Annotated in this window: 53 protein-coding genes and 3 pseudogenes (1 of these 56 only partly in view); 18 read left to right on the plus strand and 38 right to left on the minus strand. The window is 64.5% G+C overall.

The features are described 5' to 3' along the window. Positions 1–572 precede the first annotated feature (572 nt). Both AC1DYD_RS09250 and AC1DYD_RS09255 read left to right on the plus strand, forming a co-directional pair. Complete coding sequence (locus tag AC1DYD_RS09250) at positions 573–1,091, plus strand: hypothetical protein (RefSeq protein WP_478172450.1); 519 nt, start codon at positions 573–575, stop codon at positions 1,089–1,091. Positions 1,092–1,150: 59 nt separating this feature from the next. Then, positions 1,151–1,894: a hypothetical protein gene (locus tag AC1DYD_RS09255; RefSeq protein ID WP_478172451.1), complete on the plus strand. Its 744-nt coding sequence runs from the start codon at positions 1,151–1,153 to the stop codon at positions 1,892–1,894. A gap of 905 nt (positions 1,895–2,799) precedes the next feature. On the opposite strand, the gene AC1DYD_RS09260 is transcribed toward AC1DYD_RS09255, so the two are convergent. Beyond that, positions 2,800–3,726 (minus strand): LysR family transcriptional regulator, encoded by a 927-nt coding sequence (locus AC1DYD_RS09260; RefSeq protein WP_478172452.1) that lies wholly within the window; start codon positions 3,724–3,726, stop codon positions 2,800–2,802. 102 nt (positions 3,727–3,828) lie between these two features. Between AC1DYD_RS09260 and AC1DYD_RS09265 the strand changes: the two genes are divergently transcribed. Continuing rightward, complete coding sequence (locus tag AC1DYD_RS09265) at positions 3,829–5,253, plus strand: aldehyde dehydrogenase family protein (RefSeq protein ID WP_478172453.1); 1,425 nt, start codon at positions 3,829–3,831, stop codon at positions 5,251–5,253. 274 nt (positions 5,254–5,527) lie between these two features. Here AC1DYD_RS09265 and AC1DYD_RS09270 read toward each other — a convergent pair. Continuing rightward, a pseudogene (locus AC1DYD_RS09270) lies at positions 5,528–5,853 on the minus strand (IS110 family transposase); the annotation flags it as partial. Positions 5,854–6,088: 235 nt separating this feature from the next. Between AC1DYD_RS09270 and AC1DYD_RS09275 the strand changes: the two are divergent. Further along, positions 6,089–6,301, plus strand: coding sequence for a hypothetical protein (locus tag AC1DYD_RS09275; protein ID WP_478120274.1), 213 nt, complete (start codon positions 6,089–6,091; stop codon positions 6,299–6,301). A 157-nt stretch (positions 6,302–6,458) separates the two neighbouring features. Here the strand turns inward: AC1DYD_RS09275 and AC1DYD_RS09280 are convergent. From AC1DYD_RS09280 to AC1DYD_RS09325, 10 genes and pseudogenes are all read right to left on the minus strand, one after another. Then, positions 6,459–6,614 (minus strand): annotated as a pseudogene (locus tag AC1DYD_RS09280) (IS256 family transposase); the annotation flags it as partial. After that, a pseudogene (locus AC1DYD_RS09285) lies at positions 6,615–7,058 on the minus strand (3-methyl-2-oxobutanoate hydroxymethyltransferase); the annotation flags it as partial. Positions 7,059–7,085: 27 nt separating this feature from the next. After that, positions 7,086–7,487, minus strand: a complete 402-nt coding sequence (gene panD, locus AC1DYD_RS09290) for an aspartate 1-decarboxylase (protein ID WP_478172454.1) — start codon at positions 7,485–7,487, stop codon at positions 7,086–7,088. Between the two features lie 275 nt (positions 7,488–7,762). Next, the gene (gene folE / locus AC1DYD_RS09295; protein ID WP_478172455.1) at positions 7,763–8,500 is read right to left on the minus strand and encodes a GTP cyclohydrolase I; all 738 of its coding nucleotides are present in this window, start codon (positions 8,498–8,500) and stop codon (positions 7,763–7,765) included. Between the two features lie 370 nt (positions 8,501–8,870). After that, on the minus strand, positions 8,871–9,665 hold the full coding sequence (locus tag AC1DYD_RS09300) for an SDR family NAD(P)-dependent oxidoreductase (RefSeq protein WP_478172456.1): 795 nt from the start codon (positions 9,663–9,665) through the stop codon (positions 8,871–8,873). Between the two features lie 7 nt (positions 9,666–9,672). Then, positions 9,673–10,422 (minus strand): SDR family oxidoreductase, encoded by a 750-nt coding sequence (locus tag AC1DYD_RS09305; protein WP_478121498.1) that lies wholly within the window; start codon positions 10,420–10,422, stop codon positions 9,673–9,675. A gap of 46 nt (positions 10,423–10,468) precedes the next feature. After that, on the minus strand, positions 10,469–11,218 hold the full coding sequence (locus AC1DYD_RS09310; RefSeq protein ID WP_478172457.1) for an SDR family oxidoreductase: 750 nt from the start codon (positions 11,216–11,218) through the stop codon (positions 10,469–10,471). A 10-nt stretch (positions 11,219–11,228) separates the two neighbouring features. Beyond that, on the minus strand, positions 11,229–11,942 hold the full coding sequence (locus AC1DYD_RS09315) for an SDR family NAD(P)-dependent oxidoreductase (RefSeq protein ID WP_478172458.1): 714 nt from the start codon (positions 11,940–11,942) through the stop codon (positions 11,229–11,231). Then, complete coding sequence (locus AC1DYD_RS09320; protein ID WP_478112838.1) at positions 11,929–12,063, minus strand: hypothetical protein; 135 nt, start codon at positions 12,061–12,063, stop codon at positions 11,929–11,931. Before AC1DYD_RS09320 ends, AC1DYD_RS09315 begins: the two co-directional genes overlap by 14 nt. A 292-nt stretch (positions 12,064–12,355) precedes the next feature. Further along, entirely contained in the window at positions 12,356–13,558 is a 1,203-nt protein-coding gene (locus AC1DYD_RS09325; RefSeq protein ID WP_478172459.1) for a thiolase family protein, read from the minus strand. Positions 13,559–13,700: 142 nt separating this feature from the next. On the opposite strand from AC1DYD_RS09325, the gene AC1DYD_RS09330 reads away from it, so the two are divergent. The 4 genes from AC1DYD_RS09330 to AC1DYD_RS09345 all read left to right on the plus strand — a co-directional run bounded on the left by AC1DYD_RS09330 (position 13,701) and on the right by AC1DYD_RS09345 (position 17,824). Next, a complete protein-coding gene (locus AC1DYD_RS09330; RefSeq protein WP_478172460.1) occupies positions 13,701–14,912 on the plus strand; it encodes a cytochrome P450 in 1,212 nt (403 codons plus the stop codon). An 86-nt stretch (positions 14,913–14,998) separates the two neighbouring features. Further along, positions 14,999–15,772 carry an alpha/beta fold hydrolase gene (locus tag AC1DYD_RS09335; protein WP_478172461.1) on the plus strand — a complete coding sequence of 258 codons (774 nt, stop codon included), beginning with the start codon at positions 14,999–15,001 and terminating at the stop codon, positions 15,770–15,772. Positions 15,773–15,789: 17 nt separating this feature from the next. Further along, positions 15,790–16,644 carry an HTD2 family dehydratase gene (locus AC1DYD_RS09340; RefSeq protein WP_478112845.1) on the plus strand — a complete coding sequence of 285 codons (855 nt, stop codon included), beginning with the start codon at positions 15,790–15,792 and terminating at the stop codon, positions 16,642–16,644. A 16-nt stretch (positions 16,645–16,660) separates the two neighbouring features. Continuing rightward, positions 16,661–17,824 (plus strand): acyl-CoA dehydrogenase family protein, encoded by a 1,164-nt coding sequence (locus tag AC1DYD_RS09345; protein ID WP_478172462.1) that lies wholly within the window; start codon positions 16,661–16,663, stop codon positions 17,822–17,824. Positions 17,825–18,092: 268 nt separating this feature from the next. Here AC1DYD_RS09345 and AC1DYD_RS09350 read toward each other — a convergent pair whose 3' ends face one another. From AC1DYD_RS09350 to AC1DYD_RS09380, 7 genes are all read right to left on the minus strand, one after another. Then, entirely contained in the window at positions 18,093–19,358 is a 1,266-nt protein-coding gene (locus AC1DYD_RS09350) for an MFS transporter (protein WP_478172463.1), read from the minus strand. Between the two features lie 18 nt (positions 19,359–19,376). Then, entirely contained in the window at positions 19,377–20,207 is an 831-nt protein-coding gene (locus AC1DYD_RS09355) for a crotonase/enoyl-CoA hydratase family protein (protein WP_478172464.1), read from the minus strand. A 655-nt stretch (positions 20,208–20,862) separates the two neighbouring features. Continuing rightward, positions 20,863–22,140, minus strand: a complete 1,278-nt coding sequence (locus AC1DYD_RS09360) for a hotdog family protein (RefSeq protein WP_478112852.1) — start codon at positions 22,138–22,140, stop codon at positions 20,863–20,865. Between the two features lie 35 nt (positions 22,141–22,175). Continuing rightward, positions 22,176–23,006 (minus strand): enoyl-CoA hydratase-related protein, encoded by an 831-nt coding sequence (locus AC1DYD_RS09365; RefSeq protein ID WP_478172465.1) that lies wholly within the window; start codon positions 23,004–23,006, stop codon positions 22,176–22,178. Between the two features lie 37 nt (positions 23,007–23,043). Continuing rightward, on the minus strand, positions 23,044–24,522 hold the full coding sequence (locus AC1DYD_RS09370) for an MFS transporter (protein WP_478172466.1): 1,479 nt from the start codon (positions 24,520–24,522) through the stop codon (positions 23,044–23,046). Between the two features lie 31 nt (positions 24,523–24,553). Then, on the minus strand, positions 24,554–25,312 hold the full coding sequence (locus AC1DYD_RS09375; protein ID WP_478172467.1) for an enoyl-CoA hydratase/isomerase family protein: 759 nt from the start codon (positions 25,310–25,312) through the stop codon (positions 24,554–24,556). A gap of 36 nt (positions 25,313–25,348) precedes the next feature. Beyond that, on the minus strand, positions 25,349–26,863 hold the full coding sequence (locus tag AC1DYD_RS09380) for a class I adenylate-forming enzyme family protein (protein WP_478172468.1): 1,515 nt from the start codon (positions 26,861–26,863) through the stop codon (positions 25,349–25,351). Positions 26,864–27,135: 272 nt separating this feature from the next. Between AC1DYD_RS09380 and AC1DYD_RS09385 the strand changes: the two genes are divergently transcribed. The 9 genes from AC1DYD_RS09385 to AC1DYD_RS09425 are packed head-to-tail and all read left to right on the plus strand — an operon-like array spanning position 27,136 to position 35,112. Then, a complete protein-coding gene (locus AC1DYD_RS09385; protein WP_478172469.1) occupies positions 27,136–28,293 on the plus strand; it encodes an acyl-CoA dehydrogenase family protein in 1,158 nt (385 codons plus the stop codon). 34 nt (positions 28,294–28,327) lie between these two features. Then, positions 28,328–29,359 carry an acyl-CoA dehydrogenase family protein gene (locus tag AC1DYD_RS09390; protein ID WP_478172470.1) on the plus strand — a complete coding sequence of 344 codons (1,032 nt, stop codon included), beginning with the start codon at positions 28,328–28,330 and terminating at the stop codon, positions 29,357–29,359. A gap of 15 nt (positions 29,360–29,374) precedes the next feature. Continuing rightward, entirely contained in the window at positions 29,375–30,160 is a 786-nt protein-coding gene (gene paaG, locus AC1DYD_RS09395) for a 2-(1,2-epoxy-1,2-dihydrophenyl)acetyl-CoA isomerase PaaG (protein WP_478172617.1), read from the plus strand. Positions 30,161–30,175: 15 nt separating this feature from the next. Then, a complete protein-coding gene (locus tag AC1DYD_RS09400) occupies positions 30,176–31,174 on the plus strand; it encodes an NAD(P)H-dependent flavin oxidoreductase (RefSeq protein ID WP_478172618.1) in 999 nt (332 codons plus the stop codon). Then, positions 31,171–31,599 carry a Zn-ribbon domain-containing OB-fold protein gene (locus AC1DYD_RS09405; protein ID WP_478172471.1) on the plus strand — a complete coding sequence of 143 codons (429 nt, stop codon included), beginning with the start codon at positions 31,171–31,173 and terminating at the stop codon, positions 31,597–31,599. Before AC1DYD_RS09400 ends, AC1DYD_RS09405 begins: the two co-directional genes overlap by 4 nt. After that, positions 31,596–33,257, plus strand: a complete 1,662-nt coding sequence (locus AC1DYD_RS09410; protein ID WP_478172472.1) for an ATP-dependent acyl-CoA ligase — start codon at positions 31,596–31,598, stop codon at positions 33,255–33,257. The genes AC1DYD_RS09405 and AC1DYD_RS09410 overlap by 4 nt, the downstream gene beginning before the upstream one ends. A gap of 8 nt (positions 33,258–33,265) precedes the next feature. Further along, positions 33,266–34,537, plus strand: a complete 1,272-nt coding sequence (locus AC1DYD_RS09415) for an NAD(P)/FAD-dependent oxidoreductase (protein ID WP_478172473.1) — start codon at positions 33,266–33,268, stop codon at positions 34,535–34,537. Between the two features lie 24 nt (positions 34,538–34,561). Then, positions 34,562–34,882 carry a 2Fe-2S iron-sulfur cluster-binding protein gene (locus AC1DYD_RS09420; RefSeq protein WP_478172474.1) on the plus strand — a complete coding sequence of 107 codons (321 nt, stop codon included), beginning with the start codon at positions 34,562–34,564 and terminating at the stop codon, positions 34,880–34,882. Positions 34,883–34,896: 14 nt separating this feature from the next. After that, positions 34,897–35,112 (plus strand): ferredoxin, encoded by a 216-nt coding sequence (locus AC1DYD_RS09425; RefSeq protein WP_478116072.1) that lies wholly within the window; start codon positions 34,897–34,899, stop codon positions 35,110–35,112. Between the two features lie 205 nt (positions 35,113–35,317). Here AC1DYD_RS09425 and AC1DYD_RS09430 read toward each other — a convergent pair whose 3' ends face one another. From AC1DYD_RS09430 to AC1DYD_RS09490, 13 genes are all read right to left on the minus strand, one after another. Further along, complete coding sequence (locus AC1DYD_RS09430; protein ID WP_478172475.1) at positions 35,318–35,638, minus strand: hypothetical protein; 321 nt, start codon at positions 35,636–35,638, stop codon at positions 35,318–35,320. 720 nt (positions 35,639–36,358) lie between these two features. Beyond that, positions 36,359–37,261: an SDR family NAD(P)-dependent oxidoreductase gene (locus AC1DYD_RS09435; protein ID WP_478172476.1), complete on the minus strand. Its 903-nt coding sequence runs from the start codon at positions 37,259–37,261 to the stop codon at positions 36,359–36,361. 32 nt (positions 37,262–37,293) lie between these two features. Continuing rightward, positions 37,294–38,163 carry a MaoC/PaaZ C-terminal domain-containing protein gene (locus AC1DYD_RS09440; RefSeq protein WP_478172477.1) on the minus strand — a complete coding sequence of 290 codons (870 nt, stop codon included), beginning with the start codon at positions 38,161–38,163 and terminating at the stop codon, positions 37,294–37,296. Positions 38,164–38,189: 26 nt separating this feature from the next. After that, the gene (locus AC1DYD_RS09445) at positions 38,190–38,969 is read right to left on the minus strand and encodes an enoyl-CoA hydratase-related protein (RefSeq protein WP_478172478.1); all 780 of its coding nucleotides are present in this window, start codon (positions 38,967–38,969) and stop codon (positions 38,190–38,192) included. Between the two features lie 15 nt (positions 38,970–38,984). Then, positions 38,985–40,124 carry a thiolase family protein gene (locus AC1DYD_RS09450; protein WP_478172479.1) on the minus strand — a complete coding sequence of 380 codons (1,140 nt, stop codon included), beginning with the start codon at positions 40,122–40,124 and terminating at the stop codon, positions 38,985–38,987. Positions 40,125–40,136: 12 nt separating this feature from the next. Beyond that, complete coding sequence (locus AC1DYD_RS09455) at positions 40,137–40,562, minus strand: Zn-ribbon domain-containing OB-fold protein (protein ID WP_478172480.1); 426 nt, start codon at positions 40,560–40,562, stop codon at positions 40,137–40,139. 43 nt (positions 40,563–40,605) lie between these two features. Continuing rightward, positions 40,606–41,469, minus strand: a complete 864-nt coding sequence (locus AC1DYD_RS09460; RefSeq protein WP_478172481.1) for a MaoC/PaaZ C-terminal domain-containing protein — start codon at positions 41,467–41,469, stop codon at positions 40,606–40,608. A 4-nt stretch (positions 41,470–41,473) separates the two neighbouring features. Further along, positions 41,474–42,358, minus strand: a complete 885-nt coding sequence (locus tag AC1DYD_RS09465) for an SDR family NAD(P)-dependent oxidoreductase (RefSeq protein ID WP_478172482.1) — start codon at positions 42,356–42,358, stop codon at positions 41,474–41,476. Between the two features lie 18 nt (positions 42,359–42,376). Then, the gene (locus AC1DYD_RS09470; protein WP_478172483.1) at positions 42,377–43,597 is read right to left on the minus strand and encodes an acyl-CoA dehydrogenase family protein; all 1,221 of its coding nucleotides are present in this window, start codon (positions 43,595–43,597) and stop codon (positions 42,377–42,379) included. Positions 43,598–43,602: 5 nt separating this feature from the next. After that, the gene (locus AC1DYD_RS09475; protein ID WP_478172484.1) at positions 43,603–44,733 is read right to left on the minus strand and encodes an acyl-CoA dehydrogenase family protein; all 1,131 of its coding nucleotides are present in this window, start codon (positions 44,731–44,733) and stop codon (positions 43,603–43,605) included. Further along, positions 44,730–46,256, minus strand: a complete 1,527-nt coding sequence (locus AC1DYD_RS09480; protein ID WP_478172485.1) for an aldehyde dehydrogenase family protein — start codon at positions 46,254–46,256, stop codon at positions 44,730–44,732. Before AC1DYD_RS09480 ends, AC1DYD_RS09475 begins: the two co-directional genes overlap by 4 nt. Then, a complete protein-coding gene (locus tag AC1DYD_RS09485; RefSeq protein WP_478172486.1) occupies positions 46,253–47,545 on the minus strand; it encodes an amidohydrolase family protein in 1,293 nt (430 codons plus the stop codon). Before AC1DYD_RS09485 ends, AC1DYD_RS09480 begins: the two co-directional genes overlap by 4 nt. 111 nt (positions 47,546–47,656) lie before the next feature. Next, a complete protein-coding gene (locus AC1DYD_RS09490) occupies positions 47,657–48,853 on the minus strand; it encodes an acetyl-CoA C-acetyltransferase (RefSeq protein WP_478172487.1) in 1,197 nt (398 codons plus the stop codon). 131 nt (positions 48,854–48,984) lie between these two features. Between AC1DYD_RS09490 and AC1DYD_RS09495 the strand changes: the two genes are divergently transcribed. Further along, positions 48,985–50,256 (plus strand): acetyl-CoA hydrolase/transferase family protein, encoded by a 1,272-nt coding sequence (locus tag AC1DYD_RS09495; RefSeq protein WP_478172488.1) that lies wholly within the window; start codon positions 48,985–48,987, stop codon positions 50,254–50,256. Positions 50,257–50,497: 241 nt separating this feature from the next. On the opposite strand, the gene AC1DYD_RS09500 is transcribed toward AC1DYD_RS09495, so the two are convergent. From AC1DYD_RS09500 to AC1DYD_RS09525, 6 genes are all read right to left on the minus strand, one after another. Further along, the gene (locus AC1DYD_RS09500) at positions 50,498–51,703 is read right to left on the minus strand and encodes a cytochrome P450 (protein ID WP_478172489.1); all 1,206 of its coding nucleotides are present in this window, start codon (positions 51,701–51,703) and stop codon (positions 50,498–50,500) included. A gap of 10 nt (positions 51,704–51,713) precedes the next feature. Beyond that, on the minus strand, positions 51,714–52,562 hold the full coding sequence (gene pldA / locus AC1DYD_RS09505; RefSeq protein WP_478172490.1) for a 4-pyridoxolactonase: 849 nt from the start codon (positions 52,560–52,562) through the stop codon (positions 51,714–51,716). Between the two features lie 98 nt (positions 52,563–52,660). Beyond that, positions 52,661–53,722: a cytochrome P450 gene (locus AC1DYD_RS09510; protein ID WP_478172491.1), complete on the minus strand. Its 1,062-nt coding sequence runs from the start codon at positions 53,720–53,722 to the stop codon at positions 52,661–52,663. A gap of 212 nt (positions 53,723–53,934) precedes the next feature. Beyond that, positions 53,935–55,305: an MmgE/PrpD family protein gene (locus tag AC1DYD_RS09515; RefSeq protein WP_478172492.1), complete on the minus strand. Its 1,371-nt coding sequence runs from the start codon at positions 55,303–55,305 to the stop codon at positions 53,935–53,937. A 114-nt stretch (positions 55,306–55,419) separates the two neighbouring features. Continuing rightward, positions 55,420–56,190, minus strand: a complete 771-nt coding sequence (locus AC1DYD_RS09520) for an SDR family NAD(P)-dependent oxidoreductase (protein ID WP_478172493.1) — start codon at positions 56,188–56,190, stop codon at positions 55,420–55,422. 20 nt (positions 56,191–56,210) lie between these two features. Continuing rightward, positions 56,211–56,844: the 3' portion of an SDR family NAD(P)-dependent oxidoreductase gene (locus AC1DYD_RS09525; RefSeq protein WP_478172494.1), read on the minus strand. It continues 272 nt past the right edge of the window; only the last 634 of its 906 coding nucleotides appear in the window; its start codon lies off the right edge, out of view; its stop codon occupies positions 56,211–56,213.

The raw sequence follows: 56,844 nt of genomic DNA on the forward strand, positions 1-56,844 counted from the left end.
GATTGCGATTCCAGAAGGAGCTGCAGCTCGGCCATGGAATGATCGCAACAGACGAGGTCGACGAGATCCTGCTCGTGTGCCGAAGGGACGCTCGGGCCGACTCCCTGGCCGGCCCAACGTAGCCGCGGGCAGTTGTCGATAGGAATCACCGTGAAGACTTCGTGCTGGCGTTGCGAAGGGCGCGCGGATTGCCCAGCGATCACCGAAGGGCAGCTTCCCGGAGCGGCTTCGGAATCACGCTCCCGGCCAAGAGCCGAAGTTCGCTAACGGCTGCATTCGGGCGATTTCCGCAACGGGAGTCGGCAAACACATCGATCCCTCGCAGAACACCTGCTTCACGACTGCCGGAGGGGCACTGGTGCCCGACACGCCGATCGGCAGGCGTCACTCCATCGACCCAACGCTTCGAGCTTTGCACGCCTGCAAACTTTCGTTACATGTGAACTTTTCCCTTATTCGTTGATGAGAATCCATTCGCCGACGGCCAATGAGGTGGCAAGTAAAACTAAAGTCACACCGCGCTTGGGCCGGCGCAACCACAACAGCAAGACGGACCCATTGGAGAAGAACAGATGAAGTTACTCAAGACGAGCGCGGCCTTGGCATTGATGGCAGCCGCAGGCGTCGCCAGTGCAACGGTGACCTTCAACCCGGAAACGGGCACCGGGTTTGCCGGCAAAGGAGACGTGCAACTTGCCTTCGGCTGGAACAACGCTCAGTTGCAAGCCAGGGCAGCGGGCGTCACGTTCACGTATGTGGCGTCGGAGATCTATACCGCGGTCTGCACCTGGACCACGGGGGAAGGAACTCGCGGGGAGCAGACTCACAACGTCGGGCACACCACGACGGTCGGTGTAGCGGGCACTGTGGCGTTTGACGCCCGGGTTCGGAACCAGATCACAGGGTTCAACCTGACAGGCTTCTCGGGCACGCCGACGTCGACGGGCAGCGTGCCCGTTGTCGGCGGCGCCTGTCCGGGCAACCCTGGGACGGACGGCGTATGGACTTCGGTGTCCCTGACCTCTTCCGCCGTAGCGCTCAATGCCGTCTACAGCGGCCTCGCCGTCAAGATCTGGCCGCCGGCAATCTAGTCGTAATGGGCCGGTCGTTTCATGCGCCGGCTCACCTTCCACCGCCCCATGGAGCAGTCATGTCGAAGTGCCTCACGTGGATTCCGAGGCTGAGCGCCCTCGCAGTCCTGCCCGTCTTTCTCGGCTGTGGCGGTGGAAGCAGCGAACCACCAAGCGCTGTTCTGGCGCCGGTGGAATTGGCGGCTCCGCCTGAAAGCCCGTCAATCAAGCAGGTCGTTGTGCCGATCGCTGCCGCACAACCTTCAATAGCAGCAAAGCCGGTCGCAACGCCCAGCATTTTCCAATCAGCCTCTGAGGAACCGAAAAGCGAAGAGACTGCCGTGCATCTCCAGTTGCTGAGCCCGGATGGGGTACAGACCTCGTCCCTGGAATTGCCTCCTGTGCGCGGGGTCGGTTATGCGACCGTGAAGGCCAAGATCTCGAGCGTACGGGCCAGCGGCGACACGCCCGTGGATAACGTCCGACCTTATTGCCCCAGCAGCGTGCAGTGCGAGTACCGAGTTGCCGGCCGCGATCGGCTCGATCTCGTGTACGTGGTGAAGTTGCCTGATGAGAATGTGGCCCGCCTTTCAGCCGCGGGAAACGACATCCTCGTCACGGCGAAGCAAACAAACTTGCCAGTGCGCGCTCCGGTCACGATCACCCTGGAGATCGGGAAGCACACGAGCACTGCGCGCGTTGCCTACCTAGGCGCCGACGCGACGCAAGAAACCATGGCCCAAGAGACTCAAACTGCCACAGTGCCCATGCCTCGGCCCATCAAGCCGGCAGGAAGCCGCTATCCCTTCTCTGGCGCGAGCTGAGCGACCGTTGCTTTGAGGCGCGCATTGTGCAGCGGCGCGTCTTTGGGGTGCCGACAGCCGAAGGCAAGTCACCGTCTAACGCCCATCTCAAACGTTGAGCGACTGCTTCGCGGCATCGAATCTGCGAACTTAAATTTCCGGTTCGGGCCCTGAACGGCTGTACGCCTCGCTCCGAAGCGGCTGTTCGTTTCCGCTCAAGCGGGCTGGTCGAGGTGCTCCGTTTACAACCCTCGACGGGATCCGAGGCCTTCCTGCCGCCCTCCTTCTTCCATGCCATGAAGCCTGCTGAAAGTGCTTCCTGCCCCCGAGCGGCTGTTTGGGGATTTATTGGCGCTGTTAGGGGATTTAATGACCTGTTTGGGAATTTAATTACCCAGAACAGCGGCGGCGGCTGTTTCGCGAGAACAAAGTCGTAGAGGGCCCTAACGACCCCATGCAATCAGCGCCGGGGCCGGTGAGCAGACCTGCGAGCAGAAACTCGTAGTCACCAGGAGCTTTACTTACTGCTGCCCCAGTTAGAACAAAAATTAAAGTCGTAGTTGTAGTCCGCGCCTTCTGATTTCATCGCGAAGATGGGTGAGGTCCTCGTAACAAGTACACAGTATTAACGCCATACGAACACCCCTTGAGCACATGACGGGCACGAAATCTTTGGAGGGACTTCTCACCCACGCATGGTGTTCTTCAATCCAGCCAGCGGGGAATGTCTTCGCCGCTAAGCCTAGCAACTGTCGCCAGCTGTTTTCGCCGGACGGTTGCAGCCATGAAGCCCGAGGCGCAGCCGCGCCATCGCCAGGAATCACAACAACACAAGGACGCCTTGGGCCGAACCGCTCCGAAAGGAGGCAGGGCCGACGGGGCGCAGCCCGCAAAGCCCGGCGGCGCTGCGCGCCGACACGCTCGAATTAGCCTGCTTGAACTCCTCGCAGCGGCGCCCCAGCCAAGCGCAGCTCATGAACCAAGCTGATGAGCGCACGCAGCCGCGCAGGCACGAAACGGTGGCCTGAGTAGTACAGCCTCAGCCCGCCGAACGACGGGCACCACGGCACCAGCACCGGCACCAGCGTGCCGGCCTTCAGTTCCTCTTCGATGAACCACTCGGAGATCAAGCCGATACCCAGCCCGAGCAGCACCGCCTGCTTGATGGCCGGCAGCTCGTTGAGCGCTAGGCGCACGGGTAGATCCATTTGCAGCTTCTGGCTGCCTCTCTCCAGTTCCCAGTGATAGATGCCGCCGTGCGACATGCGCATGCCGATGCTCTGGTGCTGGAGCAGGCCGCGCGGGTGCCTGGGGGTGCCGTGGCGTGCCAGGTACTCTGGCGTTGCCACCACGAGCATGCGGATGTCGCGCGAGAGCGGCACGGCGATCATGTCCTGCGGCACGGATTCGGCGAGGCGAATGCCCGCATCGAAGCCTTCGGCCACGATGTCGATCATGCGCGACTCGCTCACGATGTCGATGCGTACCTCGGGGTAGCGCTGCGCGTATTGCAGGAAGAGCGGCTCCAACAGCAGGGATGCCGCGCCCTGCGGCGCGTTGATGCGCAGCTTACCGCTGGGCACGTCGGGGCCGGTGCCGGCTTCTTCGCCCGCGCTGTGGATTTCGGCCAGCGCCGGCGCAATCCGCTCCACGTAGCGTCGCCCGGCATCGGTGAGCGCCACGCTGCGCGTCGAGCGGTTGAATAGCCGCACCTTCAGGCGCGCCTCCAGCCCGGCCACGGCGCTGCTCACGGCGGTGGTGGACATGCCCAGTTCCTGCGCCGCGCCGCGAAAGCTGTTGCGGCGAGCGACGGCCAGCACCACTTCCAGCTCGGTCATTCCTGTTCTGTGCATGAATTGTCCTGAATTTACGGATACCTCATCAGCCACAAGACGGCTTATCAGAACAATAAACCATTCCTAGACTTCGTTGCATCAACCCTCCAAGGAGCCACCATGCAACGCATTGAACAAATCTACATCAACGGCGAATTCGTCACGCCGCACGGCCAGGAATGGTTCGACCTTCACAACCCGAGCACCGAGGAAATCATTGGCCAGGTGCGGCTGGGTGACGAGCAGGACGCGCAGCGCGCCATCGCGGCGGCCCAGGCCGCGTTCCCCGCCTGGTCACGCACCACACGCGAGGAGCGCATCGCGGCCCTGCAGCGCATGCACCGTGCCTTGGCGGCGCGCGAGGAGGCGCTGATGGATGCCATCCTGACGGAATACGGCGCGCCGCCGGTGCGCGGCCGCTGGATGGCGACGTATCCGGCCGATGTCATCGCTCAGGCGATCGACGCACTGGAGTCCTTCGCGTTCGAAGAACAGGCCGGCGCGGCCACGGTGATCCAGACACCCGTGGGCGTCGCGGGCCTGATCACGCCGTGGAACAGCAATGCGGGCTTCATCTGCAACAAGCTGGCCACCGCGCTGGCAGCCGGTTGCACCGCCGTCATCAAGCCCAGCGAGATGAGCGCGCTGCAGACGCAGATCGTGGCCGAGGCGTTGCACGAAGCCGATCTGCCCCCAGGCGTATTCAACATCGTCAATGGCCGCGGCGATGTCGTCGGTGAAGAGATCGCGCGCAACCCTGGCATCGCCAAGATCTCGTTCACGGGCTCGTCCGCCGTGGGCCAGCACCTGGTGACCACGGGCGCCGCCACGATGAAGCGCGTGACACTGGAGCTGGGCGGCAAGTCGCCCACCGTGGTACTCGATGACGCAAACTTCGCCGCCGTCATGCCACTCGTGCTCCAGGCAGGGTTCATGAACAGCGGCCAAGCCTGCATCGCGGGCACGCGCATCCTGGTGCCACGCAGCCGCCTGGCCGAGTTCGAGCAGGTGGCGAAGGAGGCGGTCTCGCACATCAAATCCGGCGACCCGCGCCAAGCCGACACCGACATCGGCCCGATGGTGAGCAAGAAGCAATGGGAGCGGGTGCAGAACTACATCCACCTCGGGCAGGAAGAAGGTGCGACCTTGCTGGCAGGCGGTGAAGGCCGCCCCGATGGCCTGCACGCCGGATGGTTCGTGAAGCCCACACTCTTTACCCGTGCCAACAACCAGATGCTCATTGCGCGCGAGGAAATCTTCGGCCCCGTGCTGACCATCATCCCCTACGAGGACGAAGCCGATGCGATCGACATTGCCAACGACACGCGCTATGGCCTGAGCGCCCTGGTGCTGGGCACAAACCCGGAAAGCTGCGAACGTGTGGCGCGCCAGATCGATGCGGGCCGCGTGCTCGTCAACACCCTGGCCAACGAGCCGCGCGCGCCCTTCGGCGGCTTCAAGCATTCGGGGCTGGGGCGCGAAATGGGCCGCTGGGGCATGAGCGCGTACTTGGAACCCAAGACCTTGCTGGTGAGCGCAGGCTGAACCTTCCAGGAATCCTTGTCTGACGCACTCGCAGGGCGCTCGCGTATCTCCCGACAATCGTGCGGCACCCGAGCTGTTCGTCTCGATAAGCCACCACACGGCATGCGGCAAGGCGCAGCCCGTGATGGAGTGAATGTCGGTGAGGCCGGCGCGGGCCGTCCAGCCCGAGGGCGGACGGTAGCCGCGCACGTCGCCTGCGCCGTGCCAGCAACGGGCGCGTACCGTGCCGGGGGCATAGGTCGCCTTGGCTCCCAGCGTGCGCTACTAGGAAGCTCTACGTGGCATGAGCCAGTTCAGGAACAGCGCAGCCGAGGTCTTGAAGCCGCTTGAGCAGGCGGCGGATGGTCTTGGAGCGGTCCTGGCGGTCAAAGTGTTCGCTGCCGAGGTCGTTGTACTCGGTGCCGTCGCGCAGCATGTGGAATGCGGCGGTGAGCATCGAAGCGGCCACGGCGAGGATGGCCTTCTTGGCGCCACGGCGTGCCTTGATTCGCAGGAACTGCGCTCGCAGGTAGCTGGTCTTGACGCGCACCGCGGCCCAGGCGGCGGTCACCAGGATGGTCTTGATCCCCAGGTGCCGCTCTTGCGCACGCGGGTGGATCGGCCGCAAGACCGACGAGCTTTGTGCCGCCACAGGCGATCCAGCAACTGCGCGACCTCACCCGCTCGAAGGAAGGGGCGATGGCGCGGTTTCCTGTTCTCAACGCCATCCAAACAGTATTGACGTTTAGTCATTTATCCGACCGATTGTCATTTTACACGACCAAACTATAGTTGACATTTAGTCAGTTATTTGCTATGCTACTCGATGAGATGGTCAGTATTTCCGGAGGTCAAGATGAACTCTTCAGCCACCCTTCCCCAGTTCAAGCATGAGATCCTGTTTCGGGCGCTGACCAGCGGCCGACGGTCGATGGCCTTTCCGTGCGACCCCCAAGGCAGCGTGTCGATCGACTCGCTGAGCAAAAGAGAAAAGAACGACTATTTGTTTGCGCGGGCGATGATGGGGCGAGACTTCGCTTGGCCATCCGTTCATCCCCGAGCGGCGTGAGCCTGGTGCGATGTCATCCGGCTTGCCTTGAGAGCCGCAGTCGAATCGGGCGGATCCGGACAAAGCATGGCATCGCAGCAGCGAGTTCAGTTTGTTGCGTCGCGTCCCATTCCGTGGTGTAGGTCCACAGCCCGGAGAAGGCTGAGCTGCACGGTACTCAGCGTGCCACTGCGGACAGCGGAGTGGGCGCAGTATCGCTCAGGGTCTGCAAGCCCTCCAACTGCATGTAGCGCCGGTTGAGTGACCACTCGTCGTTCTGCTCGAGCATCATCGCGCCTACGAGGCGCGTGATCGAGGCGTCGTTGGGGAAGATGGTCCAGCCGCCGCCTTCGGGCTTGACCATGTGCGCGCCGACCTGCATCAGTTCGACCGCGCTGTTCATGGCCTGTTCGCGCGACGCTTGGTCGCAGCCGAAGGGTAGATCGGCGATGAGCCAGGCCGTGCCCTGAACGCGGCGCAGTCCGCGCGCCACGCCTTCAGTGTGATAGCGCATGATGTGGAGCGTCACGCCCACAGTGCTCGACACGCCCTGGCGGATTATGCCCAGCGAGTCGCCGACCAGCAGGCATTCGTCGCCTGCTGCATCTGCCACGGCCGCGAAGGCGGCGTCGTGGGTGGTCAGCTTGGCGATCTTCTCGCCGCGCGCATGCATGTCGGCCAGGCGCGGCAGGCTCAGCGGCTTGCGTGCCGACGGCGGCGAGGCCGGAGGCACGGTGCTGTAGGGGGGGTGGCCGCATCTGCGGTGGCGGAAAGCGATGACATTCGAGGCTCGTTTCGCTCGGCATCAGGCCGCGACGGCTTCGCCCGAGGCGGTCTGCACGGGTATGTGGCCTCGTTCCTCCTTGATGCGGTTGGCGTCGTCGACGAAGACCAACTTCGGCCGATGCGTCGCCACCCGCTCTTCGGGCACCAGCCCGAAGGCAGCGATGATAATCAGGTCGCCGACTGCGGCCCGTCGCGCGGCCGAGCCGTTGACCGAGATGATGCCACTTCCGCGCTCGCCGCGGATCGCATAGGTCACGAAGCGCTCGCCGTTGTTGATGTTCCAGAGGTGGATCTGTTCGTTCTCGGCCAGGCCGGCGGCGTCGAGCAGGTCTTCGTCGATGGCGCACGAGCCTTCGTAGTGCAATTCGCAATCGGTGACTGCGACACGGTGGATCTTGGACTTGAGCAACGTTCGAAACATCTCTAAAAGCTCTCTCTTCAACAGGTTGGAAAAAGGGCGCGTCAGCTTGAAGCCAGCACCAGGATGGTCGGCGCCGCCGGTGCGGCGAGCGCCGGACAGTCGCGGCTGAAATGAAGTCCACGGCTTTCGCGGCGACAGCGACGCCACGAACGATTGCCGCCCCGCAAAGACTCGGTGCCGGTCTCCAACGTCGTAGGTTGCGCGCCGACGGGATAAGCCGGGCAGGCAGCGTCTCGCGGTTAGAGCGCCGCGCTGCATATACGAATCCTCGAAGGTCAGTCACCCTTCTCGCGCAGCAGGGCCAGGAATTCGCGACGCAGCGTGGCGTCTTTCAGGAAGGCGCCGCGCATCACGCTGCTGGTCATCCTGGTGCCATTGTCCTTGACGCCGCGCCAGTGCATGCAAGAGTGATCCGCCGCCATCACGAGCGCCAGGCCATCGGGCTTCACCAGCCTCTGCAATTCGTCTGCAAGTATCGTCACCGCCTCTTCCTGAATCTGCGGGCGGCCCATGATCCAGTCGCTGATGCGGGCGTACTTCGAAAGACCGATCAAGTTGGAATGCTCGTTGGGCAGAATGCCGATCCACAACTCTCCCATGATCGGGCACAGGTGGTGCGAGCAGGCGCTGCGCACCTTGAGCGGGCCGATGATCATCATCTGGTTGAGGCGCGAGGCGTTCGGGAACTCCGTGATCGCCGGCATCGGCACATAACGCCCGCGAAAGACTTCGGTCAGGAACATGCGGGCTACGCGCCGGGCAGTCTCGTTCGTGTTGTGATCGCTTTCAGTGTCGATGACGAGTGCATGCAGCACCTCCTGCATCCGGCTCTCGACTTCAGCCTTCAGCTCCTCGAGTTCGCCCGGCAGGATGAAGGCCGAAATGTTGTCATTGGCGTGGTAGCGCGCATCGGCACCGATGAGACGGTAGCGTATGCGATCGGATGCGCTCATCGGCGCGGCGGTTGTTTCGGTCCTGAGGATCGGGGCCAAGGAATCTGTCGTTCGGAACATCGGTTTGCTTGCCGTGGTGAATGATGAAAAGCGCTGTCGGCGACCTGAGCTATTGCGACCCCGTCCTGGACAGGCGCGGTCGACGGGGATACACCCGCCGTATGCGCCAAGGCCCGCAACGCACCTGCCGCACCCACGGCGAGCGCAATATCAGCCAAGACGGTGCTGTCGGTCGCCTCGAGAATCCGGACCTCGATCTCATGCCTTTCTTCGCGCGACAAACATTCAATCTCGCAAAGACGCTCAGGGCTGGCATCGAGCAGCCACGCGCACCTTCCTTCCCCCAAGCGATCGGCGCAGGCCGGGCTCATGCCTCCAACGCCGGCAATCACCACCTGTTGCCGGTTCATGGCGGGCCTCTAGTCATGTTTCAGAAATCGGTCCCGCCATCGACATTGAGCATGGCACCGGTCACATAGGACGAGCGCTGCGACAGCAAGAAGGCGATGACATCGGCGAACTCATCGTGCTGACCGGCGCGCTCAAGCGCCACCGACATCTGAAACTCGCGCCGCACGTATTCATAGCGCGCCCGCGACTCGAACACGCCATACTTGGCAGCGAGTTCCCGACGCGACGCCGCGTCCTTCTCCACCACGCCAGGCGCCACGCTGTTGGCGCGGATGCCTTCAGGGCCGTAGGTCTTGGCTATGTTTTTGGTCAGACTAGCCACAGCGTTCTTGGCCGCCGTGTATGCGATCAGGCCCGGCTTCTGCGAACGGATCGAGTAGGCAGAAGTGGTCACGATCGCGCCCGAACGCTGCGCCCGCATGGGCGCCAGTGCCGCACGGCAGGCGCGTACAGCCAGCATCAAGCCTTGGTCGAAATAGTGCTGCCAACCCGAAAGTTCCATCTCATGCAAAGTGCCGCGAGGGCCCATCGGACCGGCGACAACAGCGAGCGAATCGAGCTTGCCGAAACGCTCCAGCGTGGCAGCGACGGCATGCTCCATGGCGCCCTCCGCTCCAGCATCGAGCGGCAACAACACCGGTGGCGGTCCTGCCGAAGGCGGCAAACTTTCAGCCACCTGAGACAAGGCCTCGGCTCGTCGCCCCACCAGGGCCAGGCTTACACCTTCAGCAGCCAACACGCGAGCGGTCGCGGCACCAATGCCGCTGCTGGCGCCGACGATGAGGGCGACCCGCCCGCCCAGTCCAAGATCCATGGCAAGGTCAGATCTTGAGGATCTGCCCGCCGTCCACACACCAGGTCTGGCCGGTGACCCAACTGGCTTGCTCGGAGAGAAGGAACAGGCAGGTGTTCACAATGTCCTGCGTTTGGCCGATGCGCTTGAGCGGCAGGGACGACAGGATGGACTGCAGGCGCTCGGGCGGCACGCTGGTCTGCGTGGCCATCGTGTCGGTCGGGCCCGGCGCAATGCCGTTGATGCGGATGTTCAAGGGCCCCAACTCCTTGGCCAGGCCGATGGTCAGGGCGTTGAGGCCGGTCTTGGCAATGCTGTAGTAGTTGCCCGCCAGATAGGCCGCTGTGGACGACTGGTTGACGATCGAACCGCCACCTCGCTTGGCCATGTGCTCGTGCACCGCCCGGGTCACGATCAGTGCGCCGTTCATGTTCACTTCCATGAAGCGCTGGTAGTAAGCGTACTCGACCTTCAACAGGCCCTCGCGGCGCATGCCTGCGAAGATCGCGGCATTGTTGACCAGATAGTCGATACCGCCGAATTGCTCTACCGCCTGGGTCGCCATTGCTGACGCCGATTCGGGCGAGGACACATCGGTCGCTACGAAGACCGCCTGGCCGCCACCTTGCCGGATTTCGCCGGCGACCCGCTCGCCGTTGGTGGCATCAATTTCGGCGACGACAACCGCCGCGCCTTCCACCGCCAGCGCCTTGGCATAGGCCTCGCCGATACCCTGCCCAGCGCCAGTGACGATGGCAACTTTGTTCTCAAAACGCACGGCAGCACTCCTTCAATTCAAAAACATCTCAATGCGTCCGGGCTCTTCAGGCCGGTCGCAATTCAATCATCGTGATGCGCGCATTGCGCGGCACGCAGATCATGTCCACGACGGCAAGCGCCGTAACCAGCGGCGAAATGGGCTCGCCCGACGACGCATAGTTCCCGCTGGTCCGCGCCTCTTCTCGGTATCGCTCGCGTGTTACGGGGTCCCAGGTGCGATGGAAGCCGCTTTCACCCATGCGACCGGAACGCAGTACGCCAACGCGGATGCCTTCGGGCCGCAATTCTTCTCGCAAGGCGTCCGACAGAGTTTCGAGCGCGGCTTTGGTAGAGGCATACACCGAAAGGAACGGGTAAGGCGTGCGTACCGATTCGGAACTGATATTTATCACGTCACCGCCACCACGCTGTCGCATCAACTGCACGGCTTCCCTTATGCAGTAGATCGGCCCCAGCACATTGGCCGCCACTTCCAGCTGCAGCAGGTTGTCCTGCGCTTCGGCGATCTTTTGCGGATGGCCCAAAGCGGCGTTGTTGACCAGAATGTCAATCCCACCGAAGCGCGCGTTCAAGGCGGCAAACGCCTGGCGCACTTCGTCCGGCCTGGTGAGATCGGCGGCCAGCGGCAGGGCGTGATCGCCCAGTGCTGCAGAAGCCGCTTGTAACTCGTCGCTGGGGCGGGCCAGCAAGCCCACTCGGGCGCCTTCTTCAATCAGCACCTCGCAGATGCGCCGGCCGAGGCCTCGCGAGGCGCCCGTGACCAAGGCTACCTTGCCTTGTAGTCTTTGGTTCATGGTAGTTCTTTCAGCGGCGCAAAGGCGCGCCACGCAAGGCCAGGCCGCTACCGCTCAGCAAGGCAGCAGCATCCTCGCTCAACAACACCATCAGATCGGCAATAGCCGAGGGTGGCGTCCATCGGCTGGCGTCAGCCTGGGACATGTCGGTGCGGTTCCTCGGCGTGTCAATGATCTCCGGCATGAGGCATAGCGCGCGCACGCCAGTGCCCCACAGCTCTTCGGCCATGCTCTCAGTCAGGCGGGACACCGCACTCTTGCCCGCCGCGTACGCACTCATGTGACCGTGGCCTTGCTGATGTGCAGCCGAAGCGATGTTGAATACACAGCCGCTGCCGCGCGCCAGCATGCGCGGCACAACGCTCTTCACGGCGTTGACCACCGTGGTGGCGTTGATGTGGAACTGCTGCAACCAGACCTCCGCGCGCATCTCGTGCACGGACTCGCCAAAGTAGAAGCCGCCCGCAATATTGCAGAGAATGTCGATGCGTCCGAAGTGCTGCTCGGCCGACTCCACTGCTGCCGCCAGCGCGGATTCGTCCAGCAGATCCGCCTGCACCAGATGACGCCGCGGCGAGGGTTCCGGATAGGCCGACTTCAGTACCGTCAAATCGACGTCGAGCAGGATCAGCGAGGCGCCCGCTGCTTCGAAAGCAGCTGCGGTGGCACGACCTAGTGCGCCCGCCGCACCTGTCACCAGGACAACCTTGTCAAGCGCTGGCATGGGCGGCCTCCATGTTCTCTTCAAGATCAGGGCTGCGTCGATGCAACGTCTCGGTGGGCAGTAGATTGCCCACGTTCGGCTGGAACTTGATAGGGGCCCGCACGCCAAGTTTGTAGGTCACGGTCTTTTCGAGACGAAACGTCCAATCCGGACTCTCATTAGTCTCCCCCCACACCACCTGTTGACCGATGCCAGCCGTTGCCAAAAAAACGGCCTTTCTAGTTAAGCGCCTCAAACGGGTACGGACTCGGCTTCCTGTCGCATTCATCGCTTCGCCTCCTGGTGGGTATCAAATCTATCACAGGACCCCAACATAAATGACATTACATCAGTTTTTCTATCTGGTGTTTGTACCGACGAAGCTCCCGAATTCGAAAGTCCACCCACTTCCCGGAAATATTCCAACGAAACATTCAACGCCTTGTCATCAAGATGCAGCCCGCCAGAGGGCCACCGCCGGCCGCGCTCAGCGCCACTTCTGGACGACCGGCAACCTGCCTCTCACCGCCCTCACCCCAAAGCTGCAGACAGGACTCGATCAACAGGCCGAAGCCATGCAGTCGGCCGGCCGAGAGCTGTCCGCCACCGGTGTTCAGCGGCAGTTCGCCTTGCAGGCCTATGCGGTGTCCGCCCTCCACGAAAGCACCCGCCTCCCCGCGCCCACAGAAGCCCAGGGACTCCAGCCAGATCAGGGTGAGGATGCTGAATCCATCGTAAAGATTTGCCACGTCCACGTCGCCTGGCCGCAAGTCGGTCCGCTCCCACAGGCGGCGGCCGGCATCTCTCGCCGCCATGGCCGTGAGGTCTTCGAACTGGTCCCAGCTGTAGCGACCGTGCAATGCCCCGCTCATGGCCTCAATGCGCAGCGGCGCCTTGCGCAATTCACGCGCGGCTTCGCCGCTGGAGACGATGATCACCGAGGCCCCATCGATCGGGGCATCACAGTCGTACAGGCACAGGGGATCGCTCACCATGCGTGCGCGCAGGTAGTCATCGAGGCTCAAAGGGTCGCGATAGAGCGCGCGCGGATTGAGCATGGCATTGCGGCGGCCGTTCACCGCGATCGCGCCAAGCTGCTCGCGGGTCAGGCCGAATTCATGCATGTAGCGGGCCGCCATCAGGGCAATCGGGTGCGCTGCCGACAGCCCATTGAAGGGGCGTAGCCAACTCATCAAGCCCGCCACGCGCGCGGCGGGCCGCGGGCCGCCGGACGAAGATGTGGCAGCCGGCTTGCCGCGCGCCCTCACCTGCTCCGTGTACTGGCTGAGCGTGCGGTAGCACAGCACATGGCGCGCCTGGCCCGTGGCGACGGCCATCACGGCATTCATCACAGCGCTAAGTTGTCCGGGCGCTTCTGGCGAGGCGCACAGCCAATTCAGCTTGAGATTCAGCGCCTCCTTCATTTCGCGCAAGCTGACTGGCGCCATGCCGGGCGTGGTCGACATGCCCGGCCAGGAGCTCAGTCCATCAATATCCTGAACCTTCAGGCCCGCATCCCTCAAGGCATCGAAGGCAGCATCCAGCGTCAAATCGAGCGGGCTGCGGTCGGCGCTGCGAGTTGGCCCGGCCATGCCGACCCCGACGATCGAGGCCGCAGTTTCAGCAGAGGCTTTCATCCAAACAATCCAACATAGTTGATGATGTCTCAGTTTTGCTCTATTATGACCTGCAAACAGTGGCTGGCAAGAAGTTGTTCACTAGACCTCAACGCGAAGCCCGGCACCTTCGATCCAGCAATCAACACAGGAGACACGCAACGTGCAAGCTCAATCGACCCCCGTCGCCAGCGATCCGGGCGCAATCCCCAGCCATGTCCCCCCGGAACTCATCGTCAACTTCGACTTCCGCACGGGTCTGGGTGATCGACCGCACGACGCGGTCGCTGCCCTGCACCAGGGCCCACGCATCATTTATTCGCCGGTCAACCATCACCACAAGGCCGGCGTCGGCACCTGGATTCCCACCTGGGCCGAGGACATCCGCACAGTGTTACAAGACACTGTGAGCTTTTCCAGCAAGGTCGTACGTTCGGGCTCGGACCTAACGCTAATTCCGCTGGAGTTGGATCCACCCGATCACGGCGCCTTCCGCGCGCTGATGAATCCGCTGTTCACCCCCGCACGCATGAAGGCGCTGGAGGCCAAGATACGCGAGCGCGCCGCTTCGCTGGCCCAGGCCTGTGTGGCCAAGGGCTACGGCGAGTTCGTCGACGACTTCGCCCGTCCGCTGCCAGTGGGCATCTTCATCGACCTGATGGGCCTGCCCCAAGCCGACATGCCCCGCTTCATGGAGTGGGAACAACTGATCATTCGCGACATGGCATCACGTGCTCGCGCCATGAAGGAGGTAGTGATCTACCTGAACGAGCTGATCGCCGCGCGCCGCGCCGAGCCAACCGATGACCTGATCTCCTTCGCGGTGAAGGGCCAGGTGGCAGGCCGGCCGCTCACAGACCCGGAGATCGAGGGCATCTGCATGTTGCTCTTCATGGCCGGGCTGGACACCGTGACAAGTTCGTTCAGCTTCCAGTTCCGTTATCTGGCCGAGAATCCGGAGCAGCAGGCCCGTCTGCGCGCCGATCCCTCGCTGATCCCGGCCGCGGTGGAAGAAATGTTCCGGGCCTTCGCCGTTGTCAACACGACGCGCTACGCGACGAAGGACATTGAACTGGCCGGCGTGACGATCAAGCAGGGCGACAACGTGACCTTGTCGACGATCCTGGCCTGCCGCGACCCACGCGAGTTCGAACGTCCAAACGTGGTCGACTTCGACCGCACGGCCAACGCCCACAACGCTTTCTCCTATGGGCCGCACCGTTGCATCGGTTCACACCTGGCCCGCCGCGAACTCGTCGTCGGCATGGAGGAATGGTTGAAGATCGTGCCGCCGTTCCATATCCAGGACAAGGCGAAGCTCGTGTTCAACGGCGGCGGCGTCTTCGCACTCGAAACACTTCCTCTGGTTTGGTGAGTTCGCCTGTGCTTCAAACTTGCGTGCTTGCCGGGCACGGATTGTCACTGGCCGGCGATTCAGGTGGCGGCCCTGACGCCCCCTGCGTGATCCTGCTTCCAGGCGCGGGGCAGACTCGGCGCTCCTGGGGTGCGGCAGCGGAGCGGCTGACGCAGGCTGGCTACCGCGCGCTGGCGCTCGACCTGCGCGGCCATGGCGGCAGCGACTGGGCGCCCGATGGCGACTACTCGATCACGGCCTTCACGGCCGATGTTCACGCCGTGTTGCGCACCGTGAATACGCCCGTCGTGCTGGTCGGCGCCTCGATTGGCGGAATTGCCGCGCTGATGGCTGCGGCCGAGCCCGGCGGCGCGCAGATCGCCGGCCTGGTGCTGGTGGACGTGGTGCCTCGGATGGAGTCCGAAGGGCTCCAGCGCATCAGGGGCTTCATGTCTGCGCATGCCCAAGGCTTTGCCAATGTGGAAGAGGCCTCGAACGCGGTGGCGGCCTTCCTGCCCCATCGGCCCCGGCCGGCAAGCAACGAGGGATTGCTCAACAGCCTGCGCAGTGGCACAGACGGCCGCCTCTACTGGCATTGGGATCCCGTCTTCCATGCCGGCTCCGCCGGCCGTCACGGCATGTTCGAAAGCATGGAAAAGGCGGCGGCCCGGGTTGCCGTCCCGACCTTGTTGATCAGCGGCAGGCGCAGTGAGGTGGTCAGCCGCGAAGGCGCACGCAAGCTGCTGAGCGTGATGCCGCAAGCGCAATGGGTGGACATCGAGGATGCTTCCCACATGATTGCCGGCGACAGCAATGAACGTTTCAACGCAGCGCTGGAGATGTTCATCCAAACGGTGTTTCCGCGCCAGACTCGACCATGAACCCAGGCTCCCTTAACATGGACACCCTACTGGCCTGGCGTGGCCGGCATGAGCAGCGCACTGACTGCATGACCCTGGCGCAGGCCGACACGCTGGCGGCCACATTGGATCGCAGCGACAGGCCCGCACAAGAAGGTGACACGCTGCCGCCGGGCTATCAATGGTTGTACTTTCTACCGGTGGTGGCGATGTCCCAGGTCGGCGAGGATGGCCATCCCCAAAGAGGCAGCTTCCTGCCGCCGGTGCCGCTGCCCCGTCGCATGTGGGCGGCAGGAAGACTGCGATTCCACGCCCCCTTGCTGCTGGGCGAGGCCGCCACACGAGAGTCCGAGATCACGGACGTCCGCCTCAAGAATGGCCGCAGCGGCCCGCTGGTGTTCGTGACCGTGCGCCACCGTTATCTGCGAGCAGACGGGCAGTTGGCGATCGTTGAAGAACAGGACATCGTCTATCGCAACCCAGCCGCCAGGGAACCGCCATCCTCAGCTGCAAAGGCGGCCACGGCGTCCCGGGACCCCGCCTCTTGGCGCCGCTCGCTCACGGCGGATCCCGTGCTCCTGTTCCGCTACTCGGCGCTGACCTTCAACGGTCACCGCATCCACTATGACCGGCCCTATAGCACCGAGGTTGAGGGCTATCCTGGCCTGGTGGTGCACGGCCCCTTGATTGCTACCCTGCTGCTGGATTTGCTGCGCCGCGAGCGGCCCGAGGCCCGCGTCACGCAGTTTGAATTTCGCGCCATGAAGCCGCTCTACGACGGCAGCGAGTTCCAGATTTGCGGCGAACCGGCCGCCGACGGCCGCAGCGTCCGATTGTGGTCCGAGGACGCCTCGGGAGCCCTTTGCATGGCGGCCACGGCCGCACTCGCCTGAACCTTCAAGTCCCACCGTGCTGAATCACACCTCCGACCCATACCAAGAGATCCGCGACGCGGTGCGTGCGCTGTGCGCCGAGTTCCCTGACGAATACTTCCGCAAGATCGACGAGCAACGCGGCTACCCGGAGGCCTTTGTCGATGCCTTGACCAAGGCTGGCTGGATGGCAGCGTTGATCCCGCAGGAGTACGGCGGCTCGGGCCTGAGCATGGCCGAAGCCTCGGTGATCATGGAAGAGATCAATCGCTCAGGCGGCAACTCCGGCGCCTGCCACGGCCAGATGTACGTGATGAACGCCATCGTGCGTAGCGGCTCGCAGAAGCAGAAGGACACCTACCTGCCCAAGATCGCATCAGGCCACTTGCGCATCCAGACCATGGCGGTGACCGAGCCCACGACAGGCAGCGACACCACCAAGCTCAAGACCATGGCGGTCAAAAAGGACGGCCGCTGGGTCATCAACGGCCAGAAGGTCTGGATCTCGCGTGTGCAGCACAGCGACATGATGATCCTGTTGGCACGCACCACGCCGCTGGCCTCCGTGCAGAGGAAATCCGAAGGCCTGTCCTGCTTCCTGGTTGACCTAAGACAGGCCATCGGCAATGGCCTGACCGTGCGGCCGATCCAGAATATGGTCAACCACGAGACCAATGAGCTGTTCTTCGACAATCTCGAAATCCCGGAGGAGAACCTGCTGGGCGCGGAAGGCAAGGGCTTCAAGACCCTGCTCGACGGCCTCAATGCCGAGCGTACCCTGATCGCCGCCGAATGCATCGGCGACGGCTACTGGTTCATCGAACGGGCGACCCGCTACGCCAGCGAGCGCGTGGTATTCAACCGCAAGATCGGTCAGAACCAAGGCATCCAGTTCCCGATTGCCGAGGCCTACATCGAGCTGGAGGCGGCCAACCTCATGCGCTTCCAGGCCTGCGCCAAGATCGATACGCACCAGAACGCGGGCCCAGAGGCCAATATGGCCAAGCACTTGGCGGCCAAGGCCAGCTGGGAAGCGGCCAATGTGTGCCTGCAGACCCACGGCGGCTTCGGCTTTGCCTGCGAGTACGACGTGGAGCGCAAGTTCCGCGAAACGCGCCTCTATCAGGTGGCCCCGATCTCCACCAACATGGTCTTCAGCTATGTGGCGGAGCATGTGCTCGGATTACCCAAGTCCTACTGACCATGCGCTCCCTCTCGTCGTTCCGGCCAACCTCCCGGCGCTTCGACAAGGCCTGGAAAGGCGGCGCCGATGCGGTCACTGTCGATCGGGAGGAAGACGTCGTCGCCACCTCCGCTAAGGCCCAGCGCGTGTCTCTCCGTCGACCTCCAGCTCGACCTGGAGATCCGCGGTGAATGCGAACTGGATCAGTTCAACGAGCAGATCATCGAGGCCTTGCACCCGATGAAATAAAAAAGGCGGCCCGCTTATTTCCCCTCGACGCGATCGATCAGGCAATCTGGCGCAGATCCCGCTCGGCTTGCCGTCCTGAAGCCCAGAACAACAACGCCGCCACGAGGCCGATAAGAAGGGTCAGCGCCATGGCCCAGCGCAGCGAACCTGGACCGCCGATCAAGTCGCTCAAGGCGCCGGTCAGCAGCGGCCCCAGGCCCACGCCGATGAGATTTGTCATTAACTGCGAGCCGGCCATCACGCGGCCTCGCATCGGTGCGGGGGTCAAGGTCATCAGCAGGCCATAGCCGGGGCCCAACCAGCCTCCGAGCATGAAGCCCATGAGCAGGGCGCAGGCAAGCGTCCAATGGAGCTCCGGCACCAGCACCATGCCCAACCCGGCAGCCACCGCGCAGATCAACATCACCGTCGGCACGATGGCCAGGCGGCTTGGCATGCCATGAGCCAGGCGGTCGGCCACCGGGCCGGCGACCGCCGAACCAATGGCTTGCGCAACGCCTGCAACCAAGGCAACGATCAGGCCAGCCCGCTGGAGGTCTAGGCCGTGGAGGCGGATCAGGAAGGAGGCGGTCCAGGTCCACAAGGAAGACATCAGCATGGCGGCCATCATGATCGCCAAGGTCAGCAGCGTCACTGAACGATGGGCCTGCACATGGCGCCACACAGCGGCGAAGCTGACCCCCTGCGAAGGGGCAGGCGCCGATTCAAACCCTCCCCGCTTCGGCTCCGAAAGGACCATGAGGAGGAGCGCGGCCAACATCAGGCCAGGCAAGCCTGCAGCAAAGAACATGGTGCGCCAGCCGAAGTTGTGCGCGACCGCCGCCCCCACCAGGAACACCAGCCCCGTGCCAAAAGCCGTGCTGAGGTAGAACATGCCGATGGCCGAGGCACGGCGGCTGGGCGGAAACAAATCCGAGATCAAGGACATGCAGGCCGGCGAAGAACCAGCTTCGGCCGCGCCGACGCCGCTGCGCGCCAACAACAAGCCCCAGTAACTGCCCGCCAGACCGGAGAGTGCCGTCATGCCGCTCCACACCGCCAGGAGCCCGGCCAGCAGGCGGATACGGTTCATGCGGTCGACCCCCCAGCCCATCGGCAGCACTGCCACTGCGAACGCCACGGCGTGCGCCAGGCCGCTGAGCGCTCCCATGGCCCGATCGGTCAGCGTGAACTCCCGCTTGATGGGCTCCACCACCGCCGAGACAATGTTGCGGTCCACAGTGTGGAGCATGTACACCAGCGACAGAACGCCGAGTGCGAACCACTGCGAGGAAGAAACCGGGGTGTAAGAATTCCTTTTCATGCAATGGCGGCTCTTGGATCAGCGGCCCTTGAAAGCAGGCTTGCGTTTTTCGAGCACCGCGTCAATGCCTTCTCGGTGGTCTTCGGTGAGATGGCACAGACCCTGGGCTGCGGCCGAGAACTCCATCACCGCCGCATAGGAGCTGTCGCGCCCTTGACGCAGCAGACCCTTGGCCATGCGCAGGGCATGTGGCGGTTGCGCGGCGATGCGCTCGGCCATCGCGATCGCCTCCTCAAGCAGGCGCTCATGCGGGACCACACGGCTCACCAGACCCCACTCGGCAGCGGTCTGCGCATCGATCACATCACCGGTGTAGAGCATCTCCGAAGCCCGGCTGAAGCCCACGACACGCTGCAGCAGCCAGGCGCCGCCATCTCCGGGAATCAAGCCCACCTTGAGGAATGTGACGCCGAAGCGTGCCTGCTCGGAAGCGATGCGCACGTCGGCCAGGCAGGCAATGTCGCAGCCCAGGCCGATGGCCGGCCCGTTGACGGCCGCAACCAGGGGAATCTCCATCTCGTAGAAGGCCCGGCTGAGCATGTGGATTTCACGCCGGTACTTCTCGCGAATGGCCGTGCCGCCGCCGCCGAAGGCACCCTCGCCAGCGCGCATGGCCTTGAGATCGCCGCCCGCGGAAAAGGAGCGGCCCGCACCCGTGAGCACCGCGCAGCGGATCGCCGGGTCACTCCCAACCTGCTCGCAAACCTTGCGGATGGTCTCGCCATCGCCGATCGAGCCCAAGGCATTCATCATTTCCGGGCGGTTCAGGGTAAGCACCGCAACGGCGCCTTTGATTTCAAGTTGAAGCAGTGGCATAGTCATATAAAAATGATGAAGTGTCAATTTCATGCCATTCTGAAGCGCGATGAAAAACAAAGCAACTATGGTCGTCCCTGAATCTCTTGCCTCTGCTGCATCCGCTGCACCTGGGCGGCCACATCCGCAGTTGGAAATACTCATCACGCCTGAGGTCAGGCACATCGACAAGTTTGAAGACCCTGAGCAGTGTGCGAGGGCACCGGCGTGGGCGAGCGGGCCCATCTGCGATCGCTCGCCCCAACCAGTCAACGCATATTCGAGGACATCTGATCTGCGCCGTGCTGCGCAATGAAGACCCACACGACTTCGTCCGGTGCCTGCAGCCATGGTCATCACTAGCGTGGTCGCGCGGGAGACGGTGCGCCGTAAGGCGCCTCGAAACAGCCTGCGCAACCTCGCCGCGCACTTCACACCACTTCCCATGTATTGCCGTGAGGACCAGTGCAGCAAGATGTGTACAGCCTCCATCCCCTACCACGCACGCCGCGCTGGTGATCGTGCCACCAGCGGCCAGAACCTCGGCAACAACTCGGTTCACCGCGTCCGCGCTGGAGACATCGACCACCAAGACTATGCGCAGCGTGGTGGGCGCAGCATCAAAGAATTCAGTGCCACAGCAAAGCGACGGCGCCAAGAACCCCACCGTGAGATGGCCGTGGTCTTGGCGCCCTCTGCTGTGAACGCTTCACCGCGGCGCTCTAACACGGTCCGCCGCCGATTGCAGCATGCGCGCGCCGCGACGAAGGTCAGCCATCGGTGGTGTGGGCAGTAAGGCCGCGCCGCTGGTGTGGCTGGGCAGAATCACCGTGGCAGTGCCGGGCACGGTGACTTCGCCACGCTGGTTGGTGCCGGCAAGCTGCAGTTCCACCACGTGGTGTTCGCCCTCCACCCGCTTGTCGATCACGGTGCCCGAACAGATGGTCGCATCGCCCATGAAATTGAAGGCGCGGGATTGGCAATTCAGCTTCCACAGCCAGGCGTCGTCGCCCATCCAGTTGGCCACCAGATGGATCAACCAGCTAGTGCGCATCTGGCCATAGTCGTAGGAGGTGGGCAGGCCCAGTTCCTGTGCGCGGTCGTGATCCCAGTGCACGCGCTGCACGACGTCGGGTACGCCAAAACGATCGGGCACGAAGAAGGCAGGCATGCGCTGGCGCTGCGCCCAGTTGTAGCGCAAAGGGCCGATGCCGCTGCTGCTCAGGCCCAGGCCCATGTGCATGGAGATCACGTCCACCATGGTGAGCGGCCCTTTGGCCACGGGGGTGAGGGTGTCACCGACCGACACGTCTTCCCACCAGCGCTTCTCGACACCGCGCCGCTGTTCGCCGGCATAGACCTCGTCGATGCGTGCGATGTCGTCCTGCGTGTAGGTCTGACGCTCGATTTTGGCATAGCGGCCGGCCTTCTTGCTGCCCTCGCGCTCTGCGCTGAGGTAGCTTTCCTCGCGGCGGCCCACGGGCAGGCCAGCGCGGTCGATCCACAGATCGCTATAGACCTCGGTCACCGACACACCTCCGCTGAAGGAGGACTTCTCGTTGACCTTTACATCCGAGGTGAAGCGCTCGACGTAGAACTGCTCGTCCGGGTAGATCGGGCGCCACCATGTCCATTCAACGCCGGTGTAGTACTTGCCGACGCCACGGAACAGGCCCTTGAACAGGGCCTTCTGCTCGGGCGATGCCTTGGGCGTGAGGTTGGTGCCAGTGGAGTGCAGGAACAGCGGATACCCGATCTGGTCGCGCCAGCGGGTCTTGCCGCCTTGCTCGCGGTCGTGCCACAGGGGGTTGTCGTCGCCGCAGGCCCAAGCAAAATGGCTCAGCACGTCGGAGGAAGTCCGGCTGTTGTAAGGCTTGTTGAAGGCGAACTTTGGCACGCCGATCTGTTGCTTAGCACGCTCGATGTCTTCGGATGTGATGCGGCCGGCGCTGTCGCTGGGGCTGGCAGAGGTGTCGTTGCTGTCCATGGTTGGGTGTCCTGATGAGTAAAGAGTGTGGCGGCTCAGATGCCGCTGAATCGGGGAGCGCGCTTTTCGCGGAAGGCGAGCGCAGCTTCCTTGATGTCCTGCGTGCGGCCGCAACGCGCCATGCCGTAGGCCTCGGCGTCGAGCACTTCCTCCAGCGACGCATGGGTAGCGAGGGCGATGTGGCGCTTCATGTAGCGCAGCGCAACGCCGGGCCCTTCGGCCAGGCGGGTGGCCAGCGCCAGCGTGGTCTCGGCCAGGCTTTCGGGTGACTCGATGCGGTTGAGCAAACCGAGGGTCAATGCTTGCTGTGCATCGATCTTGTCGGCCAGGTACATCAGCTCCAGGGCCTTGGCTGGGCCGACCAGCTGCGTGAGGAACCAGCTGATGCCCAGATCGCCGGACAGGGCCACATTGGCGTAGGCCGTACGCAGGACGGCATCATTGGCCGCGATGCGCAAGTCGCAAGCCAGCGCCAGAGCGAGCCCGGCACCGGCCGCCGCACCGTTGATCATGGCGATTGTCGGCTTGGGCATCTGATGCAGCAGACGCGCGGTCTCGGCGTGATGACGCAACTCATCGGCGCGCTCTTCCAGGCCGAGGCGCTCGGCGCCGCGCCGGCCGCCACTGTTCATGTCGCCCCCTGAGCAGAAAGCCCGCCCGGCACCGGTAAGCACCAGCGCCGTGACACTGCGATCATGCGCGGCTGCCTCGACGGCCGCGCGCAGTTGCGCGTGCAGTTCGGGCGTGAGGGCGTTGAGCCGCTCGGGCCGGTTCAGCGTCAAGAACAGCACCTTGCCTTCGCGGCGTGAGAACAGTACGTGCGCCTCGTTGGTACTGGCGTCGGCTTCAGTGGTAGCTTCGGTCATGCGGGTTCTCTTCGATATGGTGTTGGGGCGGGCCGGGTCAGACCGAGCCGCGCATGTGCTGACCCTCGTTCGGGGTCAGGCGCGCGTAGATAGGCACGGTAAGCAAGGCAAACACGCCCAACACTAGGAAAGGCGCGGCAAAGCTTGACAGGGTCATGCCATCGGATGAGGACCATGCCARGGTAATGCCCGCCAGGCTGACACCCATGCTCAGGCCCAGTTGTTGGATCACGGTGGACAGCGTCGAGGCCCTGCTCACCTCCCCTGGCGACACCTCGGCATAGGTCAGCGGCGAGGCTGCCACGAAATGACTGGCTCGAGCAAAGCCGAGCACCAGCAGGGTTGCGCCGATCATCCACACCGGCGTGGCTGGTTTGAATAAGGCGGGCACTGCAGTGAAAACTGCCGCAGCAAGGCCGGTGACAATCAAGGTCGCGCGAAAGCCCACGTGGCGCACCGCTAGTGCGCCACCGAAACGAGCCACCGCCGAACCCACCATCATGCAGACCATCACCGAACCGGCCTGCAAGGGCGTCCATCCCAGGCCCACCTGCAGCAGCATCGGCACCAGATACGGCGTGGCACCGAAGCCCAGGCGCAGCACCGTGGCGCCGAGCATGCTGGTGCCAAAGGTGCGCCGGCCCAGGAGGCTCAGGTCCAGCACGGGCCGATCCATCCGGCGTGCATGGAACACGAAGGCCACCGCGCAGGCCACCGCCACCAAGGCCAATCCGAGTGCCCAAGGCCAGGGCACGATGGCGGTACCCGACACCTCGGCCAGGCAGACGAAAGCGATGATCGCGCCGCCGGCCAGCAGGAAGCCGCGCAGGTCGAAACGCCCGGGATGGGGGTGGCGCAGCCGCGGTACCAAGCGCAATACGGCCCACACGCCGATTAGGCCCACAGGCAGGTTGATGAAGAAAATCCAGCGCCAGCTGGCGACATTCAGCAGCAGACCGGCCAGCGGCGGACCCAGCAGCGGCCCGATGATCGCCGGAATGGTAAAGGCATTGAGTGCCTTGACCAGACCTTCTCGCGGCGTCGAGGCCACGACGATGAGCCGTGCGACAGGCGTCATCATCGCGCCGCCGAAACCCTGGATCACGCGCCCCGCCACCAACTCCGGCACGGAGCTTGAAAGCCCGCAGCATATGGAGCCGAGCAGATAGATCTTTAGTGCATTGACGAAGACACGGCGCGCGCCGAAACGGTCGGCGAGCCAGCCGCTGGCCGAGACGAACACCGCCATCGTCAGCAGGTAGGCGGTCAGCGCCAGCTTGAGGTCCAGGATGTCGGCATGGAACTCCCTCGCGAGCGTCGGAAGGGCCGTGCCCAGCGCCGCCGAGTCCAGCAGGTCCATGAACAGGGCGCTGGCTAGCGCCACAGGAAGCCAGCGGGACACCAAGGGCGCGGCGTCCTCCAGATGCACGGTGCTTCCGGCCTTTTCCAGCCCGGCTTCTCCAGCCGGATGAACAAGGTCCTCGGCGCCGTCGTCAGGCATCTGGCCGGGCTTCATGCCAAGCTCCGCTGCAGGCCCTGGCGCCTGATCAGCGCAACACCCATTCGCCTCCCTTGACAGTGTCGGGCTTGATCTCGGTCGCGATGGGCTTGCCGATCTGGATGTACTTCAAGGCATTGCTCACGGCCTGAGCGCGGGGCAGGCTCTGCGCTTCCCAGATGGCTCGGATGGAGCCCTGCACCGCGACGGGGTGACGTGACGCGATCTGCGCGGCCAACTCCGCGGCGCGGGCCCAAAGCTTCTCGGGTGAGGTCACTTCAGTGACCAGGCTGATACGCAAGGCCGTCTGCGCGCTGATACGCTCGGCATCCGCCAGCAGCACCATCCGGGTGATCTCCTGCAGCGGAATCCGTCCCATCGAGCCGATCGGCTCCACCGCCGATATCTTGCCGAACTTCAAGTGCGGGTCGAAGAAGGTGGCGTCATCGGAGCAGATGGCGATGTCGGCCTCGTTGAGCCAATAGAAGGCGCCACCGGCGGCCATGCCGTGCACGGCCACGATCAGCGGCTTCCAAACCTTGTTGCTCTTGGGGCCAAGCCATTCGCCCGGGTCATCTTGGTCAAAGGGAGCATCCTCTTCGCCCGGCGCACGCCAACCTTCCTTCACGTCGACACCGGAACAGAAGGCCCGCCCGGGCGCAGCACGCAGCACGCAGACCCGCACCGCCGGGTCGGTCCGCAGCTCGCCCCATAGCCGGCGGAACTCCAGGACCATAGTCCGGTTGAAGCAGTTGAGCTTGTCGGGTCGGTTCAGGGTGATGGTGGCCACGCCGTCGACGATGTCCACCAAGAGGGTCGAATAGCTAGTCATCTTGTCTCCGTTCTAGAAACCCAGGAGTTTCTTCAACTCGGGTCGGCTCACCTTCATCGAGGCGGTGCGGGGCAACTCGGCGATGAAGTGAAAGGTCTTGGGAATCATGTAAGCCGTCAGGTGCTCGCGCGCGAAGTTCTCGAGCGCCTTGACATCGGGCGGCACTTCGCCGGGCTTCATCTCGATGGCGGCCACCGGCACCTGGCCGAGGCGGGCATCTGGCGCGCCTACCACGGCCACATCGCGCACGCCGGGATAACGGCGCAGGACATCGGCCACTTCGTCGGGCAAGATCTTGAAGCCGCCGCGGTTGATGGCGTCGTCTGCCCGGCCATGCAGGAATAGGAAGCCGTCCTCGTCAATCAGCGCCAGGTCATTGGTCTTGAACCAGTCGGGACCGAAGCGATCGCACTTGATGTGCAGAATGCCGATCTGCCCGGCGGGCAAGACCTTGCCTGATTCGGGCGACACCACCCGCAGGAACACATCCGAACGCGGGCGGCCCACGCTGCGGCGCTTGTCTTTCGAGAAAGCCTTGTGGTCGGCCAGCGTCCAGCCCGCCACGCCGCCGATGAACTCGGCCGCACCGTAGTCAACGAGGATAGGCACGCCATAGCGGGCCTCGAAGGCCTCCTGCACCTGCGGGTCCAGTGGTGCCGTGCCGGAACGGATACCGCGCAGCGACTTCAGCCATTCCGGCGGGATCTGTTCCTCCATGATCATCTGGATCATGGCGGGCACAAGGCTGGCAGACTTCGGCTGGTAGCGGTGCACCGCCTGTGCCCAGTCCTGCGCGACGAACTTCTCGAACAGCACCACCGGACGGGCCTGGTACAGAGCCAGCAGCAGGCCGAACAGTCCGCCGGCATGGCTGAAGGGCTTGAACAGGAGGGCGGGCGAGGTCTTCAGGCGCAAGGGCCCATCCGCACCACTGCTCTTTTGCTCTCCAGAACGCAGCGAAGGCAGAAGCACGTCTTCCATCACGGGAATGCGCTTGGGCGCGCCGGTCGTGCCGCTGGTCAAGCGCTCCAGCACGTAACCGGGCATGGGCGCGCGGTGGGGCGGCGGGCCGACCTGGGTCAAGCCTGGCACTACGGCCACCTGCAGAGCCTTGTCGCCGGTCACCGCAAAGCCGGCGCTGCCGGCGGCTGCGGCCGCTTCGACCACGCCGGGCATGGCCCAGTCGTCCGCATCGCCGACGACCGCTTGAAGGCGCTGCGCACCCAGCTCCTCGCAGAACGCGGCCGGCGCTTGGTTCGGACGAAGCGGCACCACCATGCGGCCGTACCTCACCAGCGAAGCGAAAGCCGCCACCGACGCCGCCCGGTTGCGCGCCACCCAGCCCACGGGCGCCGAGCGGTCGACGCCCGCACGCACCAGCAGTGCTTCGAGTTCGTCACCCGCCGCCGCCAAGACGCCCCAGGTAAAGGAGCCCGCGGCGGTCTCAACCGCTACTGCCTTGGGATTCAGAAAAAGAACCTCAGCGAGATGCGCCCGCAAGCCTGCGGTCGTGGACATGTCTGACATGGAGTGATCCGGTGAAACCCTCTCGGGCAGCCAGGACAGGCGCCCCGTCGAGCACGCCCATCCACTTGATTCCCCATCATGGTAATTTACATTGTGTCAGTTTTCAATAGCCTTCAGCGACTTTTCTAGCTCGTAAATTTGCTACATACAAACCCGAATTATTGACAAATCGCAGCTTTTTTCTGGTATCTTTGGAACTGATAGATCATCAACTTTCAAAACGCTAGGCCTTCCTGGCGAGCATTCCTAGAGACCGAACACTCGGAGCCAGCATGGATCTCCACTTCACCCAAGAAGACAAGGTATTCCGCGAAGACGCCCGCGCCTGGTTGCGGCACAACCTCCCAAAGGAACGCCGCCCCCACGCAGGAGAGCCGCTGCGCGCCTATGACACCGGCTGGCAGCGCAAGCAATTCGAAGGCGGCTGGGCCGGTGTGTCCTGGCCCAAGGAATACGGAGGCCTGGGCCTTTCCCTGGTGCGCCAGCTGATCTGGTACGAGGAGTACGCACGCGCCGGCGCGCCGGACAACCACCTCTGCTTCGTGGCCCTCAACCATGGCGGCCCGACGCTCATCGCGCGCGGTACCGAGGAACAGAAGCGCTTCCATCTGCCCAAGATCCTGCAAGGAGAGGTGGTGTGGTGCCAGGGCTTTTCCGAGCCCAACGCCGGCTCCGACCTGGCCAGTCTGCGCACTCGCGCCCACATCGAGGGCGACCACCTGGTGGTCAACGGCTCCAAGATCTGGACCAGCCACGGTCATCTGTCCGACTGGCAGGAGCTGCTTGTGCGCACCGACCCCAACGCGCCCAAGCACAAAGGCATCAGCTGGGTGATCTGCGACATGAAGACCCCGGGCATCACGCTGCGGCCGATCGAGATCATGACCTCGCCGAACCAGGTGCATTTCGTCCAGTGCTTCTATGACGAGGTGCGCATTCCGCTGAGCAATGTGGTGGGCGAAATCAACGACGGCTGGAACGTCGCGATGTCCACCCTCGGTTTCGAGCGCGGCACTGCCCAGATCAAGGACCAGATCCGCTACGCCTTCCTGGTGGAGCAGATGATCGAGGAGGCCCGCAAGCGCCTGGGCTCAGACAGCCCGCTCTCGCGCGACGAACTCGGCGCGCGCCTGGCCCAATTGCGCGCCGACATGGCGGCAGCCCGCGCCATGACTTATATGGTGGTGTCGCGCGCCGAAGCCGGCCTGCAGGGATCGGAGAGTTCCATGATGCGTGCCATGGTCGGCGAAGTACAGCAACGCGCCCGCCGCCTCGCGCTCGACGTATTGGGCCCCGACGTGCTCGAGAACCGTGAAGACCACGACTGGGTGTACTACTACCTGCGGTCCTTCTCCATCACGATCGCCGCCGGCACCGCGCAGATCCAGCGAAACATCATCGGCGAGCGCGTGCTCGGCCTGCCGCGCTGAAGCGCCGCCCACCCAGAAAGTCAAGGAGCGAAGCTTGAACCTGCTGCCTTCCGCCGACCAGACCGAAATCATCGACACGCTGCGCGCGTTCCTGTCGGAACAAGCCGCCGTCGCTCGATTCCGTCCACCGGCACCCCAGATCGGCAATCTCGATCACCAATACTGGCCCAGGCTCGGCGAGCTGGGTTTTCTCGGCGTGGCCATCGGCGAGGACCAGGGCGGCATCGGCCTGAGCGCCGCCGAGGACATGCTGGCCCACAGGGAGTTCGGGCGTCACCTGCTGTCTCCCGCTGTCATGGGTCTGACCCTGGGCGCCCAGCTCGCGGCCGCCTGCGGCGAGTCCGAGCTCCTGGGCCAGCTGATCGCCGGCGAGATCCGGGTCGGTCTGGCCACGCCACGCGGCCCGGTGAAAATCGGCTGGGAGTGCCAGGGCGGATTCCACCTCCTCGACGGGCACGACGCCGCCTGGCTGCTCTGCTGCTGCGAGCAAGGCACGGCCTTGCTGCGGCGCGAAGACTTCAGCGGCATCGAAGACGTGCTGGGCACCGACAACGTACTGCGCCTGGAGCGCGCCTCGCTCAAGGGCGCCAAACCCGCGCTGTGGCTCGATGCCCACGAGAACACGATCTACCAGCGCGCGCTACTGATGGCCGCGGCCTACGCGGTGGGCATGGCCGAGGCCACGCGCGACATGGCTGTTGAATACGCCAAAGTGCGCGAGCAGTTCGGCAAGCCGATCGGCTCCTTCCAGGCCGTCAAGCACATCTGTGCGGACATGGCCATCCGCGCGGAGTCGGCCTTGTGCCAGCTCACGATGGCGGCCCTGGTGATGGCCGAGCAACATCCGGGGTTGGATTTTCAGATCTGCTCCGCCAAGCTTGTGGCCACGAAGGCCGCCCTGGAGAACGCCGCGCAGAACATCCAGGTCCACGGCGCCTTCGGCTTCACCTCCGAAGCCGACGCGCACCTGTACCTCAAGCGCAGCCATGTGATCGACCAGTTCGCCGGCGACCTGCGCCGCCAGCGCGAACGACTGATCGATCTGCCCTTCCCTGATGCGGACTGAACGATGACAACGATGATGGACCTGCAAGCTACGCAGTTCAGCGTGGAAGCCGGCATCGCGCGCCTCACACTGGCGCGTCCCGAGCAGTTGAACGCCTTCACCGTGCGCATGCATGCAGAGTTCGCCCAAGCCCTCGATCGAGTGGAAAGCGATCGCAGCGTCCGCGTGCTGCTGATCACCGGCGCAGGCCGGGCTTTCTGCGCCGGGCAGGATCTGGGCGAGCGCAATGTCGAAGCCGGCCCCCTTGACCTGGGCGCCAATATCGAGAAGTACTACAACCCGCTGGTCCGTAGGCTCGCCGCCCTGCCGGTGCCCGTGGTATGCGCCGTCAACGGCGTGGCCGCAGGCGCCGGGGTGAACCTGGCACTGGCCTGCGACATCGCAATAGCCCGGCAGGGCGCGAAATTCGTCCAGGCCTTCTCCGCCATCGGCTTGGTGCCTGACGCTGGCGGTACCTGGCATCTGCCCCGCGCCATCGGCCAGACCCGAGCCCTGGGTTTTGCCCTCACCGGCGAGCCAATTAGCGCCGAGCGCGCTGAGGCCTGGGGCATGATCTGGAAGGCTGTGCCGGACGATCACTTTGAAGCCGAGGTCGAAGCCCTGGTCCACCGCTTGGCCGCCGGCCCCACGCGCGGGCTCGCCAATGCCAAACGGGCCATCCGTCTTGCCGCTACGTCCACCCTCGACGAGCAACTCGACCGCGAACGCGACCTGCAACGTGACAGCGGCCTGACCGACGACTATCGCGAAGGCGTCAGCGCCTTCAAGCAAAAGCGCGCCCCGCACTTCACAGGGACCTGAGCGATGCTCCATCCGATCAGAACCCGCGTCACCGAATTGCTGGGCATCGAGGTGCCGATCATCCAGGGTGGCATGCAATGGGTGGGCCGTGCCGAGCTGGCCGCCGCCGTGTCCAACGCCGGGGGGCTGGGCATGCTGACCGCGCTCACCCAGCCCGCGCCTGACGACCTGCGCCGCGAGATCGCCCGTTGCCGCACGATGACGGACAAGCCTTTCGGCGTGAACCTGACGATCCTGCCGGCCGTCACGCCGCCGCCGTATGAGGCCTACATCGACGCGATCATCGAGTCGGGCGTGCGCATTATCGAGACCGCGGGCAACAACCCGAAGACCTTCATCGAGCGCTTCAAGCAGGCGGGCGTCGTCACCATCCACAAGTGCACCAGCGTCCGCCATGCTCTCTCGGCGGAACGCCACGGCGTGGACATCGTGTCGATCGACGGGTTTGAATGCGCCGGCCATCCGGGCGAGGACGACATCCCCGGCCTGGTGCTGATCCCCATCGCCGCCAAGGCACTGCGCATTCCCATCATTGCCTCGGGAGGTATCGGAGACGGACGCGGCATGGCCGCTGCGCTAGCGCTGGGCGCGGAAGGGGTGAACATGGGCACGCGCTTCGTGTGCACTCAGGAAGCGCCGGTGCACCCCGTCAACAAGCAGGCCCTGGTGGCCCGCAGCGAACGCGACACAAACTTGATCTTCCGCACCCTGCACAACACGGCGCGAGTATTGAAGAACCGCGTGTCCGACGAAGTGGTGGCCACCGAACGCCGCCCAGGCGGCTGCGAGTTCGCCGATGTCCGTGCCCTGGTGATCGGCGCGCGCGGACGGTCCGCGTGGGAGAGCGGCGACATCGACGGCGGCGTGCTGACCGCAGGCATGGTGCTGGGTCTGATCGATGACGTGCCCAGCTGCGCCGAGTTGATCGAGCGCATGGCCCACGAGTGCCACGGGCATCTGCAGCGCGCTTTGTCCTTCATGCAGGCACCGGCGGTTTCGGAAGTGAACGCATGAATCCCTCGATCGAAGCCATCCCGCGTCGGCATCTTCCAGCGCTGACTCCGGAGAACAGCTTCTTCTGGCAGGCCGGCGAGTTCGGGCAATTGCGCTTCATGCGCTGCCCGGCCTGCAGTTTCTACGTTCACCCGCCGCTGCCGATTTGCCCGCAATGCCAGTCTCGCGAAGTGAAGCCGGAAGCAGTCTCGGGCGTCGCCACGGTAGCCAGCTACACCATCAACCGGCAGGTGTGGGAGCCGGGACTGGAGGCTCCCTATGTCATCGCGATCGTCGAGATCAACGAACAGCCCGCCGTGCGCCTGAGCACCAACATCGTCAACTGCCCCATTGAAGCGATCCACATCGGCATGCGCGTGCGCGTGGTGTTCGACCACCGTGAAGACGTTTGGCTCCCCCTATTCGAGCCGCTGGAGGCTGCATGAATTTTCCCCAACCCCATCCGAAGCAAATCCCCATGAAACAAACCCAAGAGTTTCCGGTCTGGCAGCCGGGCACGCAGGACACTGTCACCGCGGCGATCGCGCGATCCGCCGCCCAGTTCGCTGATCGCGTGTTCCTCGACTTCACCGGCGACAAGTACACCTACGCCGAGATCGACCGGGAGTCCAACCGGCTGGCCAACGGCCTGGCCAGCCTGGGCGTGAAAAAGGGCGACCGCGTGGGCACCGTGCTCGACAACAATGTGGAGGCCATACTCTGCTGGTTCGCGATCAACAAGCTAGGTGCCATCAGCGTGCCGGTGAACACCGCCTACAAGGGCGAGTTCCTGCGCCATCAGTTGGACGACTGCGGCGCCCAGGTGCTGATCGCCGAGGTCGACTATGCCAAACGCATCGTCGAAATCCAAGATGGACTACCCCAGGCGACGCGGCTGCTGCAACGCGGCGGCGTTCTGGTGCAAGCCCAGCGCCTTGAAGTCAGGGCCTTGAGCTCCGTATTCGGTGCCGCCGACCCCCTGCCCGAGGCAAACAAGCCCGAAGACCTGGCAATGCTGATCTACACGGCCGGCACGACGGGCCCGTCCAAGGGCTGCATGATCACCCACAACTACGTATGCAATCTGGGCCGTCAGGTCGTCCTGATGGAAGGTCGCGAGATCGACGACTGCAACTGGACCGCTCTGCCGCTATTCCACATGAACGCCACCGGCGGTTCGGTGCTCTCCTGCATGTTCGTCGGTGCGCGAGTGGCGATCTATCCGCGGTTCTCGGTCTCGCGCTTCTGGCCAGAGATCGAGCGCAGCGGCGCCACCGTGGCCAGCCTGCTAGGCTCGATGGTGACCTTTCTGGCCGAGGCGGAGGACAACGAATACTCCAAGCGCTGCTTCGGCCAACTGCACACCGTACGCGGATCGCCCTTCCCTGCCCCGCTGCAGGAGAAGTGGATCCGCCGATTTGGCGTCAAGACCGCCGGCTCCAACTCCTATGGCCTGACCGAAGCCGCGCGCGTGAGCACCCTGCCCGCCGGGGAAAATGCGCCCCCAGGCTCTTCGGGTCGCCGCAACGACGACTTCGATGTGCGGATCGTGGACGACAACGACCAGGAACTGCCACCGGGAACCCCAGGAGAAATCATCGTCCGCCCGCGCCGCGCCCACGTGATGTTCGAGGGCTACTGGAACCGCCCGGCCGACACACTGAAAGTGATGCGGAACATGTGGTTTCACACTGGCGACATCGGCAAGTTCGACGAGAACGATTTTTTCTACTTCGTCGACCGCAAGAAAGACTACCTGCGCCGACGCGGCGAGAACATCTCCAGCTACGAGGTGGAGACCGGGCTGCGCGGCCATCCGGCCATTGCCGACGTGGCGGTGCATGCGGTGTTCTCGGAGTCGGGTGAAGACGATGTGAAGGCCACGGTGGTGCTGAAGGAAGGCCATGCGCTGACCGAAGAGCAGCTGTGTCGCTGGGCGGTGGATCGCCTGCCCTACTTCACCGTGCCACGCTTCTTTGAGTTCCGCAGTGACATGCCGCGCAATCCGGTCGGCCGGGTGCTCAAGTACGTGCTGCGCGAACAAGGTTGCACGCCGACCACCTGGGACCGCGACAGCGCGGGCTTCGAACTCGTCAAACGCTGAGGTGTGACATGTCCACCGATCCGCAAGCATCCGTCCTGATCATCGGCGCCGGCCAAGGCGGAGCCGAATGCGCCTTCACGCTGCGTCAGCTCGGCCACACCGGCCCGGTGCGGATCGTGGGCGAGGAGCCCGTCTATCCCTATCAGCGCCCGCCCCTTTCCAAGACCTACCTGGACGGCCAAGTCGACCTCGAGGGCTTGCTGGCCCGGCCCATCGCCGCCTACAAGCAGGCACAGATTGACGTCTCCATCGGCCTGCGTGCGGAGCGCTTGGACCGGGCCAGCAAGCAGGTGGTGTTGTCCGATGGCAGTACGGCCTCGTACGACCATCTGGTGCTAGCCACCGGCGGGCGGGCGCGACGGCTTCAATGCCCCGGCCTGGCGCCGGATGCTCACCTGCATAACCTGCACCACCTGCGCAGTGTGGCGGACGTGGATCACATCCGCCGTCAATTCCACAAAGGCGCGCGCCTGGTGCTGGTGGGTGGGGGCTATATCGGCCTAGAAGTCGCGGCCGTGGCCGCCAAGGCGGGCCTGCACGTCACCGTGCTCGAAGCCCTGCCGCGTGTCCTGGCCCGGGTGACGGCGCCCGAGTTGTCGGCCTTCTACGAAAGCGTGCATCGCGAGGCCGGCGTCGACATCCGCACAAGCACCAGCGTCGCCAGCATCGAGACCACGTCTTCCGACGATGCGGTCAGCGCCGTGCTCTGCGGCAACGGCACGCGCCTGCCCGTGGACCTTGTGATCGTCGGTATCGGCCTGATCCCCGGCACCGAACTGGCCCACGCCGCCGGCCTGGCCGTGGACAACGGCATCATGGTGGACCCGTTCACCCACACATCCGATCTCGACGTGCTGGCCATCGGCGATTGCGCCCGCTATCCCAGCAAACTCTACGACCGCCTGCTGCGCATCGAGTCGGTCCCCAACGCACTCGAACACGCGCGCACGGCAGCCGCAACGATCTGCGGCCAGCAACGTCCGCACGACCCAGTGCCCTGGTTCTGGTCAGACCAATACGAGCTGAAGCTGCAGATGGTCGGACTGTCCGAGGGCTATGACCGGCTGGTCCTGCGCGGCGACCCTGCGCGACGCTCCTTCACCGCCTTCTACCTGCGCCAGGGTCAGATGATTGCCGCCGACACCGTGAACCGGCCCCAGGAGTTCATGCAGTCCAAACGCCTGGTCGCACAGGGTGCAAGACTTGACCCCGAGGCCTTGGCCGACGACGCGATTCCCTTAAAGTCGATGATTGCTTCGGCAACACCATCAAGCGCATAAATCCATTCAATGGACAGACACATCATGCCCAAGATCACCTGGATCGAATTCAACAACACCACGCACGTCGTGGAAGAAGAGGTCGGTCGCTCACTCATGCAGGCTGCACTAGACCACCTCGTTCCCGGCATCGTGGCCGACTGCGGCGGCAGCTGCAGCTGTGCCACCTGCCATGGCTATATCGACCACGACTGGGTGTCGCGAGTGCCGGCCCCCGATGCCAACGAAACATCGATGCTCGAGTGCGTGCTCGACGGCGCCGAGAACAGCCGGCTGACCTGCCAGATCAAGATCACCCCCGAGCTCGACGGCCTGGTGGTGCGCCTGCCCAAGTCTCAGTTCTGATCAAGGGGCAGACAATGAAGATCATCGCCGACATCAAGAAATGCTGCGGTCATGCGCGGTGCGCCAACGTGGACGAAACCCTGTTCGTGCTGGATGACAACGGCTATATCGCGGTGAGCGAAATCATCGTGCCGCTTGGCCAGGAGACTCTGGGCCGGCGCGGCGCCCGCGCCTGCCCAGAGCGCGCGCTAACGATTGTGGAAGACGAAGCGCCCAAGCCTGGCGGCTAATGGGACTATTTGCACGACTCTTACGGATTTGCAGCCCCCACACCCAGGACTGGCAACTGATCAATACGCCAAGCGCCGCAAGAACGACCTGCAGGGGGCCGGTGTAGCGGTAGTGAGCAACTGCACATCGCCGATTCGATTCGCTGCGCCTGCGCCCTCATCGCCTTGGAACTCCGCGGCCCCTGCGCGCATCGAAGGTTGACGATTACGCCCTCGACAACGATGGCCTCGGCCGAGTGCTTGTTGAAAGCATCGCCGGCCCTGTGAAATGCATCTTCGCCAAGAAGATCAGGTGCTCTTCAGTGACGTCCTTGAACAGCACGCGCGGCGCGACGCCGGCGCGGTTCACTACGAGGTGCGTGATGAACGAGGCATTGGCGGTCTCGGCCGATTCCCCTGGGCGCACCTTGCGATCATCGCGGCGATCGCATTCGTTCGCGCCTTGGCACCGCGGGTGAGCGGCGTCAGGATCGGCGCAGGAGAGACCGCGTTTGACGCGCACGCCGCGCGCGGCGTTTTCGATCACGACCGAGCACAGGTCCGGCCCGGCACAGCGCGCTTGCTGGAGGTGTCAGCCGACCCAGGGCCCAAGTGTTCGTAGATCCAGGCGGTGTCGACCACTGCGCCGCCAACGGCTTTGGCGACGCGGCCCGACATTGCTCTCGGACTCGGACAGCGCGGCCCGCATGGCGAGCGGTTCCGCCCTGCTCGCGAACCCGATTGGCGAAAAGCTCGGCGTTGTCGCCCTGGGTGCCGCTCACCAGCACCTTGGCGCCCTTCAGCGCCAAGTGTCGCGCGATGGTTTCGCCCGTGCCTCCAACGGCACCAGAGGCTCACCGCTGCGCGAACGTGTCTGTCATGCGTTGCGCGGCGTCAGCGACGGCCGCCGGCCAAGAGGTCGCCGATCGAATGGGGCCAGGCCGGCGGGACCGCATAGTCAAGACGAGAAGACGGCCGGCTCTCAGGGCCTGCCATCGGGAACTCCTGGATCAGGGTCTGAACGGGATCAGTACCTGACACCAGAACCCCGCATGCCACAAGGACCAAGAGCACTAGGCCTCTTCGGGTTGCCGACCCTCTTGCGGTGCGATCGCGGCGTGCATGACTTGCATCGTGGTCCATGAGCGTGTCCCCTTTTCCTGTGAAAGATCCGTTCATAGCTGACGTTGTATCAGTTCTTTTAAGTTCTCGATCCCCAGGAAATCCCTGACTCACCCGCAAGAAAAATAGGTGGGCGCGCTGCGCCTCAGATCGGATCCCAGGGCGTGATCGCCATCGAGGGCACGTTGGCAAAGAAGCTCGGCTCCATGGCCGGCATCGCGTGCTCTTCGATGGTCTGCGGCGTCCAGCCTTCGCTGCGCTGCAGCGAGCGGAGGATGCGCGGCTGGCTGAAGAGGTAGATCTCGTTCGCGCGCACGCCGAAGATCTGGCCCGACACCTTGGCACCCGCATCGCTGGCCAGGTAGACCGCCAGCGGCGCGATCTTCGCGCTCTCCATCTTCTTGAGCTTCTCGATACGCGCGATGGCTTCGGGAGTGTCGGCCGGGATGTTGGCCGTCATCGCCGTCCAGGCCCAGGGCGCGATGCAGTTGGAGCGGACATTGAACTTGGCCATGTCCATCGCGATCGATTTCGACAGGCCGACGATGCCCATCTTCGCCGCCGAGTAGTTACTCTGGCCGACATTGCCGATGAGGCCGCTCGTCGAGGTCATGTGGATGTAGCTGCCGCTGGCCTGGCTCTTGAAATGTTGTGCTGCTGCACGGGCGACGAAGAAAGACCCGTTCAGGTGCACATCCACCACCGTCTTCCATTCCTCCGGACTCATGTTGAAGAATATGCGGTCGCGGGTCACGCCCGCGTTGTTGATCACGCAATCGACACGTCCAAAGGTGTCAAGTGCCGTCTGGATGATGCGGTTGGCCGAGTCCCACTCGGCGACGCTTTCCACCGCCGCCACGGCCTCACCGCCGGCCGTCTTGATCTCGTCTACCACCAACTGCGCCGCTGCCCGCCCATCGGCATTGCGTGCCATGTCGTTGACCACCACCTTCGCGCCATGCGCGGCGAAGGCCAGCGCGAAGTCACGTCCGATGCCTGCGCCCGCGCCGGTGATCACGACCACCTTGTCTTGCACCTTGCCTGTCATTTGATCTCCATCAGTGTTTTGTGAATTGGTCTTCAGGGCGCGATTTCCACGACACCCTGGTCCAGCACGACCACGTTGCGCTCATCCACCCGCGCACGCAGTCGCAGGAGCCGCTCGCTCTCGCGCCACAGCTGCACTTTCACGGTCTCGCCGGGATAGACCGGCGACGTGAAGCGCAGGCCCAGGGCGCACAGGCGCGTGGCGTCGTAGTCCAACTCGCTGCGCAGCACCGCATGGGCGGCCATGCCGTAGGTGGCCAGCCCGTGGAGGATGGGACGCGCAAAGCCGGCCCGGGCCGCCACACTGGGGTCGGCATGCAGCGGGTTGTCGTCGCCTGAGAGGCGGTAGATCAAGGCAGCCTGCGGCAGCGAGTGCATCTCCAACTCCACGTCTGCAGCGCGCTCCGGCATCTTTGGCAGCGCCTCCGGGGCGGGATCGGACATCCCGCTCGCGGCGCTGAAGCCGCCATCGCCCCGCAGCATGCTGAGGTTGCGGCTCTCGACCAGCAGTTCGCCGTCTTCGCTGCGGATCTCGCGCAGCACCACGCCGATGGCGCCCTTGCCTTCGCCCTTGTCGGTGAGGGAGTGCACGCGGTTGCTGACCACCACCGTGCCCGCCGTCGGCAGCGGGCGATGAAAACGCAGATGCTGCTCACCGTGGACCAGGCGCAGCGCATCAGCTCCAGTACGAGGGTCTTTCCACCAGGCGCCTGGCGCCCCCATCACGGCGGCCATGGTGGGCATGACCTGCAATCCGCCTTCATAGACGTAGCGCAGTTGCCGTGCATCGCAGGGATCGGCACCGATGCCGATACCCAGAGCGTAGAGCATGCAATCGCGTGCCGCATAACAGTAGCGCACATCGTCAAAAGCCCAGTTCTTGACGACTTGGTAATCGAGCATCGGAGAACCTCAGCAAGGCAATGAATTCAGTGACCCGTCCAGCGGGGTGAGCGTCGTTCGGCGAAGGCTCTGGGGCCCTCGATGGCATCGCCTGATGCGCGCATGCGCAGGACCGCCGGGAGCGCGTCCTGCTCGCGCAGGGCCTGCTCCAGGTCGGCCTGGGCCAAACCGGTCAAGATCGTCTGCTTGGACGCCCGCACCGCCAAAGGAGCCAGCGCCAGGATCTGCTCCGCCCACCGACGCGCCGCGGCCACCGCCTGGCCGACCGGCACCACCTCATTGACGAAGCCCAGACGCTGAGCCTCTGCAGCCACCGCCCGCCGGCCGGTCAGCGCCATGCCCATGGCCGCCTTGAGACCGATCTGGCGCGGCAGGCGATGCAGACCGCCGGCCAAAGCCGCCAAGCCCACCTTGGGCTCGGGCAGACTGAAATGGGCCTGCTCGGTGGCGACCACGAGATCACAGGCCAGGGCCAACTCGAATCCGCCACCCGCAGCCAGCCCATTGACGGCGGCAATGACCGGCTTGTCCAGATCAAAGCGCGAAGTGAGCCCGCCGAAGCCGCTGGCCGGCATGGCCTGCCGACCCTGCTCGGCACGGAAATGCAGATCATTGCCGGCGCAGAAGGCCCGGTCGCCCGCACCGGTCAGGATGGCTACCCATTGACCTGGGTCCTGTGCAAACGCATCAAGGGCCGAGGCCAGTTCGTGGTGCGCGGGCGGGTGTAGTGCATTCAGCCGTTCGGGCCGCTCCAACACCACCAGCGTCAGCGGGCCTTCGCGTTCGACACGGATGAACTGGTACACCCTGCCTCCAAGCGATCAGGCTTTTTCGAGGATGTGCACGGCGCAGGCGCTGCCCAGGCCCACAACATGGGTCATCCCGATGCGTGCGCCCTGTACCTGCCGCGCGCCGGCTTCGCCGCGCAGATGCGTGCAGATCTCGTACACATTGGCGATGCCGGTGGCACCCAGCGGATGGCCCTTGGATAGCAGGCCGCCGGACACATTCACCGGCACACGCCCGCCCAGTGCCGTGGCGCCGCTGTCGATCATGCGGCCGCTCTCGCCGTCGGCACAGAGGCCGAGGTTCTCGTAGTGCAGCAGCTCGGCGGTGGCGAAGCAATCGTGAAGCTCGACCAGGTTCACTTCATCGGGGCCGATGCCGGCCATCTCGTAAGCTGTCTTGGCGGCCAGGCGCGTCACCGTGTTGACGTCCTGCATGACCAGATTGCGAGGGGTGAACGGATCGCTCGCCAGGGCCGAGGCGCGCACGCGCACTGCGCGGCCCATCAGGCCCAACTCGCGCACCTTCTTCTCAGACATCAGCACGGCCGCCGCGGCGCCGTCGACGTTCACCGAGCACATCAGCTTGGTATTCGGGTAGGCGATCATTTCCGACCCCAACACCTCTTCCAGCGGCGTTTCCTTCTGGTACATCGCCTTGGGGTTCATCGTCGAGTGGTGGTGGTTCTTCACCGACACCTGGGCGAACTGCTGCAGCGTGGTGCCGTACTTGCGCATGTGCTCCATCCCCACCATGGCAAACACGGCAGGCATGGTCTCGGAGCCGATCAGACCTTCGGCCGACAGAGGCTCGTTGCCCACCTTCTTTTTGACGATCATGCCGGCGGCCATCTTCTCGACGCCGATGCACAGCACTGTGTCATAGAGGCCGGCCTTAAGGGCCGTCCAGCCTTCGCGCAGCGCGGTCGCGCCAGTGGCGCAGGCATTGGTGCAATTGACGACCGGGATCCCGGTCTGGCCGATCAGCTGCAGCGTGCGCTGGCCGGTCATGGTCTCGCCGATATTGCCACTGTAGAGCGCCTGGATGTCGCGCATCGAGAGGCCGCAATCGTCCAGGGCACCCAGCGCGGCTTGAGCCGCTAGCTGCACCACGGTCTTGTCGGCGTAGCGACCGAACTTGATCATGTCGATGCCGACAACGTAGATGTCCGCCATGGTGTCTTTCCTTCAAGCGGGAACGAAGAAATGCGCGAGAAAGCCAGCCCCTTCGGCGTTGGCAAGCTCCGCACCACGGAAGACCATCCGCACCGGCATGCCGAACTGCAATTGGCCCGGATTGGCTTCGACATCGAGCAGGTTGCCCTTCACGGTGCCGCCGTCCTTCAAGTCGACGATGGCCGAGATGAAGGGCACCTTGATGCCCGGGTAGCTGCGGTAGACGATGGTGTAGTTATAGAGCGTGCCCTCGGTACCCATCTTCATGGCCTGCATCTCGCCGCGCTTGGTGCAGTGCCCGCAGTCCTCGCGCTGACCGAGATAGATCGCGCCACATGCCGAGCAGCGGCTGCCCTTGAGGTAAGGCGCGGCGCCATCTGCGGGAACCTCGGTGTAGGAAGTGGCAGGCTTGAGCGCCTGCCCGTCGTTGCTGTCCATATGGATGTTCCCCTCTGTTTGGAAGGCAAGTCGAGGGCTGCGTTCAGCGCAACTCCGTCCTGCCGTTCTTGATGACGATGACGCCGCGGGCCACGACCCGGGCTTCGAACAAAATCGTCTTGCCCTCGCGCCACAGGTCGACGGTGAGCGTGTCCCCCGGCAGCACCGGTGCCGAAAAGCGTGCGGCGTGACTGCCGATGAGATCGGAATCGAAGCCACAGAAGGCCTGCAGCACCGCGCGGCACGTGAGCCCGTAAGTGCACAGGCCATGCAGGATGGGCCGCTCGAAGCCGGCCACACGTGCAGTCTCGGGATCGGCATGCAAGGGGTTGCGGTCACCGCTGAGCCGGTAAAGCAAGGCCAGATCGGGCCGGGTGGGCAGATCCAGCGTCACATCCGGCGCGCGGCTCGGGCGCGCCGCGGCAGATTCGCCGCCTTGCGCCGGCCCGCCAAACCCGCCGTCGCCGCGGGCGAAGGCCGTCCGCGTCAGCGTCGCAATCAGGGAACTGTCGTCGGCATCGCGCAGCACAGTTTCGCGCACAACCACCGCGCCCTTGTCGACGCCCTTGTCGTAAACCGCCGCGACGCGGCTGTCCGCCAGGATGCGCCCCGACGCCGGGATCGGCCGGTGCAACACGGTCTGCTCTTCACCATGCAGCGTGCGGCGGCGGTCCAGCCCGATGCGCTCGGGGCCGATGCCCGCGCCCCAGGCGGCGACCGTGGCGAAGGTAGGCATCACCCGCAGCGCTTGTTCGCAATTCTCGTAGACGTAGCGCAACTCGTCCCCCTTGAGCGGGTCGCTGCCCAGCCCCACGCCGAGGGCATAGAGCATCACGTCGCGTTCATTCCATTCGAAGCGCCGCCCCTCTTCGCGCAGTTCGAGCACGCCTGGGTAGTCGATCGCCATGATCTTAGGCCTTGCTGGTAGGCCCGTAGGCGTTGACGTATTTCAGTTCGCGAGCAGGCATCAAGACCTGGCCCTTGGCGATGGCTGCCGCCAAGTCACGGGCAGTGAAGTCTGCCGGCGGCGTGAAGCCGTGGCCCATCTCCATGCGGATCTCGCTGACGTAGCCGCCGCCCGCCAGCAGGGTCTTGCCCGTCTGCTGGCCCGACAGCTCGCTCACCATGTACAGCAGCACGGGTGCCACGCGCTCGGCGGTGAAGGTCTTCTTGTATTCCTCGGAGGTCGTGGCGTCGGTGAGTTGGCTGGCCGCGGCGGGCGCAATGGTCCAGACGCGAATGCCGTACTTCTGGCCTTCGATGGCCAGCGAATTCGAGAAGCCCCAGATGCCGGCCTTGGCTGAGCCGTAGTTGATCTGGCCGAAGTTGCCGCGCAGGCCGGAGGTGGACGTGGTGTTGACGATCACGCCGCCGCGACCGCTGTCCTTCATGTGCAGGAACACCGGGCGGGTCACGCAGTAGGTGCCCTTGAGGTGCACGCGCACAACGAGGTCGAAATCGCTCTCTTCCAGCTTGGCCATGCTCTTGTCACGCAGGATGCCTGCGTTGTTGACGAGGATGTCCACGCCGCCGAAGGCGACTAGCGCCGTCTTCAGGATGGCTTCGCCACCGGCCACCGAACCCACGTCATCGTGGTTTGCGGCAGCCTTGCCGCCCAGGGCTTCGATCTCGGCTGCCACGCGTTCGGCGGGGCTCTTCTCACCCGGCGCAGCGGCGCGGGCGAAATCGTTGACGACCACGCTCGCCCCTTCCTGCGCCAACAAGAGGGCATAGGCTCGGCCCAGTCCCGCACCGGCGCCTGTGATGACGGCCACCTTTCCATCCAACAGTCCCATATCTTGTTTCCTTCAGTTTCAGCGGCTGCCGCTCAGCGCATTGAACGGCACGTCCTTGTCGACGCGAACGTCGGGCGGCAGTCCAAGGACCCGCTCGGCGATGATGTTTTTCAGAATCTCGTCAGTGCCCCCGGCGATGCGCAGCCCCGGTGCATGCAGGAAGTCGTGCTGCAGCGCAGCCTTGATCGCCGCCTGGCCTGGGTCGCAGACCAGGCCGTACAAATCCTGCTGCTCGATCAGCTCATGCGCCATTTCATGCATGCGGTTCACCGCCACGAGCTTGCCGACGGAGGACTCCGGGCCTGGCGCTTCGCCACGGGACATGGCGGTCATGGTGCGAAAGCGCGTGTACTTGAGCCCCTCGCTCTGCACGAACCAGTCAGCCAAGCGCGAACGGAACGCGCCGTCCTGCAGCAGGGTCGCTTCGCCGCGCGGCAGACTGGCGGCCAGGGACAGCACCGCGTCGATTTCCGGGCCGCGCGCCTTCCCGCCCTCTACGCGCTCATTCATCAATGTGAAGACCGCGACCTTCCAGCCCTCGTTCACCGCGCCCAGCCTTTGCACATCGGGCACGCGCACTTCGTCGAGGAAAACCTCGTTGAAGTCTGAGCCGCCGCTCATCTGGTGAATCGGCCGCACCGAGACGCCGGCCGCTTTCATGTCGATCCAGAACATCGTCAGGCCACGGTGCTTGGGCAGGCTGGGGTCGCTGCGGGTCAGCAGCAGACCGTAGTCCGAGTAGTGGGCACCGGTGGTCCAGACCTTCTGGCCGCTGATGAGCCATCCATCGCCGTCACGCACCGCACGCGTGCGCACGGCGGCCAGGTCCGAGCCGGCCGAGGGTTCGGAAAAAAGCTGGCACCAGATCTCATCGCCGCGCAGTGCCTGTGCGACAAAACGCTGGCGAGTCGCCTCATCGGCATACTTCATCACCGTCGGCAGGCACATGCCCAGTCCGATGCCGAAAAAGCCCACCGGCAGGTCGAGCCCGGCTTCTTCCTGGTTGAAGATCACCTGCTGAATGGCCGTGCCACCGCCCCCGCCCCATTCGCGTGGCCAAGTGATACGGGCATAGCGGGCCTCCGCCTTCAAGGCCTGCCAGGCGCGCGCGCGCACCAGTCGCGAGGCCTCGTCCTGGCCGGCAAAGTTTGCAGTCGCCACGCTCGCCGCATTGAGATGCAGCCACGCGCGAACCTCGGTGCGGTAGACCGCCTCTTCGGGAGTGTCGTCAAAGTCCATGGTCTTCAGACATCAACCGCTGCTTGCCGGCGTTCAAGTTGCATGACGAGGCGCTCCTTCCACCAGCGCGGCGCACCGGCCGCCAGGGCTAGGTGTTGCGCGCGACGATAGAACAGGTGGGCGTCCGCCTCCCAGGTGAAACCCATGCCGCCCTGCGTCTGGATGTTTTCCTTGGACGCCTGCCAGTAAGCGTCGCTGGCGGCGATACGTGCGCAGGCCGCCGCCAGAGGCAGAGCTGTGCCGCCGACATCCTTGTCCAGGGCCCAGGCGGCGTGATAGGCATTGGAGCGGGCCAGCTGGTTGCGCACAAAGACGTCAGCAAGCTTGTGTTTGATGGCCTGGTAGCTGGCGACAGCTCTGCCGAAAGCCTGTCGCTCCAGCGCAAAGTCGCGGGCCGCTTCCAGGCAGCGGTCGGCGCCGCCAATCTGCTCGAAGGCCAGCAAGGCTGCAGCGCGATCCTGGATCGCCTGCGCCATGGCGAGACCGTCGCCCGGGGCGCCCAGCACCTCCGCGTCGGCGCCGTGGAAGGCCACACGGGCCAGGCTGCGCGTTGGGTCGAGCGAGTCGAGCGCAGTCCGCTCAACTTGCGCGCTTGTGAGATCAACCAGATACAGCGTCGGCCCCTCGGAGCCCTGCGCCAACACCACGGCCGCGTGCGCCACATCGCCATCCACCACCGGCAGCTTGACGCCATGCAGCCGGCCCGCTTCGTAGCGCAGGCCCAGTTGGCGTGGCCAGGGATCGCCAGGGCCTTCTGCCGTGGCCATGCAGCCGATGCACGAGCCATCGGCAACTCGGGGCAGCCAGCGCGCCTGCTGCACCTCGCTGCCTGACTGCATCAGCGCCTGGGCGAAGAAATACAGGGTGGAAGCAAAAGGCACCGGCGCCAGCGCACGGCCCATCTCTTCGGCGATCACGCAGAGTTCCACATGACCCAGGCCAAGTCCACCGTGGGCCTCGGGCAGCACACTGCCCAACCAGCCCATGCCGGCGATCTCCGCCCACAGGTCGGCATCGTAGGAACAAGAAGACTCGTGCAGCACTCCGCGCACGACCTCGGGTGAGCAACGCGCGGTAAGGAATTTGCGCGCCTCGTATTGAAGCTGGCGCTGATCCAGGGTGTAGTCGAAGTTCACGCCGCGTGGATCTCGATGAGCTTCTGATGCGTGAATTCCTGCAGCCCCTCTTCGCCCAACTCCCGTCCATAACCGGAGCGACGGATGCCGCCGAAGGGGCCGCTGGAGAGCTGCGCGCCGGCGCCACCATTGATGGTGACGCCGCCGGTACGCATGCGCAGCGCCATCTCGTAGGCAGCGCCTGCGTCGGCGCTGAGGATGCCGCCACGCAGACCGAACTGCGAATGGTTGGCGATCTTGATGGCTTCGTCATCGCTGTCGAAGCCGATCACCACGCCCACCGGGCCGAAGATTTCTTCCTGCGCCAACGGCGAGTCACTGTCCACGCCATCGAACAGGGTTGGCTCGCAGAAGAAGCCACGGGAAAGATGCGCCGGCCGCCGGCCGCCGGCCAGCAGCCTTGCGCCGCTGTCCAAGCCCAGGGCGATGTAGCGCTCGACGCGATCCCGGGCGACGGCGCGGATCACCGGCCCCATCTGCGTGGCCGGGTCCATGGTGTCGCCGACCTTGACGGCCTTGGCCATCTCGGCCGCGCGGCGGCAGAACTCGGCGCGGATGCTGTTGTGCACCAGGGCGCGGGTGTTCATCGCGCAGCCCTGCCCGGCATGGGCGGTGAATCCGCGCACGGCCGTGGCCACGGCGAGGTCCATGTCGGCATCCTGCCGGACGATCAGGGCGGATTTGCCGCCAAGTTCCAGCACCGTGCGCTTGAGGCTCGGTGCGCACTGCCCGGCTATGGCGGCGCCGACGCTGTCCGAGCCGGTGAAGGTCACCATGTCGACATCGGCGTGGGTGGTCAGGCGTTCGCCCACTTCCTTGCCGCCGGTAACGATATTCAGCACACCCGCCGACAGGCCGGCAGCGTGCGCCGCGTCGGCCAGGATCAGCGCCTCAAAGGGCGTGTAGGGCGAGGGCTTCAGCACGCAGGTGTTGCCCATCAGCAGGGCTGGCACCACTTTGGCGACGTTGAGGAAATAGGGGTAGTTGTAGGGCGTGATTGCAGCGATGACGCCCACGGGATCGCGCACTACAAAGCCGGTGCCTAAAACCTTGCCCTTGGGTGACGGCGTGACCTCGGGCGCAAGCGCGCGCACCAGCGGCATGCGCAGCGCGGCTTCGATGAAATAGCGGAAGTGCTTCATCGGCCCGTCGAACTGGCGGCTGCGGGTCTGCGTGTGGACCGAGCCGGCTTCGAGGGTGATCAGTTGACAGATCGCTTCCGCATTCGCCAGCAGGTAGTCATGCATGCGGCGCAGGACCACCCCACGCTCCGCCACGCTCATGCGCGGCCAGGGACCGTGATCGAAGGCCTGCCGCGCCGCCGCGATGGCGGCCAGCACCTCGGGCTCCCCGCCAACCGGGGCGAGCGCGACTACCTCCTCGGTGGAAGGGTTGATCACTTCTTCCCGCGCAGCCGGGTCCAGGGCGACAAACTCGCCGTCGATGTACAGGCTGCCGGGATACTTCAGGGGTAATTGGAATGACACGGGGGGCTCCGGGCCGCGGCGCAGGCCGTCGATCACATGTGCGAAAGAATCTTCTTGATGTCCGCGGAAGTCACCGGCTTGTCGCCATCCCCCGCGGGGTTCAGACCGCCGCGCGACTTTGGCGCCGTGTCCACGTGCTTCGCCAGTTCGCGCAGCGCGCCCACGGTGCAGGCGTCCCGGCCGCCCAATGCACTGAAGGGGTCGTAGCTGAATTCGCGCATCGCGTTGAGGTGCGTGATCTTGTTGATGTCGCCCGACGGCAGGCTGCGAATGCCTTTCCACAGGTTCTCGGGCGAATACGGCCACGTGGCATCGGAATGCGGGAAGTCGGCCTCCCAGGTGATCATGTCCGTGCCGATGTCCTGCCGGTTGCGCAGGCCGAACTCGTCGTCAATGAAGCAGGTGATGATGTGGCGGCGGAAGACATCGCTCGGCCGATCCTTGCCGAATGTGGTGCGCGTCCAGGGGCTGTGCTGTTGGTGGGTGAAATCGGCGCGTTCGAGCAAGTAGGGAATCCAGCCGATGCCGCCTTCGGACAGCGCCATGCGCAGCTTCGGATAGCGCTTCCAGAAGCTAGCGAACATCCAGTCGGCCGCCGCGTTGGCGATCGAGATCGGCATGGAGGTGATCCAGGCATCGATCGGTGATTCGTCCGACGGGTAGGGCGCGTTGCCCGCAGAGCCGATGTGGCAGCAAATGACGACCGCATTGGCTTCGCAGACCGCCCACAACGGCTCCCAGCTTTCGGCGTGCAGGCTCGGCAGGCCGATCAGCGACGGATTCTCGGGGAATGAAATGGCGTGCACGCCGAGCCGGACCAAGCGTTCGACTTCGGCTACGGCCAGCTTCACATCCCACAGCGGCAGCAGGCCTAGCTTGATGAAACGGGCCGGATGCTTGCCGCACCATTCGTGAACGTGCCAGTCGTTGTAGGCGCGAATCGTCGCGAGCGCGAGAGCCTTGTCTGCCATCTTCTGGAATCGGGCGCCGGCGAAACCCGGGAACGAGCCGAAGCAGATCGAGCCCAGCACGCCGTTGGCATTCATGTCTTCGATGCGCGCATCGACGTCGTAGCAGCCCTTGCGCACCTGGTCATAGGACACGGGCTCAAAGCCGAACTCCTCCTTCGGACGCCCAGCGACCGCATTCAGTCCGAGGCCCGGCGCACGCATGCCTTCGAGTTGCCATTGGTGGGCGCCATCGGTGCCTCGGACCACCTTGGGGGCACGTTCCTTGAACTGCGCCGGCATGTGCCGATCGAACATGTTCTCGGGTTCGATCAGGTGATCGTCGACGCTGACGAGCACCATGTCTTGAAGTTCCACAGCTGTCTCCTTCGATGCATTCATGCAGGATTGAAAATGCCCGCAGTGTCTTACATAACTGATGATCTGTCAATTACTCGCAAACCCTTGATCGAAGGAATTTGCGTATTCTCAAAGTCTTTCGAAAAGGGCTGCGAGACCCTGGCCGCCGCCGATGCACATGGTCTCCAGTCCGTAGCGCCCCTGGCGGCGCTTCAGTTCGTGCAGGAGCGTCGTCATCATGCGCACACCGGTCGCGCCGATGGGGTGACCCAACGATATGCCTGAGCCGTTCACATTGAGCCGCTCAGGGTCATGCCACTGCCAGCCTTTGAGCACGGCGAGGGCCTGAGCCGCGAAGGCCTCGTTCAACTCGACCAGATCGATCTGCTCCAGCGCGACGCCTGTGCGCTGCGCCAGCTTCTGCACTGCGGGCACCGGCCCGATGCCCATGGTCGCCGGGTGGCACCCCGCAGCTGCCCAGCCCGCGAAGCGCCCCATGGGCGTGAGGCCCAGCGCGGCCACGCGGTGTTCGGCCACCACAAGACAAGCGGCGGCGGCATCGTTCTGCTGGCTGGAATTGCCGGCGGTTACGGTGCCATCCTTGAGCAAGGGGCGCAGCTTGGCCAGGGTTTCGACGGTGGTTTCGGGTCGGATGCCCTCGTCGCGCGAGAACAGCAGCGGATCGCCCTTCTTCTGCGGCACGGATACCGGGATCACTTCGTCGCTGAACTTTCCTTGTTCCCAGGCCTGCGCGGCACGCTGGTGGCTGCGCGCGGAAAACGCATCCGCCTCCTCGCGGCCGATGCCGTATTCACGTGCCAGGTTCTCGGCCGTTTCCGGCATGCCAGAAATGACGCCGAAGCGCTCCACGGGCTGCGAGCGTTCGCGGCCGCGCTGCAAGCGGTCATGCAAGCTCACCGAGCCTGCGCGCGAGCCCCAGCGCATGTCGGTGCTGTAGTACTCGATGTTGCTCATGCTTTCGACGCCAACCACCAGCACCACCTCGGCCGCGCCCGTCTGCACCATCATCGAGGCATCAATGACGGCCTGCAGGCCCGAACCGCAGCGACGATCCAGGGTGTAGCCAGGCACCTCCAGCGGCAGGCCGGCCGCCAGGCCGGCATAGCGCCCCATGCAAGGGGCTTCGCTGGACGCATAGGACTGCGCCACCACGACCTCGTCGATCAGGCTCGGGTCCAGGCCCGTGCGCTGCAGCACGGCCTGGATGACATGGACCGCCAGTTGGTCGGCGGTGAGCGTGCGCAGGGCACCGCCGAAGGCGCCGACCGGCGTGCGAAGCGGGGAGACGATGGTGGCTTGCTTCATCAAGTAACTCTCTGGTCAGGAAGGAGTAGCGCGTGCCGCGTGGAATGACGCGGGCCCGCGAGTAATTCCAGGTCGACAATAGCACATAACTGACATAACATCAGTTATTAATCACCCGACGCCCTCAGCTCATGCAATTTCTCGACCCCGGCAGCCCAAACCTGAGATCGATCGTGCGAGCCGGCGACCGGCTGATGTGGGGCCAGGGCGCCGCCGAGCCTCAGCTGCTCATACGCGCACTGATGGCGCAGCGCGAGAGCATCGGCGCCATCGACGCCTTCATCGGCACCACCTGGGCCGACACGCTGCAGGTCGGCCACGCAGATACAGTGCGGTTCAGCTCCTACTGTGGCGCCGGACGAAACCGCCAGCTCGCCAAGGCGGGTGCCCTGGACATCTGGCCCGGGCACTACAGCGAGCTGGGCCGCTGTCTTGCGCAAGGCCCGCTGCAAGTTGACGTTCTCCTGCTTCAACTCGCGCCGGTGGGCCCCGATGGCCGCTACAGCCTCTCGATGGCATGCGAGTATCTGGCGCCCTCGCTGTCAACGGCCCGTTGCATCGTGGCCGAGATCAACGAGCAGGCACCTTGGACGCACGGCCCCGCATCTCTGGGGGCGGCAGACATCCACTTTGCGGTGAAGGCTTCCTACGCGCCGGTGGACGCCCCCAAGTCGGGCGGCAGCGATATCGAGGCCACCATCGCGCGCCGAGTGGCCGACTTGATCGAGGACGGTTCGACGCTGCAATGCGGCATCGGCAACCTGCCCGAGGCGGTGCTGCGCGAACTGGGCAGCCGACGCGACCTGGGTCTGCACAGCGGTGCCTTCGTGGACCAGGCGGCAGTGCTGGCGAGCCAAGGCGTGATCAACAACGCCCGCAAGACCATCGATCGTGGCATCAGCGTGGCCGGCGTGCTGATGGGCTCAAGGATCGTGCGCGAATACGCCGACCACAACCCGAAGGTGGAACTGCGCAGCACCGAGTACACCCATGCGGCCGAGGTGCTGGCGCGCATCGACCGCTTCGTCGCCATCAACTCCGCCATCGAGATTGACTTGAGCGGCCAGGCCAACACCGAGATGGCGGGAGGGATCTATGTGGGCGCGGTAGGCGGAGGCACCGATTTCCTGCGCGGCGCGCAGCGCTCGCGCGGCGGCCTGCCCATCGTCGCCCTGCCCTCCCGAGCTGGCTCAGCCTCGCAGCCGATCAGCCGCATCGTCGCCCGCCTGTCAGGCCCGGTGAGCACGGCGCGCAGCGATGCCGGCATCGTGGTGACGGAATACGGCGTGGCCGATCTGCGCGGGTTGACGCTGGCGCAGCGCGTGCGCCGGATGCTTGACCTTGCACACCCGGACGATCGCGAGCGCCTCGAGCGCGAGGCGCATTGCAGCATGACGACTTGAAAGGAAGGAGACAACCCCTTTCAACAACAGCCACTCCCCCGCTCTCATCGGATGGATGGCCATCCACCACGCGACGGAGATTGCCGCGGTGGGTGGCCGAGTTGGACCGTCATCCATTCCGAGGCGCCCGCCTTCGTGCACGAACTCGGCGGGCTGGCCAGCAAACTGGCCTTCGCGGCTGGTGGCGGCCTGCATCAGCGGCCTGAGGCGAGCCGCGCTGCTGGACCCCGAGTCGACCTGCTCAACCCCAGCTCAAGGGCAGGTGCGTCACCGCATTGACGCGACCTGAATGGGCGCGAACCTCCTCGCCGTCGGAAATGCGGAATTCGGAGATGCGCGGCATCCACTCTTCCAGCATCACGCGCAACTCCAGCCTTGCAAGGTGCAGCCCCAGGCAGCGGTGCACGCCGCTGCCGAAGTTGAGGTGCGCCTTGTCCTGGCGATGAAAGTCCACCGTCAGCGGGTCCGGAAAGCGCCGTTCGTCGAGGTTATAGAGTGCAGTCGGCAGCAGCACCAGATCACCCCGGCGCATGCGCACGCCGCAGCAGTCCACATCTTCCGTCGCGACGCGGCCAAAGTTCGCGATGGAATGGCGACGCAGAAGTTCGTCCACCGCCGCGGGGATCAGCGACGGATCGTCCACGAGCTGCCGCCGGTGGGTCGAATGGCGAGCCAGGAAGTTCATGAAAAACCCCATGGTGGCGACCACCGTGTCCAGCCCCCCGAACATGACGTTCGCGGTCAGACTCAACACGTCGCTGACATCCAGCGGCCGCCCATCGACTTCGGCTGCGATCAGCCGGCTGATGAAGTCGTCCTGCGGCTTGGCCTGGCGTTCGACGACGCGCTGCTTCAGGTAGCCCATCATGGTGAGCATCGCCGTGTGGAACGACTGCGGGTCGGCATCGCGCGTCAACAGATCCGCCGCTGGCAGCAGTGCCTCGGCATCTCCGCGCGGAAGGTCCATCATCGACAGGAACAGGTGGATCGGCATGCGCTGCGCGAATGCGGACCGGAATTCGCAAGCGCCGTTCGCCCGAAAGCCCTCGATCAGCTCGACGGTGATGCGCCGCGCTTCCGCCTCGAGTTCGCGGATCGGCTTGGGGCCGAACGTCGGGTTCAGCAGCGAACGAATACCGGTGTGTTCGGGAGGGTCGATCTCGCCGGGCGCGAGCTGCATGTCGCGGGCGTCGCGCGACATCGCCACGCCAGCATTCGAGAAGCGCGCGGTGTCGGCATAGATGGGCAACGCGTCAGCCGCCCGGGTCACGACCCAGTGGCCACCGTTGCGCGGCGTGTAGAACACGTCGGGGCCCTCGTGCAGGCGCTTCCAGCCAAGGTGCAGGTCGCCGTCAACCGGCTGCACGGCAAAGAAGTCGAAGTCGACGATCTGCCTCGCCGGCACGTCCGGCAGTGACGGCTCTGGCGAGAGTGCGGTCTTGTGCATGGCGATAGCCTCACACGTAGGCGTAGGGTGCCTTCTGGTACGACGCGTAGCTCTCGGGATCGTGGGAGTAGAACAACTCCGCGTCGTAGTGCCGGGCCAGATCCTTCAGACGCTGCATCGAGGCGCGCGCCTGATCGTTGTTGCGGTTTCCGGCCTGGATGCACATCATGTCCATGCTTTTCTTCGAGTAGCAGGCATCGGCGGTGAACAGCATCGGTCGGCGATGGGCCAGCTGGACCATCAGGCTGTAGTGGCCGGCGGTGTGCCCGATGGTCTCGAAGAGGTAGACGCCCTTGACGATTTCCTGGTCACCACTGAGCGTTTCTATGCGCGGCGTGTAGAGATCGAACTCCGCCGCCTTCACCTTGGCGCCGATTTCTGCGGCTTTCCAGGCGGCATCCTCCTCGCGCGCCGAGAGGCGGAAGTCGCGCAGATGCGCGGCTGCGCTGGTGTCCGAGTAGCCGAGGGACTCGTGTTCGGTGGGGAAACGGAAGGCCTCGATCTCGCAGCGATGGCAGACGGTGGTCGCCTGCTTGAAGTGCTTGTTGCCGCCGATGTGGTCGATGTGGTAGTGCGAATTGATCACATGCGTAACGTCCACCGGCTTCATGTGCAGAAGGTCGAGCTGCCCTGGGATGGTCTGGCGTTCGGTCTGCAAGGGCTGCGTGAAAGGCGCCGTCTTGCAGGTGTGCTCCAGGTCGAAGCCGGTATCGAACAGGAACTTGCCGTCCGGATGGTCGACCAGCACGCCATAGACGGGGAAGCGCTGTTCGCCAGTCAAGCCTGCGTCGAGGAACAAGTAACTGCGATCGAGGACCATCGAGCCCGCGTCGAGCAGATACACCTTGGTTTCTTTCATGGCCGTTTCCTTTAGCTGTTGTGCGAATCCATAAAACTGACACCTTGACAGTTTTCTGCTGAATCTTGTGAGCTATAGCACCCAGGGGACGCGACGCGTCAAGGCTGCGACGCCGTGCCGGGCAGGTCCCAGGACAGCGGCAGGCTGCTCAGCACCAGCGCCTCGCTGCAAACGGCCTGGACCTTCGCGCCCGCGGTGATGTGGAAGTCCGGAATCCGGCGCAACCATTCTTCGTAGGTGACGCGCAGCTGCTGGCGCGCGATGTTTGAGCCGATGCAGCGGTGCGGCCCACCGCCAAAGGCCATGTGGGCATTGGGCGCCCTGTCCGCGTCCGTGGCGAGCGAGTCGGCGAAGGCGCGCTCATCCAGATTGACCAGGGGTAGCAGCAGGATCACGTTGTCGCCCTTTCGCATCGGCACGCCCGCGAAATCGATGTCGCGGGTGACGAATCGGTTGGTGCTGATCTGGCTGTAGCGCCGCAGCAGTTCTTCAATGGTCTGCGGGATTGCCGAAGGATCCTTCACCAAACGCTGGCGCAGCGGCACGTCGAGGGCCAGGTGGCGGAAGTGCAGGCCGAGGGCGCCGGCCACGGTGTCCAGACCTGCCAGCAGGAAGAAAAAGAACAGGCCGAAGATCTCCTTCTGGGTCAGGGGCCTGCCGTCGATGCGCGCGTCCAGCATCAGGCTGATCAGGTCGTCGCCGCGGTCGTTCATGCGGCGCGCGATCAACTCCTTCTCGAAGGCCATCAGCCATTCGATGCCCGCTTTTCGTTTGGCCGCGTCGTAGCCGCTGTGCAGGATGCGACGCACATTGCCCATCACGTCCAGCGTCTCCGGCACCGAGATCCCCAGCAGGTGGCTGAAGATGCCCGCCGGCAGTTGCGACGCAAGAACGCAGAAGTCGACCCGCCCGTCTTTCATGGCCGCCTCGATCACGCCGATCGTGTGCTTGCGCATGTGGGCCTCGAGCGTCTTCGTACGCGCGGGCGAGAACAAGGGGTTCAACAGGGCGCGAAACTTGCCGTGATCGGGCGGGTCTGCCTCCACCGGATAGGCCAACCATTCCTCACCGCCCAAGGCCCGGTCGAACCCGGCGATGTGACGGCTTGAAAAGGTATCGGGATCTTGCAGAATGGTCTGGACATCGTCGAGCCGGGTCACAACCCAGTTGCCCCACTGCGGATCACGCGCCGTGCGCCGAATGTAGAAGATGTCGGGCTCGCCCTGAAAGCGCTCCTTGTAGTCCTTCTGCGGGTCGTCGCCGACGGTGATCTGGTAGACGTCCACGTCGCGCACCAACTCCGGTGGTACGTGGGACGGCACTGCGATCGCAGTGGGATCGAGCATCGTGTTCGTCATGGTTTCCTTGCCCTTCAGGCAGTCAAGAGTTCATGCAGGAGCGACGACCGCTCCATGTCTTCCAATTGATCCACCGCCTGCATGATGAGCCGCGCCGTGTCGTCATCGATCAAGCCAGACACCAGGCGCTTGAACTTGTCGGCCAGGTCGGCATCGGAGGCGGGGTTTTCTGCAAAGCCTCGCGGGGCTCGCTGGTGGTATTCGAAACGCTCACCGCCGCGCAGAAGCACCGACACTGTGGCACCCAGCTCGGGCGTGCCGGGTTCAAAGGTGATGGCATGCGGCGCCACCTTGTCGGCGATCGCCAGAATGGCCGGGTCGGTCCAGGACTGTGGGTTCAGGTAGAGGTCGAGGTCGTTGCGCTGCTTCACCACGCGCAGCGCAAGGCTGAAGGCGAGGCTGAACTGCGCGCCAAGGCAATCGGTGGGGTGCACGATCGCGGCGCCGTGGGGGATCGCCCAGGCCGCCAGTCCCACCTGGATCTCCTGCACGTCCTCGGGCGCAAACCGGTGCTCCCGCATGATCTCGGTGAGCGCGTTCAGCGCCGCATGCACAGTGCCGACCGCCGGGTAGAGCTTGAACATCGTGTCGAGGATGTGGAACTGGCCTTGCCAGAACCGCTCGATTTCCGGCGGCTTGCCGTTGCCGAACAAACGGTACAGGCCGCGCTTGCCCTCGAAGACTCTGGCCGGACCGGTCATGCCCAGTCGCGCCAGCAAGGCTGCCTGCACGCCGGACCGCGCAGCCGCACCGGCATGCACGCGCTTGACCTCGCCGCCGCTCTGGTCGTACTCCATCATCCCCGATGCTTCGCTGGCGGCCACGCTCAAGGCCTGCGCGGTCTGTTCCACGTCGAGGCGCAGCAATTTGGCCGCCGCTGCGGCGGCGCCGAACACGCCGCCCACCTTCGTGCCATGCCACCCCAGTGCCAGCGTGCCGTGGTGAATGGGTCCTACCGACGCGGCCTGCGCCTGGTAGCCGGCGACCACTGCGGTGATCAGGTCCTTGCCGCTGGCGCCTTCACGCTCGGCCAAGGCCAACGCGGCCGGAATGACGCACACACCTGGATGGCCACAGTGGAAGTGGCTGTCGTCGAATTCACAGCTGTGGCCAAAGGTGCCGTTCACATAGGCCGCGTAGGCCACCGAGGTCTTCCTGGCTTGTCGCACCACCGTGGCCTCGGGGCTACCCCCCATCGCATGCACCAACAGGCTCACCGGCTGCACCTGCGGCAAGGTCGAGCCGCGCATCTGCACGCCCAACTGGTCGAGGATGCATTGCTTGGCCCGCTGCACCACCACCGGCGGCAAGTCCTCGTACTTCAGCTCGACGACCCAGGTGGCGAGCCGTCGGGCGATCGTGTCTTGGTCAGGCGTATCTGTCATGGACTCTCGTTGACTTCAGGGTTTGCGCGGAAGGCCTAAGTGCCAGCTTGCGCAGCGGCAGGCCACGACCTCGCCCGCGACACCGCATCGGAAGTGCGCAAGACGACGGCTAGGTCATGCCAAATGGCGGGGATGCCCCAGCAGCGAGTTACCGCCGCTGTAGTTGAAGATCTGCCCCGTTTCGAAGAACTCGTCGCGAGCCAGCATGTAGACCATCGCGGCGATGTCCGAGGGCTGCGTGATGCGACCGAGCGGCGTCAGATCGACGAAGCTTTTCTCGAAGGCGTCCGGATCCGCGCCGTAGTTCCGGATTCCCTGGCGCGAGAGATCGGTAGGCACCAACGATGGAATGATGCCGTTGATGCGCAATCGCTTGTGGCGGTATTCGAGCGCTGCGCCTTGCACGACACGATCGCCCGCGCGCTTTGAAGCCGCATACCCGACGATCCCGGACAAGGCGTCGTATGCCGACAATGACGAGATGTTGACGATCGCGCCGTCGTCGACGATGACTTCGGCGACGAGCTTGATGAACATGGCGGGTCCGATGAAGTGCATCTTCGCCATGAACATTAGGTGTTCGTCGGTGAAGTCCTTGAACGGCACGCGGGGCGCGACGCCCGCGACGTTGACTGCGATGTCCAGTCGGCCATGAACACTGCGCGCATGGGCGACCAGCGCCGCCAACTGCGCGGAGTCCGTGATGTCCGCCTCGAAGGCGGAGCCACCCAGATCCGTGGCCAGATTCCCCAATGGCACCGCGCCCAGACCGGAGACGACGACGGTGGCACCTTCGGCCGCCAGGCGACGGGCGACCGCTTCGCCCATGCCCCCGGCGGTCGACGCGCCCAGCACTATCGCAACCTTGTTCAGAAGATCCGGCATGGTGGTTCCTGTTTGCAAGCTCACACCTTGGTCGGCGTGCGCTTGTGGAAAGGCTGGGGCCCGTCGGGCCATTGGCGCTTGATGGAATCAGCACCTTCGGCGTATCGCTTTTCCACCAGGTCGGTCGAGAACGGATGCGTCCAGATGAAGAACTCTTCTTCCCGCATCCCCTTCGTGACGAGTTGGCCGACGTGCTCAGCGCTCATGCCGTATTCCCTCAGCGCCGCCTGGTTCTGGTCGCTGCCGGCGAACGAACTGCCGAGCTCGGGCGGACGATTGCGTCCCGCATCCCACAGGTCGGTGTTGATGATCCCCGGGCACAGCACGCTGAAACCGATGTGCTCACCGTATTCCAGCCGGAATGCGTCGGTGAAGCCCAGCACGGCGTGCTTGGTGGCCACGTAGGTGGCAACGCCTTTGGTCGGTGTGCCCACCGCGTGGTGCGAGGCCGTATTGCAGATCCAGGCGCGCGCGCCAGCCGCGAGAAAGCGTCGGCCGAAGGCGCGGCAGCCGTTGAACACGCCGTAGACGTTGACTTCGAACTGCCAACGCAAGTCTTCATCGGTGGTATCGAACCCCGCGCCGGTCTTGATGACACCCGCGTTGTTGCACAGGATCTCGACGTGCCCGAGTTCACACCATGCGAATTCGGCC

It is taken from the genome of Variovorax sp. P4_B11 (assembly GCF_056402355.1).

Coding starts and splice junctions, on each gene's coding strand:
- panD (WP_478172454.1), bottom strand. CDS start 7,487: ATGTTTCGAACGTTGCTCAAGTCCAAGATCCACCGTGTCGCAGTCACC.
- AC1DYD_RS09460 (WP_478172481.1), bottom strand. CDS start 41,469: ATGGCGATCGACTACCCAGGCGTGCTCGAACTGCGCGAAGAGGGGCGG.
- AC1DYD_RS09470 (WP_478172483.1), bottom strand. CDS start 43,597: ATGGACTTTGACGACACTCCCGAAGAGGCGGTCTACCGCACCGAGGTT.
- AC1DYD_RS09315 (WP_478172458.1), bottom strand. CDS start 11,942: ATGCCAGCGCTTGACAAGGTTGTCCTGGTGACAGGTGCGGCGGGCGCA.
- AC1DYD_RS09300 (WP_478172456.1), bottom strand. CDS start 9,665: ATGGATCTTGGACTGGGCGGGCGGGTCGCCCTCATCGTCGGCGCCAGC.
- AC1DYD_RS09520 (WP_478172493.1), bottom strand. CDS start 56,190: ATGCCGGATCTTCTGAACAAGGTTGCGATAGTGCTGGGCGCGTCGACC.
- AC1DYD_RS09340 (WP_478112845.1), top strand. CDS start 15,790: ATGGACACCCTACTGGCCTGGCGTGGCCGGCATGAGCAGCGCACTGAC.
- AC1DYD_RS09250 (WP_478172450.1), top strand. CDS start 573: ATGAAGTTACTCAAGACGAGCGCGGCCTTGGCATTGATGGCAGCCGCA.
- folE (WP_478172455.1), bottom strand. CDS start 8,500: ATGTTCCGAACGACAGATTCCTTGGCCCCGATCCTCAGGACCGAAACA.
- AC1DYD_RS09490 (WP_478172487.1), bottom strand. CDS start 48,853: ATGAAGCAAGCCACCATCGTCTCCCCGCTTCGCACGCCGGTCGGCGCC.
- AC1DYD_RS09405 (WP_478172471.1), top strand. CDS start 31,171: ATGAATCCCTCGATCGAAGCCATCCCGCGTCGGCATCTTCCAGCGCTG.
- AC1DYD_RS09420 (WP_478172474.1), top strand. CDS start 34,562: ATGCCCAAGATCACCTGGATCGAATTCAACAACACCACGCACGTCGTG.
- AC1DYD_RS09385 (WP_478172469.1), top strand. CDS start 27,136: ATGGATCTCCACTTCACCCAAGAAGACAAGGTATTCCGCGAAGACGCC.
- AC1DYD_RS09515 (WP_478172492.1), bottom strand. CDS start 55,305: ATGACAGATACGCCTGACCAAGACACGATCGCCCGACGGCTCGCCACC.
- AC1DYD_RS09325 (WP_478172459.1), bottom strand. CDS start 13,558: ATGAAAGCCTCTGCTGAAACTGCGGCCTCGATCGTCGGGGTCGGCATG.
- AC1DYD_RS09310 (WP_478172457.1), bottom strand. CDS start 11,218: ATGAACCAAAGACTACAAGGCAAGGTAGCCTTGGTCACGGGCGCCTCG.
- AC1DYD_RS09440 (WP_478172477.1), bottom strand. CDS start 38,163: ATGCTCGATTACCAAGTCGTCAAGAACTGGGCTTTTGACGATGTGCGC.
- AC1DYD_RS09500 (WP_478172489.1), bottom strand. CDS start 51,703: ATGCACAAGACCGCACTCTCGCCAGAGCCGTCACTGCCGGACGTGCCG.
- AC1DYD_RS09355 (WP_478172464.1), bottom strand. CDS start 20,207: ATGAAATTGACACTTCATCATTTTTATATGACTATGCCACTGCTTCAA.
- AC1DYD_RS09450 (WP_478172479.1), bottom strand. CDS start 40,124: ATGGCGGACATCTACGTTGTCGGCATCGACATGATCAAGTTCGGTCGC.
- AC1DYD_RS09365 (WP_478172465.1), bottom strand. CDS start 23,006: ATGACCGAAGCTACCACTGAAGCCGACGCCAGTACCAACGAGGCGCAC.
- AC1DYD_RS09410 (WP_478172472.1), top strand. CDS start 31,596: ATGAATTTTCCCCAACCCCATCCGAAGCAAATCCCCATGAAACAAACC.
- AC1DYD_RS09260 (WP_478172452.1), bottom strand. CDS start 3,726: ATGCACAGAACAGGAATGACCGAGCTGGAAGTGGTGCTGGCCGTCGCT.
- AC1DYD_RS09455 (WP_478172480.1), bottom strand. CDS start 40,562: ATGGACAGCAACGACGGGCAGGCGCTCAAGCCTGCCACTTCCTACACC.
- AC1DYD_RS09255 (WP_478172451.1), top strand. CDS start 1,151: ATGTCGAAGTGCCTCACGTGGATTCCGAGGCTGAGCGCCCTCGCAGTC.
- AC1DYD_RS09350 (WP_478172463.1), bottom strand. CDS start 19,358: ATGAAAAGGAATTCTTACACCCCGGTTTCTTCCTCGCAGTGGTTCGCA.
- AC1DYD_RS09265 (WP_478172453.1), top strand. CDS start 3,829: ATGCAACGCATTGAACAAATCTACATCAACGGCGAATTCGTCACGCCG.
- paaG (WP_478172617.1), top strand. CDS start 29,375: ATGGACCTGCAAGCTACGCAGTTCAGCGTGGAAGCCGGCATCGCGCGC.
- AC1DYD_RS09360 (WP_478112852.1), bottom strand. CDS start 22,140: ATGGACAGCAACGACACCTCTGCCAGCCCCAGCGACAGCGCCGGCCGC.
- AC1DYD_RS09425 (WP_478116072.1), top strand. CDS start 34,897: ATGAAGATCATCGCCGACATCAAGAAATGCTGCGGTCATGCGCGGTGC.
- pldA (WP_478172490.1), bottom strand. CDS start 52,562: ATGAAAGAAACCAAGGTGTATCTGCTCGACGCGGGCTCGATGGTCCTC.
- AC1DYD_RS09415 (WP_478172473.1), top strand. CDS start 33,266: ATGTCCACCGATCCGCAAGCATCCGTCCTGATCATCGGCGCCGGCCAA.
- AC1DYD_RS09465 (WP_478172482.1), bottom strand. CDS start 42,358: ATGGGACTGTTGGATGGAAAGGTGGCCGTCATCACAGGCGCCGGTGCG.
- AC1DYD_RS09275 (WP_478120274.1), top strand. CDS start 6,089: ATGAACTCTTCAGCCACCCTTCCCCAGTTCAAGCATGAGATCCTGTTT.
- AC1DYD_RS09380 (WP_478172468.1), bottom strand. CDS start 26,863: ATGTCAGACATGTCCACGACCGCAGGCTTGCGGGCGCATCTCGCTGAG.
- AC1DYD_RS09495 (WP_478172488.1), top strand. CDS start 48,985: ATGCAATTTCTCGACCCCGGCAGCCCAAACCTGAGATCGATCGTGCGA.
- AC1DYD_RS09435 (WP_478172476.1), bottom strand. CDS start 37,261: ATGACAGGCAAGGTGCAAGACAAGGTGGTCGTGATCACCGGCGCGGGC.